Source organism: Collinsella sp. TM05-38 (genome assembly GCF_003466445.1).
Taxonomy (GTDB): Bacteria; Actinomycetota; Coriobacteriia; order Coriobacteriales; family Coriobacteriaceae; genus Collinsella.
Map to the genome: position 1 here is coordinate 1 of NZ_QSPM01000004.1, position 57671 is coordinate 57671.

Consider the following 57671-nt stretch of genomic DNA (forward strand, 5'->3'; position numbering starts at 1 on the left):
TGCCTAGGCTAGCCCCTTGTCACACAAACTACCGAAGCCTCCAGAATTCCAACGGGAATGGACTCGGCGACGTACTTCTTGAGTTTGGCGTTCTTGGTCTTAAAGTACAGCGCCAGACCGGCACCGACCTGGCCGCCGCCAGTCATCATAAGGATGGGCAGCAGGTAATTGATACCCTTGGTAGCGCCGTCGGGATCGTTGAGCATAGCGTGGATCGGCGTGAGCGCCTGATGCAGGCCGACGGACACCAGCGGCAAGAAACCCGCCGACAGGATATAGCCGCCCAGGACGCCCAGCTTCTCGAAGATAAAGGTCAAAACGCTAAAGATGGCAGTCGTCAGCCATGCGCCAACCGGCTGGATGACGAGCATCAGAGCAAAGGCGCCGATGATGAGCACCAGCAACGGGGACAGGAACGTGTCGAGTGCGTTGGGCATAACCTTGCGAATCTGACGCTCCATCCAGGCAAAAAATGCACCAGCGATGAGAGCCGCGATCATGCCGCCCGCTGCGGGGTTGTACTGCGCATTGGTAAGCGGCAGCAGAATGGCAGTGGCAGGATCAGCCGCGCCAGGCGCAAGCAGGGGCATGGCACTGTTGGCGATACACATCATGCCGGCGATGCCGCCCAGCGCAGCGGAGCCACCAAACTCACGTGCCGCGTTATAGCCCACCAAGATGGGCAGATAGGCAAACAGGGCCCAGCCCATGGAACGAATGCCCTGGTACCACCACTCGCCTGCAAGCGCGCCTGCCGTCGAGACGTTAATGACGTTGCAGATACCGTTGATGAGGCCAGCCGCAATGATGCCGGGAAGCAGGGCGACGAAGACATTGGAAATCTTCTTGAGGAAGGCCTGAACCGGCTTGGACTCGTACTTGGCCTTCTGCGCGGCCTTGTTTGTGGCCGCAGCGTCAACCACGCTCTCGTCAGCAACGCCTTTCGCAAGGCCGGTGAGCTTGGAGAACTCCTCGAGCACCTTATTCACCTTGCCCGGACCCAGCACGATCTGCATCGTGTCGTCCTCGACCAGGCCCATCACGCCGTCGAGTGCCTTAATACCCTCCGTGTCGACGTTGCCCGTGTCTTTGACGGTCACGCGCAGGCGCGTCATGCACGCCGCGTTTGCGAGCACGTTGTCTTTACCGCCCAAAAGGTCCAGCAGCTTTTGAGCCAGCTCTTTGTTCGTCATAACTCCTCCTTGTATTGGGTATCTCATCTGGATGTCATATCAGCTCACGCCGCGCACCTATTGGGCATCGGCATTGCTCTTCTCATGGCCACTCACCGCAGCACGGACATGGCCGCGCGCCCGCTCAAGAGCTACCGCAGCCTGCTCGGCATCGCAGTCCAGCAGTACCGAGACAATAGCGGTTTTTACGTGGCCGTCGGCATCTACAAGCGCCTGAACAGCGCGCTCGCGCGTGCAGCCGGTCGCCTCCATCACGATGTTCTGTCCGCGCACCACCAACTTCTCGTTCGTCTGCTGCACGTCGACCATCAGGTTTTGGTATACCTTGCCGATCTTGACCATGGCACCGGTCGAAATCATGTTGAGGATGAGCTTTTGAACCGTTCCCGCCTTGAGCCTCGTTGAGCCGGTCAGCACCTCGGGACCAGGCACGGGCTCAATGGCAAGATCTGCGCTCTCCCCGATCTTCGACCCTTGGTTGCAGGCAATTGCAATGGTCTTGCACCCAATTGCCTTGGCGTACACAAGGCCGCCCACCACATAAGGAGTACGGCCGCTTGCTGCCAGGCCAACGACACAATCCTTGTCCGAGAGTCCACGCTCTCGCAGGTCGTTCGCGCCAAGCTCCTCGCTGTCTTCGGCACCTTCGACAGCCTTGATAAACGCCGTCTCGCCTCCGGCAATGAGCCCGACAATCAGATCGGGTGACACGCCAAACGTGGGCGGACACTCCGAAGCGTCGAGTACGCCCAGACGACCGCTGGTGCCTGCGCCCATGTAAAAGACGCGCCCGCCGCGCTCGAGTGCCTCAGCAGCCCAGTCGATTGCTGTGGCAACCTGGGGCAGCACTTTTGTGACCGACTGGACGGCACGAAGATCCTCATCGTTCATCGTCGTGACGATTTGCAGCGATGTCATCGTATCGAGGTCCATAGACCTTTGATTACGCTGTTCGGTCGTGAATTTTGTTAAATCGAGCATTTCATTCACCTCATCTTTCCTGTTTCTCGATGTAGTTTTGCTTAATGGCATGCGTCGCCCGTTCGTAGTCGCTGGCAACGTAAGCAGCGTACAGGGCATCGACAACCATAAGCTGGGCCATACGCGAAGCCATGGCACCGCTGCGGACCAAGGGCTCACTCGCAGCGACGCCGAGCACGGCATCGGCCATGGTGGCAAGCTTGGATGATCCATCTACTTTGGTCACGGCCACAACGGGACAGTTGTGGCGTTGGGCCTCGGCGGTGCAGTCCAGCACCTCTTGCGTCAAGCCCGAGTAGCTAAAGGCGATTGCCATATCGCCCTCATGCATGTTCTTGGCACACAAGAGCTGATCATGCCAGTCGTCGTACAGATGGCACTCCTTGTCGACACGCATGAGCTTTTGCGCCAGATCGTGCGCGACCAAACGAGAGGCACCGATACCGAACAGATTGACCGCACGTGCCCGCTTAAGATAGGCCGCACATCGCTCCAAGACGGTGTAATCGAGCGTTCGCGCCGTCGCTTCGATCGTGCGCACGTTGCTTTTCATCACCTTCCCCACGATACGTTCGACGCTGTCATCCATGGAGATGTCCTCGAGGGCAACGTCTTTCTTGTCACCCAAGAGCGCCAGCTCGGCAATCAGTTCGCGCTGGAACTCCTTGTAGCCCGCAAAACCCAAGCGCTTGCAAAAGCGCAAAATGCTCGAGGGCGAGGAGAACGTGACATCGGCAAGACCGCGGACGGACAGCCCGACCACCTCGTGCGGATGAGCGCTTACATATGCGATGACATTGCGTTCCGCCGGGCTCGCGCTGAGCTCACGCTCGCGAAGCCGCAAAAGCAATCCGTTTGCCATCTCAAACACCTCCGTTGAGAAGAATTAAAGACCAACGAACGATTCGTACCGGATACAAACAGCTTTTACGGTACATTGTGCCGCATCGTGGCGCACAAAGGGCGAGCGTTCTACCGCTCGCCCCTCAAATCCGACCGCTCGGAAATACGCGCGACACAAAATAATTCAACAAGGTCGCATTATCGGTAACAGGGCTGTTACCGATACCGCCTCGCGTGGGCGCCAATCGGACGTGCCGCAAACCCCTACCCCGACTCGCGCATCCAGCGATCGAACGTCCCCACGCACACGCCCAGGCGCTTTGCCGCCTGGCTGCGGGTAATATCGCCTGCCTCATAGCTATCGCGCACCAGCTCAAACTGAGGAGGGCACGGCTTGCGAGGTCGACCGAAACGGACCCCTCGCGCCCGCGCCGCTGCAATTCCCTCCGCCTGGCGCCGATGGATATTCTCGCGCTCCACCTGCGCCACGTAGCTCAGCAGTTGCAGCACTATATCGGCAATCAGGGTGTTGGTCACATCCGGCGCGCCGCTGGCCCTGGCGCGCGTGTCAAGCAATGGCATGTCCAACACCACAATGGCAACTCCGAGCTCCTTGGTAATGCGTCGCCATTCCTCAAGAATCTCGGAGTAATTACGACCAAGTCGGTCGATAGAAAGCACCACCAGCACGTCCCCGTCTCCCAGGACGTGCAGCAGCTCGCGATAACGCGGTCGATCGAAGTCCTTGCCGCTCGCATGGTCGGCATAAATATTCGCCGAGCCCACGCCATAGGCGCCCAGCGCATCCAGCTGCCGATTAAGATTCTGATCGCGCGAACTCACCCGCGCATAACCGTACACCGTCGCCATCTCATCCCCGCTTTCTTGTAAACCTGCCAAAAAGGGACAGGTTTATTTTGGTAGGTTTTACCTCTCAAATAGCAGGTAAGCGGGCGGCCGAGCAGACGGCAAGGTAGCCACGATTCAAATGCGGAGGGCGGCCCCGAAAGACCGCCCTCCGCTCTCCCGCCACGAGTCGGGATTTAGCTAATGGATAAGCTTAAAGTCCAAGTGCCCGCGCGTGGTATTGACGCGCGAGACCTCGATGATCACACGCTGCCCCAGCTCGTAACGGGTGCCCGTGTCGGCACCTGTGAGCGTGAGCGCGTCCTCGTCGAACTCGAACCACTCGTTGCCCAGGCTCTTGATCGAAACCAAGCCTTCGACCTGCGTCAGGTCCAAGCGTACAAAGAGGCCCATGCTGCTAACCCACGAGACCGTTCCGGCATAGCGCTCGCCCAGGCGATCCTCGTAGTACTGGGCAATCTTGATCTTTTGCGTCGCGTGGCTGGCGGCGTCGGCCGCGCGCTCGGCATCGCTGCACGCACGGCAAATTTGCGGCAGAATGCGCGGAAGCGACTCCCGGCCTTTTCCGATTAGCCTGGGCGTACGCACTAAGGCGTCTTTTCCACCCAGCTGTTCGTATGCCAACTGCAGTTTGAGCACGCGGTGCACCACCAGATCGGGGTAGCGACGGATGGGACTCGTAAAGTGACAGTAGCACGGCGCGGCGAGCGCAAAGTGGCCCTCGTTACGCGGTTTGTACAGCGCGCGCTGCATGCTGCGCAGAAGCAGCGTGTTGACGAGCGGTGCGTTGGCCGTACCGGCGGCAGCATCAACTGCAGCCTGTAGCTCATCGGGACTCCCCAGGGCAATACCGGCAGCACGGCGATCGTCGATGATGCCGAGCTGCGCCAGCGCAACGGCGGCACCGTGCAGGCTATCGGGGCTCGGATCCTCATGCACGCGATAGCAGGCCTCGATATCACGGTCTGCCAGCCACTCTGCAACGCACTCGTTGGCGAGCAGCATGGCTTCCTCGATAAGCGACGTAGCACACGAACGCTCACGCGCGACAATCTGCACGGGTACTCCGTCCTCATCCAATAGAGCGCGGATCTCGGCCGTGTCAAAATCGACTGAGCCGCGGGCGCGACGAATGCGACGGCGAAGTTCGGCGAGTTCGTTGGCGGCGACAAGGAAATCGCCGAGGTCGACGTTGTAGCCGCGGGCGGCCTCCTCGCACGCAAGACCGCGCTCAAGCGCTTCCTCGCGCGAGGTCTCAACAGCCGCAACATCCTCGGCCGCACCCTCCAGCACCGAATGCTCAACCGCGCCGGCACGCACCAGCAGCGCCTCGGCGCCGTCATAATCCATACGCACACGCGAGCGAATCACGCTGGGGTACGGATCGTAATGGCGAACGCGGCCCTGCGCATCGAGCTCAATGTCAACGGTAAACGCCAGACGGTCCTCGTCAGGGCGAAGCGAGCACAGGTCACAGGACAGGCGTTCGGGCAGCATGGGAAGCACGCGATCGGCCAGATACACCGATGTCGTACGATGGCGAGCCTCAAGATCGATATGCCCGTTCCAAGCCACATAGTGAGAAACGTCAGCGATATGCACACCCAGTTTGTAGCCGCCCCCGGGTGTGCGCTCCAGCGAAATGGCATCGTCAAAGTCACGCGCGTCGACCGGGTCGATCGTGATGACAAAGCGGTCGCGCAGGTCGCGGCGAAGCGGATCTTTAAGCGCCGCGGTCACATCGAGCGAAAGTCCCTCGGCCTCGTCCAGCGCGGCCTCGGGATAGCTATCGGTATAGCCGTAACGCGCCATCACATATTGAACGCCCAAATCGGGCGCGTCATCTCCGCCAATGCGGCGCTCGATCGTCACGGTGCCCGATTCCAGGCGCGTCGGGTAGGTCAAAATGCGCGCGACAACGGCATCACCCGGGTGGACGCCCAAACAATCCGCCGAGGTATCCTCGGGCAGAATGAAGAAGTCGGCCTTCAGACGCGAATCGAGCGGCTCGATCACACCAAGCGGACCGGCGGTCTGGTACGTGCCCACCACGCTTATGGCTGCGCGCTCAACCACGCCTTCGATCACGGCGCGCCGTTCACCGTGTGGGCTGTTCTTAATGCTCACGGCAACGGTATCTCCATCCATGATCTCGCGCTTACCGCGACCCATGACCTTGTAGTCGCCGTTTTCGGTTACAACGTAGGCGCTATGCTCATGGAGCTGCACGCGTCCGGTCAGGCTCGGACGGCGTCCGCTGCGCACCGGCCCGCGCTTATTGCGAGCTCCACGCTTATGCTTATTATTGCGCCCCATGGCGCCTCCTAACTATCGATGGTCGTTTACACCCCAAGAGTCTACCCAAATGGTCCTTAGGGGGCGGAGGAAAACGGATCACATAGATAGACCAGCGCCACGATGATCCGCAATCCTGCCGTTCCCTAGGGATCAAAAAACGGGCCGCCCCATAAGAGACGACCCGTTGGAAGGGGTGAATTCCAGGCATGCCTACACGCGCAGGTAGCGGCGCATGGCGATGGCAGAACCAAAGAGACCGATAATCACGCCGACCAGAATCAGCGCAGCATAGGTCACCAGGTAGTACTGCATCGGCAGGGCAAACGACATCCAGCCGATGCTCTCCTGCAGACGCGGAATCATCAGATTACGCAGCAGCTCCAGAACGCCGATGGAAAGCAGCGAGCCCAAAATGGCCTGCAGTACGCCCTCGGTGATAAACGGGCCACGAATGAAGCCGTTGCTGGCGCCGACCAGACGCATAATCGCAATCTCACGACGACGCGCCGTGATGGACAGGCGAATCGTGTTGTTGATGAAGATGAATGCGATAAAGGTCAGAAGGCCAACGAGCACCACGGCGGCGATGCGGATGTAGTTGGTCACCTGGAACAGGCGGCTCACTTCCTCCTGGCCGTACAGCACGCTCGCGTTGACGTCGCCGTCATCCGCGATCTTCTGGAAATCGGCATTCTTCTTGAGCTTCTTGGCCGTGCTTTCGACCTGAGACGGATCGTCCATCTCAATCGCGAACGAGGCCGGAAGCGGGTTCTGGCCGTCGAGCGCACTCATGGTGGCATCGGCGTTGCCCGACATCTTGCTCGTATACTCGGCCAGCGCGTCGTCCTTATCCTTATAGGTCACGGACTTGACGTTACTCCACGTCTTGAGCTCGGCCTCAAAGGCCTGGACGTCCGCCTGGTCGGCATCATCGCTGATGAATGCGTTGATAACAACCTGATCCTCGACGGTGCCGATCACGGAGTTCAGCATCGCGGAGCCCATAATGAACAGACCGATGATAAACAGCGAAAGGAAAATCGTGATGACGGCGCCGAGCGAGGTAGTCCAGTTACGGAAGAAGTGGCTGATTGCCTCTTTGAAGGAGTAACCCACGTTAGTTGGTGCCATAGTTGCCGTAACCTCCCCTCTCCTGGTCGCGGATAACGTGGCCGCCCTCGAGGGCGATCACGCGACGGTGCATGCTATCGACCATCTCGCGGTCGTGCGTGGCGACGATCACGGTGGTGCCGGTGCGGTTAATACGCTCGAGCAGCTTCATGATGCCCAGCGAGATCGCCGGGTCGAGGTTGCCCGTCGGCTCGTCGCAGATCAGCAGCGGCGGACGGTTGACCATAGCGCGGGCGACTGCAACGCGCTGCTGCTCGCCACCGGAAAGCTGGTCGGGCAGCGAGTCCATCTGATCGGCCAGACCGACCAGGCGCAGCACCTCGGGCACCTGGCTGCGAATGACGCCCTTGGGCTTGCCGATGCACTGCAGGGCAAACGCCACGTTTTCGTAGGCGGTCTTTTGCGGCAGAAGCTTAAAGTCCTGGAACACGGCGCCAATCTGGCGGCGCAGGAACGGAACCTTGCGGTTCTTGATCTTCATGAGGTCCTGACCGGCAACCAGGATGCGGCCACTCGTCGGCTTGACGTCGCGGTTGAGCGTCGATAGCAGCGTGGTCTTACCCGAGCCGGAGTGACCGACCAGGAAGACGAACTCGCCCGGATAGATCTCGATGTTGATATCGTCGAGCGCGGGCTTGTTGGGCTGTGCCGGATAGATCTTGGTGACATGCTCCATAAGGATGACGGGCTCGACACCGGCCTGCTTGGCCATCTTCTTGCGGCTGGCCTGCGGATCGATGGGCGCAAACACCGACGTAAAATCGGGATTGTTGAGCGCGTTATCGAGGCTTGCGACCTCGGCTGCCTGATCGCTCTTGACCACCGGGGCAGCAGGCTGCGTGGGGTCGGGAATAGCGGCAAAGAGGCCGGACTGCGCAGGCTGAGGAACCGGCGTCGCAGGGGCCATGGGGTCGGGAATGCCGGCCATGGTAGGCTGCGGCGTGGCGGCGCCAGCCTGAGGCTGCTCCACGCGAGCGGTCACGGCCTGAACGGGCTCAAAACCCGCCGTGCCGGAAAGCGCGACATCGCTGGTGGGATTGTAGGCAAAGGGATCGGATGCCGGCTGTGCCTGATCTGCCGGCTGAGCGGGGGCCTGAGCAACAGGCTGGCCCTCTGAATCCGGAGTGGCGAAACGACTGCCCTGGACGCCTGTCTGCGTCTTGGGGGCATCATCGCCCGCACCGGAGGTACGGAAGTGGTTACCCACTGGTGCTCCTTATCGTCGTGCGTTTAAACTACATGAGCGCTTTGTATTTTAGCAGCATTAGCTTTGCTGCACATAAGAAGCATGGCGGGGTTTGGTCTCACCGGCCGCGCGTAGGGTTACCTCCCAAATCGTCCTCGGACATGTCGGAGCCCCCGCTGCGCACTACGTGCGGCGGGGCTCCTCCGTCCTGCGGAAAGATTTGGGAGGTAACCCTACGCGCGGCCTGCGGCTACTAAGGGGCCGCCGCGTTTATCTTACGGTGCTGCATATACAAAGTTGGAAGGGTCTGAATTGCACTTTGCTGGTCTGGGCCCGTTTCCCGGAGAAAGCCCTTGCTTGGTGCGGGCCTAATTTGTTTGTTGCCGACAAAAAACAGGGGCGTCCTCTTTGAGGACGCCCCTGCTATGGATTGCATACGGTTGCTGAAGCGATACTTTGCCTCGCCTTGCCTTATGCCAAGAACTCCTTGGTGGTCGCCACGATGTTGGCGGCGTCCAGGCCGTACTTGTGCAGGAGCTCTGCACCCGGGCCGGACTCGCCAAAGGTGTCGTTAACGCCAATCTTCTTGAGCGGCGTCGGGCACTGCTCGCACAGGACATCGGCAACGGCGCTGCCCAGACCACCGATCACGGAGTGCTCCTCGACGGTCACGACGTGGCCGGTCTTGGTGGCGCTCTTGACGATCAGGTCGGCGTCGATGGGCTTGATGGTGTGCATGTTGATGACCTCGGCGTCGATACCCTCGGCAGCAAGCTGCTCGGCGGCCTCGAGGGCCTCGCCGACCATCAGACCACAGGCAATGATGGTAACGTCGGCGCCCTCGCGCATAACGATGCCCTTGCCCAACTCGAACTTATAGTTCTCGGGGTCGTTGATAACCGGCGAGGCCAGACGGGCAAAGCGCATGTACACAGGGCCGTCGCACTCGTAGGCGGCGCGCGTCACGGCGCGGGCCTCGACGTCGTCGGCGGGAACGATAACGGTCATGCCAGGGATAACGCGCATGAGGGCGATATCCTCGCAGCACTGGTGCGTGGCGCCGTCCTCGCCCACCGAGATACCGGCATGCGTGGCGCCAATCTTAACGTTGAGATGCGGATAGCCGATGGAGTTGCGGACCTGCTCAAAGGCGCGGCCGGCGGCGAACATGGCAAAGGTGCTCGCAAAGGCAACGCGGCCGGTGGTCGCGATACCGGCGGCAACACCCATCAGGTTGCTCTCGGCGATACCCACATCGAAGAAACGATCGGGGCAGGCGGCCTTAAACTTGCCGGTCTGCGTGGCGGCGGCCAGGTCGGCGTCGAGGACCACAAAGTCGTCGTGCTCGTTGGCGAGCTCGACGAGGGCCTCGCCGTAGCTTACGCGCGTGGCGATTTTCTTGACGTCTGCCATCCTAGAGCTCCTCTCCGGCGGCCGTGAGCTCTGCCATGGCCTGCTCAAACTGTTCATCGTTGGGGGCCTTGCCGTGCCAACCCACCTGGTTCTCCATAAAGGAAACGCCCTTGCCCTTCATGGTCTCGGCGATAATGGCGGTCGGCTGGCCCTTGGTGGCGCGGGCCTCGGCAAAGGCGGCGCGGATCTGATCGAAATCGTTGCCGTCGGCAAGCTCCACCACGTGGAACTTAAAGGCGCGGAACTTGTCTGCCAGCGGCATGGGGTCGTTGACCTCCTCGACGGGACCATCGATTTGCAGGCCGTTGTGGTCAACGATCACGCAAAGGTTATCGAGCTGCTGGTTGCCGGCAAACATGGCGGCCTCCCAGACCTGGCCTTCCTCGCTCTCGCCATCACCCAGCAGGGCGTAGGTGCGATAGTCATCGCCCCAGTGCTTGGCGGCAACCGCCATGCCCACGGCGGCGGAGATGCCCTGGCCCAGCGAGCCGGTGGACATATCGACGCCCGGGGTGTCGTTCATGTTGGGGTGGCCCTGCAGGTGGCTACCGATATGGCGCAGCGTCTCGAGATCCTCCTTGGGGAAGAACCCACGCTCGGCGAGCACGGCGTACAGACCCGGAGCACAGTGGCCCTTGGAGAGCACAAAGCGATCGCGGTCGGCCTTGTGGGGATCAGCCGGGTCGACGTTCATTTCCTCAAAGTACAGATAGGTCATGATGTCGGCAGCGCCGAGCGAACCGCCCGGATGGCCGGACTTGGCAGCGTGCACGCCGGTGACGATGCCCTTCCTAACCTCGTTGGCAACCTTTTTGAGCTCTTCGTCGCTCATTGTGCCTTCCTTTCATCCTCATTAGACAAAATGCGCACGGCACAGAAGGTAATCCCAACACAGCCGCAATGCACGTACGTCATTCATTATGCTGGAAACTGATGGCTTTACCAGACTTTTTATCATTATTTGAGCAATTTAGCAGGCAGACCCACTGATGAAACGGTTTATCAATGTGAACGTCTTTTGGATGGGGCGCAGCCTGCCCTACGCGTTAATGTCCTTGAATCCCTCGCCAAAGGTTTCCGTAACATCGGCAACCGTCACAATGGCGTGAGGATCGCGCTCGCGCACGATCGTCTTCAGGGTGTTGAGCTCTCGACGGCTCACGATGACCATAATCACCGGCTTCTCGGCGCCCGAATACATACCGGTCGCCTTTAACTTGGTGCAGCCGCGGCCCAGGCCATACATGATGTCGGCCGCGATATCGGGGAAGTTGTCCGAGATGATGAGCACCATACGACGCTTGTTGCCGCCATCGACCACAGCATCGATCACGTAGCCGCTGATCACCATCGAAAGACCTGCATACAGCGCGTTTTCGACCGAAAAGACCGGGGCCGACAGCGCGCACACGGCAACATCGATCGCCATGACGGTGGAGCCCACCGGTAGCGACGTATTGCGCGAGATGATCTGGCCGATCGTGTCGGAGCCGCCGGTGTTGGCACCGGCGCGCAGCACCATGCCGTAGCCGATGCCCGTGATAATGCCGCCCCACATAGCGGGCAGCATCAGATCGGCATGTGCCAACGGCGCCACAAACGGAGCGAACAGGTCGGTGAAAAAGCCCAGCAGCACAAAGCCCGTCGCGGTCTGCACCACATAGAACATGCCGCCCTCGCGCATAACGACCAGCAGCAGCAAGGCATTCATCACGATGGTCTGGATACCGACGGGAAGCGATATGCCATGCGAGGCGCCGACCGCCTGGATAATGGTGGCAAGGCCCGTAACGCCACCGGCAGCAAGGCCGTTGGGAATCAAAAACAGGTCGGTCGCAATAGCGGCCAGAGCGCACCCCAACATAATCTGGGGCAGATCGCGAAAGAAGTTCATCGAAAGAATGCGCTTGATGTCCAGACGATATGCCATGCTGCCTCCCTCAAAAAAGCGCACCCAAACGGATGCGCTTTGAGCTTCTTCTTGTATTCGATTTTACCGATTCGCCGACCAAATACCACCCCCGCTCAGGGTCCGTATTGGCCACATCTGCCCAAAGCCAACCCTATGGGTTTAGACAGACGGGGCCTCCGCATCGGCGTTGCCGGTTGCCCAGCGATGGTAGCCGATCACAAACGGATCCAGATCGCCATCGTCGAGAACGGCCTCGACGTTGCTGGTCTCCACACCCGAGCGCAGGTCCTTGACCATCTGATACGGGTAGAGCACGTAGCTGCGAATCTGGTTACCAAAACCGATCGTGGTCTTGGGTCCACGAATCTCGTCGAGCGCCTCGGCGCGCTTCTCGAGCTCGATCTCGTACAGACGGGCCTTGAGAATCTGCATGCACGCGGCCTTGTTTTGAATCTGGCTGCGCTCGTTTTGGCAAGTGACAACGATGCCGCTGGGAAAATGCGTCACGCGTACGGCGGAGTCGGTGGTGTTGACGCCCTGTCCGCCCGGGCCGCTCGCGTGATACACGTCCACGCGGATATCGTCGGGACTGATCTCGATGTCGATATCGTCAGGCAGCACGGGGATGACCTCGACGCCGGCAAACGTGGTCTGGCGGCGCTTCTTGTCGTCGGTGGGGCTAATGCGCACCAGACGGTGGACGCCGGCCTCGGCGCGCAGCATGCCAAACGCGTCCTTGCCCTCGACAGTAAAGGTCGCACGGTCGATGCCGATGACCTCGGCTGCGGGGCAGTCGTTAATGGTGACCTTCCAGCCGCGACGCTGGCAGTACTTCATGTACATCTTGAAGAGCATGAAGGTCCAGTCCTGCGCCTCCAGGCCGCCCTGTCCGGGTTTGATGGTCACAATCGCGTCGCCGTGATCGAACTCACCGGTAAACCAGCTCGAAAGCTCGAGCTCGTCGATAGCGCGGGCCAGGCGTTCTGCCGTAGCGGCAGCCTCCTCGCGCAATGCGGCGGCATCGGGGTCGTCGCCCATCTCCTCGGCAAGCTCCAGCGCCGCGCGGGCGTCAGATAGCTCGCCGCGCGCGGTATCCACGGCAGCGATATCTTCCTTGGCGCGAGCGATCTCCTCCATGGTGGCGCGAGCGGCGTCGGCGTCATCCCAAAAGCCGGGGGCCACGCTTTTGGTCTCGAGCTCGGTCACGCGCGTGCGCTTCTCGTCCAAATGAAGATACGACTCGACCTCGCCGAGCCGGTCCGCAAACGCGTCCAGCTCGGCGGGCGTTACCTCTAAAGCCTCGGCCATTAACGATTCCTGCCGTGGCAGTACTTGAACTTCTTGCCGCTGCCGCAGGGGCACAGGTCGTTGCGGCCCACGTTGACATAAGGGTCATCGCTCTCGGACTTGCGGTAGGTGGTCACCTTGCCACCGTTGTTGACGGCAGCCGGGCCTCCCTGGACGACCGTACGGGCTTGCACCTGTGCCTGCTTGCGCAGCACCGAGTTGCCGTTGTCGCCATCGACATCGGCGGGGCCGGAGAAGTGTGCACCCTCGAGCGCAGGGTCCTCCTTGTGCTCCACGGCGTGCGGGGCGGCCTTGATCTCGATGCGCAGGACGGTGCGCAGGTAATCCTCGTACATGGTGTCGACGAGCATCTGGAAGGCACCATAAGCCTCGGTCTTGTACTCGACCAGCGGGTCGCGCTGACCAAAGCCGCGCAGTCCGATACCGGTCTTGAGGTAGTCCATCTCCTGCAGGTAGTTCATCCAGCGGGTATCGATGACGCGCAGCATGACCTGGGTGTTGAGCTCGCGCATGAGGTCCTCACCCAGGCGCTCGGCCTTCATGTTGTAGCACTTCTCGACGTAGGCCAGGACATCGGCAGCCAGGGCCTCAAAGTCCTCGTCGGGGAACTTGGGCGTATCGATATGCCCGGTGAGCTCCACGACCCACTTGCGCAGGCCCTCGAGATCGCGCTCGCCATCGTGGCTGTCCTTGGTGCAGAACTCCTGCACGCAGCGGTACACGGTGTCGTGCATGACCTCGGTGATGTGGTCGGTCAGATCCTTGCCGTCCAGAATCTTGTTGCGCTCGGCGTAGATGACCTGGCGCTGCTTGTTCATGACGTCATCGTACTCGAGGACGCTCTTGCGCATGGAGAAGTTGATGCTCTCGACCTTGTGCTGGGCGCTCTCGACGGCCTTGGAGATGATCTTGTGCTGGATGGGCATGTCGTCGCCCATGTCGGCCGTGACCATCATCTTGGAGACGCGGTCCATCTTGTCGCCACCGAACAGGCGCATGAGGTCGTCCTCGAGCGACAGGTAGAACTGGGTCTCGCCCGGATCGCCCTGACGGCCGGAGCGGCCGCGCAGCTGGTTGTCGATACGACGGGACTCGTGGCGCTCGGTGCCGATAACGGTCAGGCCACCGGCGGCAAGCACGCGCTCACGCTCGGCCTTGCAGGTCTCCTTGGCCTCGGCGTTAAACTGCTCGAGCTGCTCGGGCGTTACGTCCTCCATGGTCAGGCCCTCGTACTCAAGGCGCTCGCGCACCAACTCGTCGGGGTTGCCGCCCAGCAGGATGTCGGTACCACGACCGGCCATGTTAGTAGCGATGGTCACGGCGCCGTAGCGTCCGGCCTGCGCAACGATATGGGCCTCGCGCTCGTGGTGCTTAGCGTTGAGGACCTCGTGCGCGATGCCGCGCTTGGTAAGGGCGGCTGACAGCTTCTCGGAGCTCTCGATGGAGACGGTACCCACCAGGACCGGCTGGCCCTTAGCGTGGCGCTGCTCAACGTCGTCGGCAACGGCGTTGTACTTAGCCTGAATGGTGCGGTAGACCAGGTCCTCGTGGTCCACGCGCTGCACGGGTCTGTTGGAAGGAATGACCTCAACGGGCAGCTTGTAGATCTCGCGGAACTCGGCGTCCTCGGTGAGTGCCGTACCGGTCATACCGGAGAGCTTGTCATACAGGCGGAAGTAGTTCTGCAGGGTGATGGTCGCCAGCGTCTGGTTCTCCTCGCGCACGAGCACGCCCTCTTTGGCCTCGATGGCCTGGTGCAGGCCCTCGGAGTAACGGCGGCCTTCCATAATGCGGCCGGTGAACTCGTCGACGATCTTGACCTCGCCGTTGGTGACCACGTACTGCTTATCGCGGTGGAACATGTACTGGGCCTTCAGCGCCTGCTGCAGGTGGTTGACCAGCTGGCCCGAGAGATCGGCGTAGATGTCCTCGATGCCTAGGCGGCGCTCGATTTTCTTAAGGCCACGCTCGGTGGCGGCAATGGTGTGCTTGGCCTCGTCCATGACATAGTCGCCCGTGGGCTCGACGTCCTCGGTGGCGGTGAGCATGTCGTGCGACACGTCCTCGCCGCGCTCAAGGCCACGCACGGCACGCGCGAAGTCCTTGTAGGTACTGGCGGACTTGGTACCAGCGCCCGAGATGATCAGCGGGGTGCGGGCCTCATCGATCAGGATGGAGTCAACCTCGTCGACGATGGCGTAGTTGTGGCCGCGTTGCACGCGCTGCTCGGGACGGGTAACCATGTTGTCACGCAGGTAATCAAAGCCGAACTCGGAGTTGGTGCCGTAGGTGATGTCGGCCTGATAGGCCGGGCGCTTGAGCTCGAGCGGCATGTTGTTCTGGAGCAGACCGACGGTCATGCCCAGGTACTTATAGATGCGGCCCATCCACTCGGAGTCGCGCTTGGCAAGGTAATCATTGACAGTAACGACGTGCACGCCCTTGCCGGCAATAGCGTTGAGATAGCCAGCCAACGTGGAGACGAGGGTCTTACCTTCGCCGGTCTTCATCTCGGCGATGTGGCCCTCGTGCAGTGCCATGGCGCCAATAAGCTGCACGTCAAAGTGGCGCATACCCATGGTGCGCTTGGAAGCCTCACGCACGGTGGCAAAGGCCTCGGGGAGCATGTCGTCGAGCGACTCGCCGTTGGCGTAGCGCTCACGGAACTTATCGGTCTGGGCGCGGAGCTCCTCCTCGGTCATCTTCTCAAACTGTGGCTCAAGACCGTTGATCTTGTCGACGATCTTGTAGTAGCGCTTGAGGTCCTTATCGGATCCAAAGGACAGCAGCTTTGACATGAATCCCATGTGGTTTTCCTTTTTGGCCATCGCCCGTGGCATAAAACCTTGGACGAGTTAAACACAGATATTTGTACTTTAGCCAAACAAGGCGCCGCCTATGCGGTCGACACGCTCGACCACGTAATAACTACGACAGCCTGCCAAAAAGGGACTGGTTTATTTTGGCGGCTTTTATCTGGGAAACCGCTGCCTCTCTCTGCCATTTGGTGCAAGCTAGCCCGTCCCCTTCGCACCAACCTGGCGCAATGGGGACGGGCTAGCTTGCACCAATAAAAAGAAAAGGGCCGCGCACCCAAACGGATGCGCGGCCCTTATGCCATGAATGCGAGTGTTTCCGCGGCGAGCTACTTACTCAGCAGCCTCGGTGGTCTCGGCCTCGGCAGCGGCCTCCTCGACGGGAGCCTCTGCGGGAGCCTCGGCGGCCTGCTTGGCAGCCTCCTCGGCAAACTTAGCGGCACGCTTAGCCTTCTCGGCAGCCTTAGCCTCAGCGGCGGCCTTGCGAGCGGCCTCGGCCTCAGCAGCCTTGGCGGCCTTGGCAGCCTTGGCCTCCTCGGCCTTCTTGAGCTGAGCGGCAGCGGCGCCACCGAACTTGTCGGCGAAGCGCTGGACGCGTCCACCGGTGTCGACGAACTTCTGCTGGCCGGTGTAGAACGGGTGGCACTCGTTGCAAAGCTCGACCTTCATCTCGGACACGGTAGCGTGCGTCTTGAAGGTGTTGCCGCAGGAGCACGTCACCGTGCACTCGACATACTGGGGATGGATACCCTGCTTCATGGTAGGACTCCTTATTGGTCAGGCGCTGGTTACCGATCAGCGCATAAGGCGTCTTGGTTTCCGACCAAGACAACAAACTCGGCTATGGTACCACGGCGCCGCGTGTCCCACAAAAGGTTCACGGTCTTTTCGGCACAACGCGAGGAAAAATGACCCACGGATTACCGACAAATGGTCCCATGAATTACCTTCAAAACGACCCACGCACTGGTAGAACGTTGCAAATTTCAACGTTCTGGAATCGTGGGTGCTGACGGTTTGCCATTGCGAGAGGCATGGCGGCTCGACCATCAGGATAATCTCGGCGAGAAAATCGACGAGGACAGAGGGACGGCAGTATTGGAGCTATCGAAACGAATGGCAAGGACGAGATTATGGAGATGCCCGCCGAGGTCGACTTCTCCGACAGCGTTCCGAACCCCTACATCGGGAAGGTGCGCCGCCGCGTCACTATGAACATCGACGGCTAGAACATCGACTACTTCAAGGCGGAGTCCGCCCGTACAGTGGTGCCGTATCAAGTCATCATCAGCATGTACCTGGCCGAGTGCCGCGGGCGGAGGAAGCGTCTGACGTTCGCGAACTGCAGTGGTGAGCATTCCCGCTTGGGCAGTAAAAGGAAGAGGGGGCTGGCAAGGCCAGTCCCCTCTTCTCTCATGACACTCGATTTGCATTTACGGCACGACGAAAGCCGGGCCGCTGGTTACCTTGTCAAATTCGAGCACCGACGTTCCGGTGTTCAAATAAAGGCTTCCTTGGTTTCCGTCTGCGGAGGCGTAAGCCAGGTGGACAAATCCGTAATCATCTCCTGATTGGTCGGCCAACATGAAGATGTTCGGATCGCCGGTTGTCTCAAATGAACCGTCGGTCACATTTCCATTGCTGTCGACGATTTGCCACCTGTTTTCGTCTTCCCCAAGGAAGGAGAGCTGGGTTAAGCCGGTCTCGTGGTCTCGGTACACTCCGTCTAGGCGGAACCCTTCGGAAATGCCATGTTTCAAGGTGTTCGCATCTTTTATGGATACGGCAGAGACTGCGATTGCGGCTATCGCGACCAATAACGCCAGCGCAATGGGTATTTTGGCGGAGCCGGTCTTCATGTCAGCCTACTTTGCGCTTGCCGAGAGCCATGCTGTAGAACGTGTTGGTGGCCATCTTTGCGTAGACCCTGCGTACCCCGTTCGTCGTCTCATAGACGACGTAGGGTTGAATCTTGTGGGTCACGTTCGCCGTCGCCTTGTAGAAGCCCGATCCGGAAATGTTGACCGCGTACCCCGTCACGCTGAGGGAGCGATTTGCCTTCGGGATGGAAACGCTCACGCTGCCAACTCCTCCGGGAAGGGATACCGACACACCGACCGATCCGCCGCCGGAAGGTGATACGAAGATAGAGCCACCTCCCGATATCTGCACGCCGCCCGCCGGCTGTCCGGCGACGTCATGCCATCCAGTGCTCTTGTTTACCACGCTGCCGTATACCGTGTCGTAGGTCGGACGTCCCCCGGCTCGTGCGTCGCCATCGTACCCGGCGAGGGCTTGCTCGATGATTTGCGCAGCTTCTTCCTCCGCGCGTTCGCGGAGCATCGCGTCAAACTGGTTTTCAGTGAGGTCGGGGCGAACGAAGTAGTCGATTCGATTCTGATCAAGTGTTTGAAATTCCGCCGCTAACACCCCTTTTGGCATCAGTAGGGAGATTCCTCCAACCGCCGCTGCGGCGATAGCGGCTCGCCTGGTGATCCCGGTTTCGACGATTTTCTTCATTGTGTCCTCCTAACGGACGTCTTGGATAGAAAACATCTCCTTTCTCAAAATTGCCCCTGATAACGTGATGATTCCTCGCTCGTTCATATTGCCGTTGGCTTGGGTTGCGCGCGTATTGAATGCGTCGACAAAGCTCTGCATGCCCTGCTTCATAAAGAAGGGGCCGAAGATGGGTGAATTGAACGCGATGGGGACGGAGAAGGCTGCGGCAAGAACGAGCGTAGAGATCCATACGGCCCTGTCTCTTAGGATTAGTTTGAGAAGAAGTCGACAGTACATTTAGAAGCACCTACATTTCTCAAAGCATCGTTAGTTTAATTAATGACAGACCGAATGAAGATACGTGCGACGGGGGCGAGGCAAATGGCTGAGCGGTATTGATACGCGGGTTCAACGGTATCATATTGACCACATAGATTTTTAACTTGCATTTCTACCCGCCCTTTTCGTAGAGTCGCCGATACGTGCTTAGCGCACCCTCGGCGCGTCCGGCAGGCTTTGCGAAATGGGATCCACGAGACTTCGGCGCAGTATCATCTTGCGGGATGCTTCTAATGAGCCTCCCATCCTTCAAAAACAGAATCTCATCGCACTGCCTATCGACCGAATCCAAGATGTGGGATGACATGATGATGCACGTACCAGAATCGGCCAGCTTCCTGAGGATCTCTGAATGCAAGTCCACCCTGCTGGGGTCGAGCGCGTTCATGGGCTCATCTAATAGAAGGTACCGCGCACCCGTCGCATACGCAATCGCCAGGGTAAGCTGCTGCTTCATGCCCTGGCTCAGAGTACGGATCCTCATCTTCGCGAACTCGCCTATCTGCGTTTGTTCCACTATCACTTCGATATCGCGAGCATGTGGCCACATATCGCAAACCATCTTGAGGTGATCTTCCGCACGCAATCCGGGATACAGCAGCGTCCCCTCACCAGGTGCGTAGAAGATCATAGAACGGACCTCTCTTGTACCCGTGCCCTGCGCCTCATCCAGAACGATGCTCCCGTCCACGCGAGGACCCGGCAAACCTGCCATCGCCCGCAGCAACGTCGTCTTTCCATGCCCGTTCGGAGCGACGAGACCGTAGACCGTACCCGGGGCAAACTCAGCGTCCACCGAATCTACGAGTACCTTCTTTCCATAAGAGATCGTCAGCGTTTGAAGGCCAATCATCGAGATCATCCCCTTTCGATCTTTGGAACACTCAGGCGCACCATCAACGGAGATACGGCGCCCAAGACCACCAGCAGAGCGACCGATGCGCCGACGACCTCTCCAAAAGGCATCGCGTTCGTCCCTCGCCCAAGGAACCCAATCGTCCCCACCTGGGAAGCGGGATCAAACGAGGCGAATGGAGCCAGCAGCGCGACGCCCATGCCCGCGCTTTCAACATGAGCGCTCAACGAACCCAACACCAAGAGAACCGCGCAAACCACTCCGGTGACAACGGGGTTGCGGCTAATCGCTGCTGTCAACGCAGCGACGACGGAAATCACGCCGTATGCCATGACCAGCAACGGAATGCTGCACAACACCGCCTCCCCCACCATGGACGTTGTCGAAGCTCCCGCCCGAATGAGAGCGACGGGATACTCCGATCCACCCGCACCGTTCTTAATCAAGGACACAACCGCAGCGGGAACCATCGACACCAAAAGCAGCGCCAAGCCAAGCAGGAGAGACAGCGCAACAGCCGTCAGAAAACGCACATGCGCTGTTGCGGGGACTTGGAAAACCAGAAGGGAACGGCACCGCAGGTAGGTGCACGCAAGCGATGTGACAACCACGGGCAACAGCCAAAACAAGGAAGGAAGCGCTGCCTGGAGATAGGAAAGGAGGATTAATGGGGGCATCTTCGTACTTAACTCGTAAACCTTGGGGTCCGGCAAGCTCGCGATCGACTCGAGCAGAAGGGCGCGCGCCTCCGCACGAGAAGGAGTCTCCGGCTCGATTCCGATCGATTGCAGGAGGGTCGCATCTGCCGCGCCCAGCTCGCCTCGAGCGCGCTCGTACGTCGCAAGGCTTCGAAACCCCTCCGCAGGCGTGGGCGCGTACACGAAACCCGAAAGAGCATCTCGCATGCCTTCCAGGGCCGCTTTGCCCTCGACGTCCATATTCGCAACGTCCTGCTCTAGATACCGATCTATTGAACGGAGCTCCCCATCCCTATACCGAACAGCGGAAACGTCACCAGCGTCAGGAAACACCTCGACCAGAGCCGGGGCCAGCATCGCCGTCGACATTGCAATCGCGCATACGGCGAGGGCAGGAGAATGCAGGAGCAGCTTCCCCATCGTTCTTACGTATGCAACGGCGGAGGTACAAGCGCTCGAACGGGCTGTCGTTCTCGATGCGGTGAAGGAACCTCTCTCAAGACAAATCGGGGACATCGGGCGCGCGCAGCCGCTCTTTCCAGCAACGCAAAGCAGGCTAATTGCCAGCACCTCGATCCCGATTGCGCATACGAGGGTAATCGCGCCACGCTCGAAGCAAAGTCCAGGCAGATTCACTATCTGCGTTGTCGGGTACGGGCTATAGGCGCCGACGGTCAACTCAGTGTTCGCATACGTAAGGGGATTCAACAGGGCGAACTCACGTAAAGCGATGGATCTTCCGTAATACCCGGGAACCATCGTCGCCCCCATCAGGGCACATACGAACACGATTCCAAGCGTAGGGTTATTGGCAATCTTCACGGCAAGGTGAACGACGAGCGAGATGAACGCCGCCACCAAGAATTGCAAGATGGCCGTCTGTGCGAACACCAGCCAAGCCGGTTTGATAACCGGAGTCGCATATTGAACGTAGCCTATCGGATAGAACAGCGAGCCCGGGCCATTCTTCACAAGTGCGGCGATTATCCCTGGAAGATTGACGGCGAAGACGGCAAGCATCGCAAAAACACTCGCCCATACGCTCGATGCAACAAGCCTGCCCAGCTCACCCATCGGTGCCTGGATGATGAGTTTTTCACGTTTGTTAAGACGCGCGGCAAGGAACGAGACGGCAACGGCCGTTGCGGCCCATAGCAAGTACTCCTTCGATCCGTCATAAAAGGAGTACGCTCCATCCGATACCTGCAGAAACGGAAGCAGAGGAGAGAGCGGCGCCAAGACAAGACGCCCCGCGGCAAGAGGGTACAGAAGCGCGGGCATGCTTGATGAAGAGGTATAGACGCCCTCCTCCCCCGCATTCACAAGCGCATCCGCATAGGATGCTGACAATTCCTGCTCAACACGGGTTATTCCCGACTCGAGGTATTCAACCCGTCCGTCGATGCCAGCCGCGCTCCTGAAGACGGGCAGAGCACAAAGAACCATCAACGCAACAACGGCAACACAGAGCGACCTGGAGGAGAGGAGCGACCTAAAGATTGCCTTCGAGATTTTGAGCATATTCATCGCCAACCTTAACCTCATCCAGTCGGAACAGAGGGGCCGAACAAAATGCTCGGCCCCTCCTCGCATCTAGTAGGTGCTATAGACAAATTGCCATTTATCAGTTGTGCCAAGAACACCACAGGAACACATTGCAGCGAGGCGGGATTCCCTATGATGCGCGGATCGGCGATAGCCATTTCGGTAGGAGATCGTCTTGTAAGAGATGTTGAACATCGAGATGCTGTGCCCGCTCACGCCGCGAGGACAGCTGTAGCTCCAGTAGGTATCGACGACGTCGTCCGTATACCCGAGGGGCTCAACGAGGGCACACTGGCTGCTCTCCTGGGAAGGAGGCATCGGGGTATCCGCAAAAGCGGGGGCTCCCGGCAGCAACAGACAAAGAGCGAGGCCGAGGAAAACCAAGAGCTTACACGACTTAACAGTACTGAACATAATCCTCTCCAATCTAGAGGGGTTTCGGTTGCAGCATGCTGTGATTACTTGCCGGCAAAATCAATTTAACATAAACTGTTAAAAAGTAACCTGAGGTTTTTAAATTCTTCGGAGGTTATTATGAGTTACGACAATCGCACTCCCCGGCTTCATTCCTTCCGCATCGCATGTGCGATAGCCTCTGCGGCCCTTTGCGTCACCGCCATCGCACAAGTGGCGTTCTCCTTAAAGCCAGCAATCGAAGTGCTCGACAACCCTGTAATTGCAGACTCCCCCGCGTATCCAGCCCTTGCGATCTCGACATTGGCCCCTGCCGTCATCGGTATCGCCACGACCATCCTCAGCGCCGTTCTCGTGTGGACGATCAAGAGCGGAGACCCCTTCAAGAAAGGGTCTGCGACATGCTTGAAGGTGCTCGGCATTCTCTTCGTTGTTCAAGCTGCCACCAGCTTCTACGCCGGCTCACTCGAAACCTCCGTTTCGATGTTTGGCGGCGAGGGGGCCGTCGGCGCCCAAGAGATCGCTTCATCATTCGACTGGACCTCTCTGGTTCTCGGCATCGTCTTGCTCATGCTTTCCCAGCTCTTCTTGTACGCCCGAGAGCTGTACCTCGACTCCGACGAGATTGCGTAAGGAAACGCCATGCCCGTAATTGTTCGCCTCGACAAGATCATGGCCGAGCGAAAGATTTCCTCGAACGAACTTGCCGAAAGGATTGGAACCACGCCCGTGAACCTGTCCCGTATAAAAAAAGGGCATATTCGCGGCATTCGCTTCAACACACTCGAGCAGCTATGCCTCGCCCTTCGTTGCCAACCCGGAGACCTTCTCGAAGTCATGAGCGAAGAGGATGCCCGAAAGGAGTTCGGACTCGATTGGTCCGCCGAGGATTAGGGGGCGGTCGTACTCGCCCTGCACACGGGGATGCGAATCGGCGAGGTCTGCGGCCTTCGGTGGTGCGATGTGGATTTCGAGACGGGCCTGATCTCGATCAGGCACTCGGTGGCGTACGCGAAGGGGATGGGTTCGTTCATCAAGGACACCAAGACCCATGACGCCAGGGGCATCCCCATCGACCCGGTCGGCCTGCTCCCCTTCCTGAAGGAGATCCACGAGATCGACCGCGGGAAGCTGCGCTCGCGCAACCTTACCGGGGCGGTCGAGATCGGGAACTGCTACATCCTGTCGGAGCCGGGCGCGGCCTTCGCGACGGCGAGCTATATCCGCAGGGCGTTCAAGACGTTCTCGGAGACCAACGGCCTCATGGGCACCAACGACGAGCTGATCACGTTCCACGGCCTGCGCCACACGTTCGCCACGCAGTGGATCCGCCAGGGCGGCGATATCAAGGCGCTCCAATCGATCCTCGGGCACAAGGACGCCATGGCGACGCTCAACGTCTACGCCGACATCGAGCCAATCTCCAAAATCCATAACATGCTGCGTGTCTCGCCGTGCCTCTGGCGCGGGTACCTCGGGCCGAGGGTCGATCCGGGACCCATGTTCCAGCAGAGAATCCAGGAGTCCATCGAGACGCTCCAGGCGTTCGGCTACGGCGTCACCGAGCCGGACGACCGAAATATCGTCATACGCGACGTGAAGACGATCAGTCGGCTCTACCCCACCGAGTACGCCGCGGTGCTGGGCCCATCCCAACTGAGGTCACGGTGGTCCGATAGGGGCGCCGCCCGCGGCATGCGCCGCGGAGCGGTATCCCCCACCGAATAGTGGGGGATGCCCCCCGTTTTCAGTTTGGAATCAGCGGTCGGAGGCGTTCGGCTGGCTGCGGGAACGGCCTATCCGCTCGATGTGTTCGGCTGAGTTCGGAAATCAACCCAACACGAGCTGGACGCGCGCCAGACGGCTCTTCCCCATGCGGCCTGCCCCCTCACGCTCATGTTGCAGACGTGTAACGCCGCTGTAAGCGCACCCCTTTTGGCGCCAGACAGGTACAATGATGAACACTGTACCGTAGCGGAGCGCCCCGCGCGCGCCGCAACCACGCGAAAGGGTTTCCCATGGCCGAGATCTCGTCCTCCCGTATCGTCATCACCGTCCTTGGCAAGAACCGCCCCGGCATCGTCGCCGGCGTCACCCGCGTTCTGGGCGAGGCCAACGTCGACATCCGCGACATTACGCAGTCCATTATCGAGGACATCTTCACCATGACCATGCTGGCCGACACCGCCGAGTCCAAGCTCGACTTCGCCGAGCTGCAGAAGGCCCTGGCCGAGGCCGGCGAACTTTCGGGCGTCAACGTGTCCATCCAGCGCGAGGACGTCTTTAACTTTATGTACCGCCTGTAGCGAACAAGCCGCTCGGGGCAGCTTGACGTCATATCGTCCAAGCGCGCGGCCCCAAAGCGGACCGGAGAGGAGCGCGCATGGCCTACGACGCCAAGAAAATCTATTACCGCTTCGATGACCACCTGAGCCGCCTGGTTCTGGATTACGAAGCAAGCCGCCAGATTTCGTCTGAGAGCGAAAACCTCTACCACGGCCTGCCGACCGACCCTTATGACGAGGGCCTGTTTGTCGAGCACAATGTCAAGCGCGGCCTGCGCAATGCCGACGGCTCGGGCGTGGTCGCGGGCCTCACTCGTATCTCGGATGTGCACGGCTACAACAAGGTCGACGGAAAGGTCGTGCCCGATCAGGGCAAGCTCACGCTTCGCGGCTACAGCATCGAGGATCTGGTCAACAATGCCCAGGCCGAGAATCGCTACGGCTACGAGGAAGTCGCCTATCTGCTTATCACGGGTTCGCTGCCCAACAAGGAAGAGCTCGACGGCTTTTGCGAGCGCCTGGGCGCCTTTAGACATCTGAGTGACGAGTACGTTAAAGAGTTCCCTATGACCACGGTGTCTTCGAGCATCATGAACGTGCTCCAGCGCGCCGTACTGTTGCTCTACGCCTTCGATGCCGAACCAGACGTGATCACGCCCGAGCACGAAATCGACGTCGCCATTTCCATGCTTGCACGTCTCCCGCGCATCGCCGCCTTCGCACACATGGCCTCGGTCGCCAAGCTTCGCGGCTCCGAGGTTCACGTGCCACACCCCACGCCCGGCCTTTCCACCGCCGAGACCATCCTGCAGGTCCTGCGCGGCGGCATGGCGTTCACCCGCGATGAGGCGATGCTGCTCGACGTTATGCTCATGCTGCATGCCGAGCACGGCGGCGGCAACAACTCCACCTTCGCCTGCCGCGTGCTGTCGTCTTCGGCCACTGACCCGTATTCCGCCTACGCCGCGGCTATCGGCTCGCTCAAGGGCCCGCGCCACGGCGGTGCCAATGCCAAGGTCGTGTCTATGCACGAGGACATCCGCGCGCATGTCTCCAACTGGGAGGACGAGGACGAGGTCGCGGCCTACCTGGGCAAGATCCTCGACAAGCAGGCCTTCGACGGCACGGGCCTCGTCTACGGCATGGGCCACGCCGTCTATACGCTCAGCGACCCGCGCGCCGAGGTATGCCGCCGTTACGCGCGCGCACTTGCCGCCAAGAAGGACTTGGGCGAAGAGTTCGCACTCATCGAGCGCATCGAGCGCCTGGCACCCCAGGTCATGCGCGACCACGGTATGACCAAGCCCATCTGCGCCAACATCGACCTGTACACGGGCTTTATCTACAAGATGCTCGGCGTGCCCGAGACGCTCTTTACGCCGCTATTCGCCGTCGCCCGCATGGCCGGCTGGTCGGCGCACCGCATGGAAGAGCTCTTCTGCGCGCATCGCATCATCCGCCCGGCATACCGTCCGGTGATCGAGCCGCTGAAGTACAAGCCGCTCGCCGACCGCTAGGACGCGGACCGTTATAGAACCCGAGCGTGGCCAGGGCATCACCGCCCTCGGCCACGCTTTTTATGCCAGTAGAAAGGGCTGCATCGAATGATTGTGTTTTCCGACATGGATGGAACGCTGCTGACGAGCGATAAGCAGATGAGCGACGCCACCTGGGCGATGCTCGACGAGCTCGCACGCCGCGGTATTGAGTTTGTGCCCTGCACGGGGCGCCCGCTGTCGGGCGTCTTTGAGCCCATCCTCGCCCATCCTGCCGTGCACTACGCGGTCTGCGCCAACGGTGCCAGCGTCTGGCAGCTCGACGACGGTACGCCTACCGATGTCTCACGTGCTACGCGCATTTTGAGCCGACCGCTCGACCGCGCCATCGCCCACCGCGTCCATAGCATTGCCGCCGGCCACGATGTGACCTTCGATATCTTCGCGGACGGGCAGTGCTTCCTCCCCCGCCCGCTCTACACGCGCCTGGACGAATTCTGTGGCGGCGATCCTCACATCGCGGCTTCGCTCAAGCGCACGCGAACGCCGATCGACATGGATATCGACAGCAAAATCGACGAAGTCGAGGTGCTCGAGCGCATCGCCATGTACTGGCACGACCCGGCCGATCGCGACGCCATCTCGGCTGAGCTCGACACGCTCGGAGGCATTGAGGTCACGCGTTCGTACGCCATGAATATCGAGGTCATGGGCGAGGGCGCCACCAAGGGAACAGCCCTCACGTGGCTATGCGAGCACCTGGGCGAGCGTCTCGCCGACGCCTGGGCGTTCGGCGACAACATCAACGACATCCCCATGCTGCAGGCAGCGGGCCACGGCATGGCCATGATCAACGGCGAACCCGAAGACCGCGAGGCCGCCGACGCCATCACCGAATACGACAACGACCACGACGGCGTCGCCCGCACCATCATGGCCGCCCTCGCCTAGCAGCAGCAACCCGGCAGTCATTGGGGACGTTCTTAAATGGCTAGTCGCTGGCGGCACTCATTTAAGTCTGTCCCCAATGAGTGGTTTCACTCACTTAAGTCTGTCCCCAACTGCCGGCGCATAAGGAATGTCCCCAACTACCGGTCTAGCAGAGACTCTCCAGCACGCGACGGAGCTCACGCTGAACGGCGTGGTCACGGTTGCAGCCTACGACGCGATCGGCAACCGCTTTGAGCGCGGGGCGCGCGTTTTCCATCGCGCAACCCGTGCCGACAAAGCGAATAATCTCGTAGTCGTTCATCGAGTCGCCAAACGCCATAACCTCATCGCGCCCAATGTCATAATGCTCCGCGAGCTGCGCAATACCCGAAGCCTTCGACACACCAGGCTGCATGGCATCGATCCACGCGTTGCCCGAAGGCGCAAAAGTAAAGAGCTGACCAAGTTCGCGCTGTAGCACGTACGCACTGTCCATAACCGCACTGTCGTCGCAAAAGATACTCGCTTTGATGATATTTACGCTGGGATCGGGCAGCTCCCAAATGCGCTCGGCATTGGGAAGGTCCTTATCGACCTCGCGCACGAACTTGCACTCGTCATCGAGCAGGAAGGACTTGGTTCGGTCAAAGAGCGCAAGATGCAGATTGGGAAACGTCCTGACGGCTTGGGCGAGCCTTCGAATCGCCAGGTGGGAATACACCTCACGGTCTACCATCTTACCGTCGGCGTAGACCTGGGCGCCGTTAGCGGCGACAAAGTCCATCTTGTCGCGAACGGGCGCAAAGAACTCGCACAGGCGATCGTAGCGACGACCTGACGATGCGGCGAAATGCACGCCATGCTCGCGTAGCGCCAGAATCAGTTCGTAGGTCTCGGGAGGCACCTGGCCGTTTTCGTCAAGCAGTGTGCCGTCCATATCGGATGCAATCAGTTTAAACATAGAAAAGCTCCCTTCGGGCTTGTTGGAATCGAACGCGTATCCGATTCCAACGTACCCAAAGGGAGCTCAAATAAGACTCGCGGGCGTAAACGTTACAAGGACCTGGCAAATAGCTCACACATGCCAGAGGTCCTACGGTCGCGGCGTCAGGCAGCCCGCCAAAGAGTGTCCCCGATGACTAGTCGTTTAAGAACGTCCCCGATGACTAGTCGGCGTAGGTGAAGGTTGTAACGTCGAACATGCCCTCGGGGCGGATGCGGAGCGTCGGGATAACCGGCAGGGGCAGGAAGATGATGCCCATGATGGGGTCGAGCGGCGGCTCAATACCCATGGCGCGCGCCTTGACCATAAAGTCGTCGTGCTGCGCGGCAACGTCCTCGGCCGTACCCTCGCTCATCAGGCCGCCGAGCGCCAGCGGAATGCGCGCCACGACCTCGCCGTTGCGCACCAGCACGTGGCCGCCCTGGCCCACGGCCTCAACGGCAGCCATCATATCCGCCGCATTGTCGCCCACCACGCACACGTTGTGCGAGTCGTGGCCGATCGTCGAGGCGATAGCGCCGCCCGTGATGGTAAAGCCGCGCACCCAGCCGCGACCGATGTGCTTGCCAACAAGACCCAGGCCCGCAGGACCATCACCGTCGGCGCCCTCGGCTTGCAGCGACACGCCGCGGCCGTGACGTTCGATCAGCATAATGCGGCGCAGGCCCTCATCAGTCTCGGGACGAACCATGCCCGTGATAGCCATGCCCGGGATCACATCAATAACCGCCTCGCCCGGCTTAAAGGCATAATCGAACACGTCAAGCGAAAGCTTCGGCAGCTTAACGGAAGCGCGCAGCTCATCGGCAAGGGCCGCAACCTCGGCCATCTCGGGTGCAATCTCGCCCACAAAGGCGCCGTCCTGTGCCACGAGCGCACCGGCGGCATACACGAGATGCGGAGCCGCGACAAACGTCAGGTCGTTGAGCACCAGCAGGTCGGCGCGCTTGCCCGGGGCGATCGCGCCGCGGAGCTCATGCGGGTCACGACAGCCGTGGTCCAGGCCAAATGCCTCAGCCGTAGAAAGGGACGCCATGGAGATAGCGACCACCGGGTCGATGCCGGCCTCGATGGCCACGCGGCAGGCATTGTCGATCATGCCGGTCGAAAGAGCATCAGAGGGAGCGCGGTCGTCGGTCGCAAAGCAGCAGCGGCGGGCGCGGGCAGGGTTCTCCAGCAGCATCGGGGACAAATTAGCCAGGTCGTGGCTGCACGTGCCCTCACGCAGCATCACATACATGCCGCGGGACAGCTTGTCGAGCGCCTCCTCGGGAATCGTCGACTCGTGGTCGGCAATGATGCCTGCCGCGGCATAAGCGTTGAGATCCTTGCCGGCAACGAGCGGGGCGTGACCGTCGACCTGCTTGGACGGCGTCTGGTTGGCAGCGTCGATACGAGCACAGGTCTCGGGATCGGCCATAAAGACGCCCGGCAGGTTCATCATCTCGCCCAGGCCAAAGACATCACCCGGATGCTCGGCAAAAAACGCCTGCATATCGGCGGCCGAAATAACGGCACCGGCCTGCTCATCGGGCAGCGCGGGCACGCACGAAGGCATCATGTACTTGATGGAGATGGGTGCGCGGCGACCATCCTCGATCATAAAGCGCAAGCCGTCGAGACCGGCAACATTGGCAATCTCGTGGCTGTCGGCAATGGCGGTGGTAGTACCGCGCGTCGCGGCCATGCGAGCATACTCGGCGGGACGGATGTTCGAAGACTCGATATGCAGGTGCCCGTCAATAAAGCCGGGAGCAAGATAGCGGCCCTGGCAGTCGATAACCTCGGTCGCCTCGTAGGTGCCGGCGGCATCGTCGCGACCGTCGTAGAGCACGCCGACGATTACGCCATCCTTGACGGCAACGCTACCGGGTGCCACGCGCTGGCCATATACGTCGACAATCTGCGCATTGGTAAACAGCGTGTCGACGGGCACGCGACCCTCGGCAGCGTCGATCACAGACCTCATGACCTCAACGGACATACATACTCCTTTAACCGTAGAAAAAAGCTGCAGGGCGGACAGACCTTCACCGCAGCAAACCAATAGCCATTGTATGCCCAAACGATGGGACAGCAATACACCCCCTGCAAATGACGAGAGTGGATAATCTCCCACTTTGAGCCCACAAACAGGCCAAAAACGGAAGATTATCCACTCTCATTCTGTGAGGTTAACTTACTCGTTAGACCAACTTAAATCCTTTGCGCTTGCCTACGGAGAGGGTGTCGCCCAGCTTGAGCGCGCTGGGGTCGATGTTGTAGCTCTTGGGAGCCACGGCCTTGCCGTTAATCTTGACACCGCCGCCGTCGATGTCGCGGCGGGCCTGACCGGCGCTGGCCGAAAGGCCCAGGTCCTTGAGCAGGCCAGCGAGGTAGATCTGGCCCTCGTCGTTGACGATCAGCTCAACGTGCTTCTCGGGGAAGTCGGCAAGCTGCCCCTCCTTGAACACGCGGTCGAACTCGGCCTGAGCCTCGTCGCCGGCACCGGCGCCGTGGTAGGTGTCGCACAGGTCGCGGCCCAGAGCGCGCTTGAGCTCGTAGGGGTCGGCAGAGCCATCGGCCAGGGCGGCGTCGATCTTGTCGACCTCGGCCGGGGTGAGCGAGCTGGCCAGACGATAGTACTTGCCAATCATCTCGTCGGGGATGGACATGGTCTTGCCGAACATATCCTTGGGAGCGTCGGTCAGGCCGATGTAGTTGCCATAGGACTTGGACATCTTACGCACGCCGTCGGTGCCCTCGAGCAGCGGCATGGTAAGCGCGATCTGCGGCTCCATGCCCATCTTCTCCATAAGCTCGCGGCCGGCGAGCAGGTTAAAGAGCTGGTCGGTGCCGCCCATCTCCACGTCGGCCTTAATCTGAACGGAGTCGAAGGCCTGCATCACGGGGTACAGGAATTCGTGCAGGGCGATCGGCGTCTGGGACTGGTAGCGCTTGGTAAAGTCGTCGCGTTCAAGGATGCGGGCGACGGTAAACTTGGAGCACACCTGCAGCAGGCCGGCCAGATCCATCGAAAGGATCCAATCGCCGTTGTGCACGATGGTGGTCTTCTCGGGGTCCAGGATCTTCATGGCCTGGCTCACATAGGTCTCGGCGTTGGCCTCGATCTGCTCCTGCGAAAGCTGCGGACGCGTGGAGTTCTTGCCCGAGGGGTCGCCGATCAGCGCGGTGCCGTTGCCGATGATAAGGGTGACGTTGTGGCCCAGGTCCTGGAACTGGCGCATCTTGCGCAGCGGCACGGCATGGCCCAGGTGCAGATCGGGGCTGGTGGGGTCGACGCCGAGCTTGATGTTGAGGGGCTCGCCCTTCTCAAGCTTCTTGCGAAGGTCGGCCTCGGGGACGATCTTCGCAGCGCCCGAGGTGATGATACGCATTTGCTCGTCAACAGACAGCATTGGGTATCCTCCTTTTGCTATAGCACCCTCACCGGATACGGCGGTGCTGGAAGTTCATAAACTCACTTATGATAACCAAAACGGCGCGACGCGGCACCTATGACAGGAAAATCCTCGTCCTGCCGCGTGCATCGATGGTAACTGGCAAACGCGTGCCATCCCGCTCAACCAGATAGCGCGCCTGCCGACGACGCATGCAATCGTGACAACATGCCCCGGCTTGCGCCGCATCGGTGGCGCAAGCCCCCTCGGCGGTCAGCAGGCAGTGCTCGCACACCATGAGCTCGGTGTGGTCGGCATCGACGGGACCCAGAACACCAGGTTCGGCCGTCAGTTCGGCAATACGCTCCGCATCATTGCCGAGCAACTCGGCCGGCAAGTACACCCGACCCGCGCCGAGCCCACGTAGCCAGGCAAGCGTAGTCCGGTTCGCACAGAACACCGGCGCCGCCACGTCAAACGTCACGCCCAGCTCGCGAGCGATCACCACCTGTCCCAGGTTGCGGCAGACGACGCGCCCGGCACGCTGCATCAGCGAGCGGGTCCGGTCAGCGTCACCCGTGCGGCACACTTCGTCGAGCACCACAACGGCGTCGGACAAATCGAGTTCTCCGCGCGGGTCGGCATCCATCAGCTGCCAAGCAAAAACCATGCGAGCGGGAACCGCGCACTCCACCAACTCCGTCGACGCACCGCCGTCCACCGCAACGTCCTCAAAGGGCAGTACCTCAACGGCACGCGCAACGGGCGCAATCGCATCTGCCTCGGCCCGCATGCGCTCCAACGCCGCCGCCGTCTGATCCAACACGCCGGCGCTGCGAATCAGGTACACCTCGCAGCCCGTGTCCACCTTACGCTTGCAATGCACGACAACGCGTTCCCCCGCCGCGGCACTCACCGGGCAGGGCACCTGCGGCCAGCGCTTGGGCACATCGGGACGCGCGTCGACACCCGGATAGAACCGAATCTCGAGCGTGTCACCCGCCGCCACGGCGACGTCGAGCTCAACGGCCACCTCTTCGTGGCCCACAGCGACCAAGCGCCCCACGCGCACGCCCTGGTTGATTGCACGCTCAAAGCTCATAAGCTCGGCGCCCGAACGCCCTCGCAGGTACGCATCGGTAAACCCACGGTTAAACGACCTTCCCAGCTCGCGTTCAAGCGCCGGCACCGCATTGGCATCCCACGTGCCGTCGCGCAGCATATCGAGCGCGTGACGCCACGCCCTCACCACGTTAAAGACATAGTCGGGATTCTTCATGCGACCCTCGATCTTGAGCGACGCCACGCCGGCGGCAACAAGCTCGGGCAGGTGCTCAATGCCCAGGTAATCACGCGGGCACAGCAGACGGTCCCCCTCAACGGCGACGACGCTCTCCCCCGCCTCGTCCACTAGGTCATACGCCAGGCGGCACGGCTGTGCGCAGTCCCCGCGCATCGCCGAGCGCCCGCGTCTCAGGGCTGAGAACTCACAAGCACCCGAGTAGCCAATGCAGATGGCCCCGTGGCAGAACACCTCGATAGGCACGCCCGTACCGCACAAGGAGGCAATCTCGTCGACCGTCAGCTCGCGTGCCGTCGTCACGCGCTCGACCCCCAGCTCATCGGCGGCAAGCCGCACGGCGCCTTCGCTATGAACGCCCGCCTGCGTGGACAGGTGAATCTCGACGCCGGGAATCGCCGCACGCAGCGCGCACGCCAATCCGGCATCGGCAACAATCAGGGCATCGGCGCCCAGCTCCAGTGCATGAGCTCCCAGCGCCACCGCGTCGGACAACTCATCGTCAAACACGAACACGTTGAGCGTCACGTACACACGCACGCCATGGGCATGCGCCACGGCACAACCGCGCGCAAACTCGTCATCCGTAAAGCCATGGGCGCTCACACGGGCGTTAAAGTCGCCCAACCCCGCATAGATGGCATCGGCGCCCGCGGCGATGGCCGCAAGCATCTGGTCGAGTCCGCCCGCCGGCGCCAGCAGCTCGGGCAGCGCCGCACCGGCAGCATCCAATCCAGTCTCGTATTGTCCGCTCGGCCCCATCGTCCGAATCGCCATCGGCAAACTCCTTACCAAGGTATGCATTCACTCTGAAAAATGCCGTCTTCCAGCATACACGAGGCCTCGCGCGCCCCGTTTGGTTTATCGTGTAATAACTTATGTCCATCCTGCCCCGACGGCACATCCACCGTCCGGCACGACATACCTGGAGGTCAATATATGGGTCCTCGCCAACGACAGGGACGCAGCCGTTCAAAGACGCATGCCCTGCCCATAATCCTGCTCTCGTTTTTGGGCTTTCTGCTTATCGCGGGCGTGGCATTTGGCATCGGCATGGTCGGCAACGTCAACCGCTGGCTGTCCGATCTGCCCGACTACACCGACGCCAACGCGTATCTGGTGAGCGAGCCCACCGAGATCGTCGACTGCAACGGCAACAAGATCGCGAGCTTCTACACGCAAAACCGCAAGTCCATCACCAAGGACGAGGTCTCCCCCTACGTGCTGCAGGGCACCGTTGACGTCGAGGACGAGCGCTTCTACGAGCACGGCGGTATCGACCTGTGGGGTATCGCGCGTGCTGCGGTGGCAACCCTCGGCGGCGGGCACGAAGGCGCCTCGACTATCACCCAGCAGCTGGTGCGCAACACCATCCTGCAGGAGGAGCAGTTCGACTCGACCATCGAGCGTAAGGTGCGCGAGGCCTACATCGCCGTCAAGATGGAGGACATGTACTCCAAAGACGAGATCCTCATGATGTACCTCAACACCATCTATTACGGCCACGGCGCCTACGGCATCGAGGCCGCAGCCGAGACCTATCTGTCCAAGAGCGCCGCCGACCTCACCCTCAGCGAGGCCGCGCTGCTCATCGGCCTTCCCAACTCGCCCTCGCAGTACGACCCCACGGTCAACCCCGACCTGGCGCTGTCCCGTCGCAACAAGGTCCTTGACAACATGTTGCGCCTGGGCCACATCACGCAGGAGGAGCACGATGCCGCACAGGCCGAGCCCATCACCCTCAACGTGACCGAGATTTCGGGCAGCGGCGTCGACATATACTCGCAGCCCTACTTTGTCGCCTATGTTAAGCAGCTGCTGGAGCAGGAGTTCTCGACCGACGTGCTCTTTAAGGGCGGCCTGACCGTCAAGACCACCATCGACCCCACCATGCAACAGGTGGCCGAGGAGGCTGTGCGCTCGCAGCTCGACACGCTTTCGCTCGACGGCCTGGACATGGGCATGGTCGTCGTAGACCCCAAGACCGGCTACATCAAGTGCATGGTGGGCGGCTACGACTACAACGCCGACGAGAATCACGTGAACCACGCTACGGCAAAGCGCCCCGTAGGCTCCACGTTTAAGGCCTTTACGCTGGCAACTGCCATCCAAAACGGTATGAACCCCAACGTCACCCTCAACTGCAACTCGCCTCTTACAGCCAAGGGCACTACGACCAAGGTGCAAAACTATGCCAACCAGAGCTATGGCAACATCACGCTTAAGCAGGCAACGGCATACTCATCCAACACCGGCTACATTCAGGTGGCAGAAGCCATCGGCAACAACAAGATCATGTCGCTCGTCAAAAAGCTCGGCATCGATCCCGCCAAGGACAATATCGAGGACGTTCCCGTCATGACGCTCGGCACCGGGTCCATCTCGCCGCTCGAGATGGCATCGGCCTACGCCACTTTTGCCAACGGCGGCCATTATCGCCAGCCGATCGCCATCACCGAGATCGACTCGCGTACCGGCTCGGTGCTGTACCAGCACACCGACAATCCCACGCAGGTGCTCACCGAAGGCGAGGCTGCCGCGGTTACCGACGTTCTATCCGGCGTCATGCAGGGCAGTGGCACGGGTGCCGCCGGCGCGCTGAGCGTCAACCAGCCCTATGCCGGCAAGACGGGTACCACTGACAACACCACCAACCTGTGGTTCTGCGGCTACACGCCGCAACTGGCGTGCGCCCTGTGGACCGGTTATTCCGCAGGCGAGATTCCCATCCAAAAGTACGGTACGGACCTGCTGGGCGACAGCACCAACCTGCCCGTCTTTAAGAAGTTCATGAACACTGTTTTGGCCGGAACCGAGCGCGAGGAGTTCCCGACCGGAACGGCCCCCACGTACAAGAACAATAACGTCTGGAAGTTCTACGGCACCAACAACAACACCAAGAAGACGGAAAGCGACGAGGACGAAGACAAGGACGAAGAGGAAACCACCACCACGACGACCACAACGACCACGACCACCGAGACCACAGGCGGCGACACCACCGGCGGCACCGGTACGACCGGTGGCTCGACGGGCGGCTCCACTGGTGGTTCGACCGGCGGTGATGGCGGCACGTCTACGCCCACTCCCGACCCCTCGCCTACGCCCACTCCCGACCCCTCGCCCACGCCTGACGATACGGTCGGCTAGAAATCATCCGGCCATAAGCAACAAGGCCCCCGAGCAGCTTATTAAACTGCTCGGGGGCCTTTTAGTTTAAAGCGACCTGGTGGGCGGTCTTTATGCCTGCAAATAAAAAAAGGGGGGTACCGACCAACGTCGATACCCCTTACAAGCCACTATGTCAGCGCACGCAGGGCCAAGCGCACGACCCGCACGCCTACTTGCGAGAATTGCTCAGCTTATTGATCAGCGCCTCGAGACGCTCGCCGTCCTCGGCCGTCTGGGCAATAACCAAAATCGTATCGTTGCCGGCAAGCGAGCCAAGCACATCGGGCAACTCTGCCGCATCAACGGCGGCGGCGATGCCGGAAGCCGTGCCAGGCTGAGCCTTGATCATAACCAGATTATCGGTGCGCAGAACGCCCGTTACGAGCTCGGAAACCATACGCTGCAGGTGCAGGTCCTCTGCCAGAACATAGATACCCTCAGGGAGCTTACGCAGCCCCATATCGGCAATATCGCGAGAGACAGTCGCCTGCGTGCAATCAAAGCCCATAGCGCGGAGCTCATCGACCAGCACGCGCTGCGTGCGGACGTCCTTATTGCGCACAATATCTCTAATGGCATCCTGGCGCCCATTGCGTTTTTTAGCCATACAAACCCTCACTCCAAAAGATGGCGGAGACAATCAATCAATGATTGAATAGTTTAACGCTATTTGAAAGCTTTTGTGTATAAGAACGCATTTCGAAACAATTCCATGTAAGTTTGTTTCGAAATGATCGCCCCTAGGCAGTTTTGGCACCAGTTCGGTTAAGAAAAGCAGCCAAATGCGTATACATCACGCAACGCGTAGGATTCGCGCTTGCAATTGGCCCAAACAACAAACCGAGTCCGCGGTGGTCATCCTTAAGCGCCGCAACCATCTGACGAGTTCGGGGTGCGTCAAGCATATCACGCATACGGGCGGAGCGCTCAATTGATGACACCCCATGCGGGCTCAGACACAAATTCTCGATGCAGGCGACCAGTCCGGCAAAGTAGAACTTCTGGCTTGCCAGCATGAGCCAACCACCGCTATCTGCTTCCGAGAGTGAGTCCGCAAGCTCATCGAGCGCTCGGGTGTCATCGGATACCTTGGCATACATGGTGGGATCAAAGGCATCTGTAAGCTTAGGCGCCGCCGCGTGGAAACAAGCGTCGCCGCATCCGGAGACGTGCTGTGCCTGCGAGAGCGCACACGCCATAAACCCAACAGTGCGAAACGTCTTATCGCACAAAAGGCATGCCTCAAACAGCGGACGGGTGTACATCACGCCAGAGACTTGAGCAACCAGGCCGCCTAAAATCAACTGAGGCAGCCCGGCGACCATCGAAGATTCGCTATCAATGGAAATATGAGTAGCATCCAAGACGCGCGAATGGCGCTCTCGATGTGCATCATAGCGGTCGAGCGACACCGTGGGGAAGACTATGTCTGCCGCAGTATCGCACGCGATATCGACCATCTTGGAAAGGGCGTTCGGAGCAAACCACTCATCGGCGTTCATGGCGATGATTTGAGAGCCGCGCGAGGCATCAAAACCGGCACGAAGACAAGCGCCGCGCTTAGCGTCCTCGACGTCAATCAAATCAATATGGATGTCCCTGTCGGCAGCAACTTGAAGCGAATGGCGTACACCGGGCGCAGCATCGCGGCAGACAACGACAATCTGCAAATCATAGAGGTCTTGGTTCTGGATACTCTCGAGCGCACGCATCGCATAGCTGGGCGAACCTTCTACCACAAGGATCACCGAAAGTCGCGGATGCGAGCCACGTCGAACCAAGTTATCCGTCCTCTCGACAGCAGTGAACCAAACTGTCGTTCATGGTACACCCCGGCAATAAAAGCAATGAGACACCGGTTGTATTGCACGCCAAGAACAGATGTTGCACACGCGCAGCCCACAGATGACAGGTGTCGACGCACGACGCGTCGAGCCCTCCCCTAGTCGAGCACGACAAGCTCGGCGGGATCGTAATCCACGCCCATAAACGTAAGGCCGCAGGCAGGAGCCGTGGGGCCCGCAGCGGTACGATCGCAAGCATCGATGACCTCACGCATCCACCCAGGTTCATGGCGATGCATGCCAATCTCGAGAAGCGTGCCCACGATCGTACGAACCATCGAATGCAGAAACGCATTTCCCTCGATGGTGAACGTCAGGATGTCCTCGCCAAACGCAACCTCATGGCCAAACTCGGCACGCATCACGCAGCGATGCGTGGGCTTGCCAACGGCCGAGGCAACCTTGCAAAAGCTTTTAAAGTCCTGCTCGCCCAGCAGCGCGGGGCAGGCAGCAGACATAGCCTCAACATCCAAGGGATAGCGATGCCACCACACGGCACCGCGGGACAGCACGGGGCGCGCATCTCGATCGGCAATACGGTACGTATACGTACGGGAACGCGCGTCAAAACGTGCAGAAAAGCCTTTACGGGCCTTGTAGACCTCGTTTATGGCGATATCTTTGGGCAGCAGGGCATCCATAGCCCGCAGCCACCTACGGCGCGTACACGCGAGCTCAGCGTCCGTTACGGGCACGCTGATGTACTGAGCCACGGCATGCACGCCGGCATCGGTACGCCCCGCGCATGTCAGATCGATCGGGCGGCGAAGCAGCGTCTCGATGGCTCGACGCAGCTCACCCGCAACCGTCGTCTGTCCCGGCTGCTCGGCAAACCCGCTATACGACGAGCCGTCATAGGCGACGCGGAATACAAGGGTGGCGTCAAGCTCGAGAATCGAATTGAAATCAGACGGCGCAGTCATGGGCGCTCCCAACAAACAAGCAACGGTATCGCGACAAAAAAAGAGGGGTACGCGAACGTACCCCTCGAATATAGCCTATGCAGACGGAATGTCTACTCAGCGGTCTCCTCAGCAGGAGCCTCCTCGGCAGCGGTCTCCTCGACAGCCTCGACCTTCTTGGGAGCAGCGGCCTTCTTGGGGGCCGGAGCAGCCTTCTTGGCCTTAGGCGTGCAAGGCTCGGTGACGAGCTCCATGATAACGATGGGAGCATTGTCGCCCTTGCGGTTACCGAGCTTCATGATGCGGGTGTAACCGCCGTTGCGGTCCTGCCACATGCCCTGAGCAGCCTTGTCGAAGATCTCGGCAACGAGCTGCTTATCGCCGAGCTTGGCGATAGCCAGACGACGAGAGTGCAAGTCGCCCTTCTTGGCCCAAGTGATGATCGGGTCGACGACCGAACGCAGCGCCTTAGCGCGGGTCTCGGTGGTCTTGATGCGGTCGTTCTCGAAGAGGGCCTTAGCAAGGCTCTTCTTCATGGCCTTGGTGTGGCTCGCATCGGTGCCGAGCTTCAGGCCCTTCTTAACGTTGTGACGCATGGTCTAGTTTCTCCTCAAATATGCGAAGCATTAAGCCTTCAGGCTCAGGCCCATGGACTCAAGCTTGTCCTTCACTTCCTCGATCGACTTAACACCGAAGTTACGGATGTTGAGCAGATCGTTCTCCGAGAACTCAACGAGCTGACGGACCGAGTGAATGCTGGCGCGCTTAAGGCAGTTGTAGGAACGGACGGAAAGGTCCAGATCCTCGATCTGCTTGTCCAGCTCGGCGTTGTCGTTGGTGACCTCGGGAGCGAAGATCGAAGCCTCCTCCTCGACCTCGGGGGTCTCGGCAAGGTTCATAAAGGCGGCCATATGCTGGTTGATGATATTGGCAGCCTGGACCACGGCGTCGCGCGGGGCGATGGAACCGTTGGTCTCGATCTCGAGGACAAGGCGGTCGTAGTCGGTGTGCTGACCGACACGGCAAGCCTCAACGAGCTTGGCGCAACGGGAAACCGGCGAGTACAGCGAGTCGACGTGGATCACACCGATGGGATCGTTGTCGCGCTGGTTAGCCTCGCCAGAGACATAGCCGCGGCCATAGCCGATGCGCATGCTCATGGTGAGATGGCCACCCTCGGTGAGCGTAGCAATGTGCTGCTCGGGGTTGACCAGCTCAAACTCGGACGGAATAAAGAAGTCCGCACCGGTGACCTCGCAGGGGCCGTCAACCGAGATGGTGGCGGTCGCCTCGTCGGTCGTGCCGAGAGCCCTGAAGACAAGACCCTTGACATTCAGGACGATGTCGGTGACATCCTCGACCATGTTAGGGATGGTCATGAACTCGTGCTGCGCACCATCGATCTGAATAGCCTCGACGGCGGCACCCTCGAGCGAGGACAGAAGAACGCGACGAAGGGAGTTACCCAGCGTATCGCCGTAGCCACGCTCGAGCGGCTCGACGGAGACACGAGCAGACGTCTCGTTGATCTCTTCGACCTGAACCTGAGGCCTAATGAATTCTGACATGTATTACCTCCAGCCTCAGCAGCCCGGATGGACTACTTAGAGTAGAGCTCGACGATGAGCTGCTCGTTGATATCACCGCTGATCTGCTCACGCGTCGGCAGAGCGAGCACGTTACCAGACAGCTTCTCGATATCGACCTCGAGCCAGCCAGGGACCTCAAAGCGCTCGGAGGAAATCAGGGCCTCCTTGATGGGGAGGAGGTCACGGAACTTCTCGCCGACAGCGACGACGTCGCCGGCCTTGACGCGGTAGGACGGGATGTCCACGCGCTTGCCGTTCACGGTGAAGTGACCGTGACGGACGGACTGACGAGCCTCTTTGCGGGTGCGGGCGAAGCCAAGACGGAAGACGACGTTGTCGAGGCGAGACTCAAGGATAATCATGAGGTTCTCACCGGTGACGCCGTTCATCTTACGGGCCTTGTTGAAGTAGCCGTGGAACTGCTTCTCCAGAACGCCATAGATGAACTTGACCTTCTGCTTCTCGCGCAGCTGCATGCCGTACTCAGATTCCTTGCGACGGCGCTTGGGCTGACGGATAGATTCCTTCTTGCTGCTGTAACCGAGCTCAGCGGGATCGATCCCGAGCTGACGGCAGCGCTTAAGAACAGGAGTCCTGTCGATTGCCATATTGATACGATCCTTTCAGTTACACGCGGCGACGCTTCTTGGGGCGGCAGCCGTTGTGCGGAATGGGGGTCTTGTCCTGGATGCTCGAGACCTCGAGGCCAGCAGCCTGGAGAGAGCGGATGGCGGTCTCACGACCGGAGCCGGGGCCCTTGACGAAGACGGAAACCTTCTTCATACCGTGCTCCATGGCCTGCTTGGCAGCAGCCTCGGCAGCCATCTGGGCAGCGAACGGCGTGGACTTTCGGGAGCCCTTGAAGCCCACCTGGCCAGCCGACTTCCAGGAAATGACGTTGCCCTGGGGATCGGTGATCGAAACGATCGTGTTGTTGAACGTAGAACGAATGTGAGCCTGGCCCACGGAAATGTTCTTACGGTCCGCGCGCTTCAGACGGGCAGCGCGAACGTTCTTCTTAGCAGTAGCCATCTATCTAGCGCTCCTTATTTCTTCTTCTTAGCACCGATCTGACGCTTCGGGCCCTTGCGGGTACGAGCGTTAGTGTGGGTGCGCTGGCCGCGGACCGGGAGGCCCTTGCGGTGACGAAGGCCGCGGTTGCAGCCGATGTCCATAAGGCGCTTGACGTTCTGGTTGCGCTCACGGCGGAGGTCGCCCTCAACCATGATCTGGTTCTTGTCGATATAATCACGGATGGCGTTAACCTCATCTTCGGTGAGGTCCTTAACGCGCGTATCCACGTTAACGTTGCACTCGACGCAAATCTTCGTCGCAGTGGTGCGGCCGATGCCGTAAATGTAGGTCAAACCGATCTCAACGCGCTTCTCACGCGGGAGGTCGACACCATTAATACGGGCCAACGTAGTCTCCTCTCTTAACCCTGACGCTGCTTATGACGGGGGTTCTCGCAAATGACGAGGACCTTGCCATGGCGCCTAATGATTTTGCACTTATCGCACATCTTCTTGACCGAAGGACGTACCTTCATCGTTCTTCCTTTCGGTAGCGCTCAAACTACTTCCCTACTATCTACTCGCCCAGCCGCAGGCGTTTAAAACTATGGCTGGTCTTCACACACAATCCGACCGTAGGTTGAGCTAAGCCTGCAGTCGGAAATGGAGTGCGTGTAAGCGTGCCGCTATTTGTAGCGATAGGTGATGCGGCCGCGGGTCAGGTCGTACGGGGAAAGCTCCACGACAACCCTGTCACCGGGGAGAATACGGATGTAATTCATTCGGATCTTGCCAGAAATGTTGCACAGAACCGAATGACCGTTCTCGAGCTCGACCTTAAACATGGCGTTGGGCAGCGGTTCCTTTACCGTACCCTCGAGCTCAATTGCGTCTTCCTTCTTCACAAGCAATCATCTTTCTCTAGAAAACGACAGCGATTGAGTATTCTACAATACGTATGCACGCATCGTAATATCTTCGTAATGGCTCCACAACTACGTGGAACTTGTTACATTTGAAATGTAAAACAAAGCCGTTCCCTGATGCCCAAGATCGTCTTGAAATGAGAAGGAATAGACCTTGGGGTCATGCCTTCGAAATTGAAAGGCGAGGTTGGGCATCAGGGGGCGGCGACTTTTACATTTCTCCGCCCTGCAGGGAGCACCAAGCACCTTGCGCGTCCGTGGTGAGAATCACCGGACCGTCATTGGTAATGGCGACGGTGTTCTCGTAGTGCGCGGCGGGCAGGTGATCGTTGGTCGTAACAATCCAACCGTCGGAGCCCGAGCTCACATGGTTGGAACCCATCGTAACCATCGGCTCAATGGCAATGACCATGCCGGTCTGGAGGCGCACGCCCCTCCCCTTCTTTCCATAGTTAGGAACGTTGGGGTCCTCGTGCATCACGCGTCCAATGCCATGGCCCACATAGTCGCGAAGCACGCCGTAACCGTGAGACTCAGCGAGGGACTGAACGGCATAACCGACGTCGCCGATATGGTTACCGGGAACAGCCTGCTCGATGGCAGCCTTAAGGCAATCGCGCGTAACCTCGCACAGGGCCTTGGCCTCAGGCGTAGGGGTGCCGACGAAAAACGTCCAAGCGTTATCGCCAACCCAACCGTCGACAACGGCTCCCGTATCGATGGAGATGATATCGCCATCGCGCAGGATCATGTCGGGGTTGGGAATACCGTGGACCACAGCATCGTTGATCGATGCGCAAATAGTCCCCGGGAACCCGCCGTATCCCTTAAAGGCAGGGGTGCCGCCATGCATGCGGATAATCTGCTCCGCGAGCTGATCGAGCTCAAAAGTCGAAACGCCGGGGCGCACCATGGCTCCAACGTGGCGGAGCGCCATCTTAGATAGCGCTCCTGCCTTCTTCATCTGCTCGATTTGCGTTGCAGACTTAATCTTGATCATAGACCGAGGGCCTCTTTGACATCCCCGTACACGGTCTCGCGAGCCTGGTCACCGTTGACCGACTTGAGCAGACCCTGGCCACGATAGTAGTCGACGAGCGGGCTCGTGGACTTCTCGTAGACGTCGAGACGGTTCTTGATGGTCTCGGGCTTGTCGTCGTCGCGCTGATACATCTCGCCGGCGCACTTGGGGCAGGTAGCATCGGCAGCGGTGCCGGTGTAACCGCAGGCGCGGCAGGTGCGACGCGAAGACAGACGATCGATAATGACCTCGGGGGCCACGTCGACCAGAAGGGCGCAGTCGATCTCGCGACCCATCGCGGAGAGCTCGGAATCGAGCGTCACGGCCTGGGCGGTGTTGCGCGGGAAGCCGTCGAGGATGAAACCCTGCTGGGCATCATCGGCGGCAAGACGCTCCTTGACAAGATCGATCACGAGCTGGTCGGGAACGAGCTCGCCAGCGTCCATGTACTTCTTAGCCTGAATACCAAGCTCGGTGCCGCCCTTGACGGCAGCACGCAGCAGGTCGCCCGTGGAAATGTGAGCGACGCCAAACTCGGCGACGAGCTCCTGTGCGACGGTGCCCTTACCGGCACCCGGAGCTCCGAGCAATACGAGGTTCATGAGCAATCCTCCTCTAGCCTATTTAAAGAATCCATCGTAATCATACATCTTGATCTGGCCTTCGAGCTTATCGACCGTGTCGAGCACGACGCCGACCATGATGAGGATGGACGTGCCGCCAAATGCCTGGATCAGCTGGTTACCCGTGAAAGAGAAGATGATCGAAGGCACGATGGCGATGAGCGCCAAAAAGACAGCGCTGGGAAGCGTGATCTTGTTGAGCGCGTTCTTGATGTAGGCCGCGGTAGCTCTACCCGGACGCACGCCCGGAATAAAGCCGCCCTGCTTCTTAAGGTTGTCTGCCGTGTCATCGGGGTTGAACACCATGGAGGTGTAGAAGTATGCGAAGAACACGATGAGGACAACATTAAGCACCCAGTTGAGCCAACCGGTCGAAAGCGCAGAGGCAACTGCCTGAATCCAGCCGATGCCGGGGAAGAACACGGCAATCTGAGCCGGGAAGTACAGCAGCGCCGAAGCGAAGATGATCGGCACGACGCCCGCGGTGTTGACCTTGATGGGCAGGTAGGTGGTCTGGCCACCCATCATGCGACGACCCACAACGCGCTTAGCGTAGGAGACCGGAATGCGGCGCTGGCCGCGCTCAAGGAAAACAATCAGCGGGATAACCAGCAAGATGATGGCGCAGATGATCACCATGGTGATGATGCCACCGGCATTGCCCTCGGTGCTGGAGAAGATCGCCTGCGGCAGACCGGCCATGATGTTCGCAAAGATGATCAGCGACATGCCATTGCCGATACCGCGCTGGGTGATGAGCTCACCAATCCACATGATCAGCATGGCGCCCGCGGTGAGCGTGCCGACGATCATGAGGTCGAAGATGATCTCGGGAGCGCCGGCGCCAGTAAAGCTGATGCCGAAGCTCTTAAAGAGGAAGAGGTAACCCACGGAGTTGAGGATTGCCAGAGCCAGGGTGAGGTAACGCGAATACTGCGTAATCTTGGTCTGACCGACCTCGCCCTCGCGGGCAAGCTCATGCAGGGAAGGCACAACGGCCTGGAGCATCTGGAGGATGATCGAGCTGGTGATGTAAGGCATGATGCCCAGGGAGAACACCGACACATAGCTCAACGCGCCGCCAGAGAAAAGATTCAGGAGGGCCATAGCACCTGCGGCGACCGAATTGTTATCGGTCGAGAAAAGGCCCAGCATCCCCTGGAAGGGAATGCCGGGCACAGGAACGTGCGCACCAATGCGGTACACGACGAGCATAGCTATGGTAAAAAGAATCTTTTCACGCAATTCTTTGATGCGGAAAGCATTCTTAAGACCATTTAGCACGGCAGCTCGACCTTTCCGCCAGCGGCCTCGATCTTGGCCTGCGCAGAAGCGCTGACCTTGTCGACCTTGACCGTGAACTTCTTGGTGAGCTCACCATTGCCGAGCACCTTGACGGGCTCGAACTCGCTCTTAGTGATGCGAGCGGCCTTAAGAGCGGCACCGTCGATCACAGCGCCGTCCTCGAACTTACGCTCGAGACGCTCAACGTTAACAGCGGTGTACTCGATACGACGGGGGTTGCGGAAGCCCGGAAGCTTGGGCAGGCGCATAGCCAGCGGAGTCTGGCCACCCTCGAAGCCGGCACCCTTGGTGCCGCCAGAGCGGGAACCCTGGCCCTTCTGACCGCGGCCAGAAGTGGTGCCGTGACCCGAAGAATTGCCACGGCCGACGCGCTTGCGGTTCTTGGTGGAACCGGGCGCGGGAGTAAGATCGTGAAGCTGCATTTGCTACTCCTCTACAATCTCGACAAGGTGCTTGACCTTGAAGATCATGCCGCGGACGGACTCGTTGTCAGCAATCTCGCGAACCTCGCGGATCCTGTGGAGACCGAGGGCACGGACAGTACGGACCTGGTCCTGCTTGCAACCGTTGGTGCTGCGGACCTGCTTGATCTTGATGGTGTCAGCCATGCTTAGTTCTCCTTACCGACGAACATCTCGGAGACCGTCAGGCCACGGCGAGCCGCGACGTCCTCAGGGCTGGAGAGCTCCTTGAGGCCCTCGACGGCAGCCTTGATGATGTTGAGGCCGTTGTCGGTACCGAGGGACTTGGACAGGACGTTCTTGATGCCAGCAAGCTCGAAGAGGGGACGCACAGCGCCGCCGGCGATAACGCCGGTACCCTCGACAGCGGGCTTGATGATGATGCGGCCGGCACCAAAGTGGCCGAGAACCTCGTGCGGGATGGTGCCCTGCTCGGTCACCGGCACGTGGAACATGTTCTTCTTGGCATCGAGAGACGCCTTGGAGATGGCCAGGGGCACCTCAGCGGACTTGCCCATGCCAACGCCGACGTTGCCCTTGCCGTCGCCAACGACGACGAGAGCGACGAGGCTCATGCGACGACCGCCCTTGACGGTCTTCGACACGCGGTTGATGTAAACGACGCGCTCCTCGAACTCGGAGGCCTCGCGCTGCTGCTTCTGATTACGAGCCATGTGCTACATACCTCCTAGAACTCGAGACCGGCGGCACGAGCACCGTCGGCGAGGGCCTTGACGCGGCCATGGTAGATACGGCCACCGCGATCGAAGGCGACCTTGGTGATGCCGGCCTCGATGGCGCGCTTGCCAACGAGCTGACCGACCTTCTCCGCAGCCTCCTTGTTCGAGGTGTGGGTGCCCTTGAACTCGGCCTCGAGGGTCGAGGCAGAGACGAGCGTCAGGCTGGAGCCCTTGCTGTCGTCGATAATCTGGGCATAGATGTTGGCGTTAGTACGGGTCACGCGAAGACGCGGACGCTCGGAGGTACCCGAGACCTTGCCGCGAACACGACGCTGACGACGCTTGAGGCCTTCCAGCTTCGCCTTATGCTTGTTCATACGTAAACTCCTAAAAAGGTTGATCTTGCCAGCACCTGACGGGGTGCTGGTCTTATGCGAGTGAGTCGGTTACGACTACTTGGCGGCCTTACCCAGCTTGCGGCGGATGTGCTCGCCAACGTAGTGGATACCCTTGCCCTTGTAAGGCTCGGGAGGACGATGGCCGCGGATCTCAGCGGCGATCTGACCGACCTGCTGCTTGTTGATACCCTTGACGTTCACGTGGGTGTTGTCGGGAACCTCGAAGGTGATGCCCTCGGGAGCCTCGACGATCACGGGGTGCGAGAAGCCCAGAGAGAACTCGAGGTTCTTGCCCTTCTGCTGCACGCGGTAACCGACGCCGGCGAGCTCGAGCTTCTTCTCGAAGCCCTCGGAAACGCCAACAACCATGTTGTGGATGAGGGCGCGGGTGAGGCCGTGGCGGGCACGGGTCTCACGCTCGTCGTCGGGACGGGAAACGGTGAGGACGTTGTCCTCGACGTTGATAGCGAGCTTCTCAAAGACATCGAGCTCGAGCTGGCCCTTGGGGCCCTTGACGACAACGTTGTTGCCGTTGACTGCCACTTCGACTCCGGCGGGAATCTGGACAGGCTTATTACCGATACGAGACACGGTGATCTCCTTTCCTTCTACCTACCGAGCGAATTACCAGACGTAAGCGATGATCTCGCCGCCGACGTTGTGCTTGCGAGCATCGCGGTCGGTCATGACGCCATGGCTGGTGGAAATAATGGCGGTACCAAGGCCACCGCGGACGCGGGGCATGTCGGCAACGCCGGTGTACTTACGCAGGCCCGGCTTGGAAATGCGGCGGATGCCGTTGATGACCTTAGCCTTCTTGGGACCATACTTAAGCGTGATGTGCAGAGTCTTCTGGGGAACGGTATCCTCGACATCGTAGCCCTCGATGTAGCCCTCCTCGTGCAGAACACGAGCGATCTCGACGAGCTTCTTGCTGCTCGGCATGGAGACCGTGGCCTTGTTCACAGAGTTAGCGTTACGGATGCGCGTAAGCATATCTGCGATCGGGTCTGTAAGGTTCATACAGATTCTCCTTCGTTCTTGATGAACACGTGCTCTTGGTTCTTCGCCGCCCTTAACGGCAAAGCCTTTTTAGCGCGTTTTCCCTGTTCCAAACTGATGCTTGAAACGCTGGTAGTGACTTACCAGCTGGCCTTCTTAACGCCGGGAAGCTCGCCCTTGAGTGCAAGCTCGCGGAAGCAGACACGGCACAGGCCGAACTTGCGGTACACAGAGTGCGGACGGCCGCAGCGCTGGCAGCGCGTGTACTCACGAGTAGAGAACTTCTGCTTGCGATTGCACTTGACGATCATCGATGTCTTAGCCACTTATATCCTCCTCACATAGAGTATTGTTCGCCCCAAGCGCCGCCCCCTTGTGGGAACGGCGCTTATAGGGCAGGTGAACCTATTTCTTGAACGGGAAACCGAAGGCGTCCAGAAGGGCCTTGGCTTCCTCATCGGTGTTGGCGGTGGTCACGAAAGTGATGTCCATACCACGCTGGTGATCGACGGAGTCGAAGTCGATCTCGGGGAAAATGAGCTGCTCGGTGACGCCCATGGAGAAGTTACCACGGCCGTCGAAGCTCTTGGCGGAGATGCCGCGGAAGTCGCGGATACGGGGGATCGCGACGGAGGTCAGACGATCGAAGAACTCCCACATACGGTCGCCACGCAGGGTAACCTTGCAGCCGATCGGCATACCAGCGCGCAGGCGGAAGGTAGCGATGGACTTGCGGGCACGGGTAATCATCGGCTGCTGGCCGGTGATGGCGCGCAGGTCGCGCACGGCACCGTCGATGGCCTTGGAATCGGTAGCGGCCTCGCCGACACCCATGTTCACGACGATCTTCTCAAACTTGGGGATCATCATGACGTTCTCGTACTGGAACTTGTCCTGAAGCTGCTGCTTGACCTCGTTGTTGTACTTGGTCTTCAGACGCGGCACATACTTCTCTTCTGCCATTGTTCACTCCTTCTTGGGGTTTTAAGCACGGGGCGTGGCCACGATGGGTTGTCCTCGTGCCTCCTGACTGCATCCGCGCCGCTCATGGCATTTCGCGGTTTGGACTCGACGCAGCAGGAGCCGACAAAACAATCGGTACTATACGCGCATCGGGAGCGTATTACCAGAAAAACCTCGTCTGCCTGCACAACTCCACAACTCCCCCGCACAAATATGACCCGCATGTGCCAGGGGTAGCTAATTTGGGACGGGGCTTTTTTAGCTACCCTGCGACAAGGTAGCTAAAAAAGCCCCGTCCCAAATTAGCTACCCTGGGATGCGACTAGCGCTTGCGGGGGACGAGCTTGGTGCGGCGCAGGTGGATCATCTCGGCGGCGATGGAGATGGCGATCTCCTCGGGGCAGAGTGTCTCGATGTGCGCCGGGTGAATCTCGGAGGCGGCGTTGGTGTAGGTGACCTTACTCCCCTCCTCCACCAGCGAAAGCCTGGGGCAGCCCGCAATGGTGTGGCGCGATTCCTCGCCATGGTATTCGGCAACGTCGCCCTCGAGCGCGCTCGCGATAAACGGTTCAAAGTCGATGACGAAGTCGCCGATACGGCGATACGCCAGTACATCGGCAACCGACTGGAACAACAGCGCCTGGGTCGCGTCCAGGTGCAGATAGCACAGGCAGATGGCTCCGCCGTAGATCATGCCGGTATCGGAGTTCTCGCCGCCCATGGTGTAGCGGACCAGACGCGATTTACCCCCGGCCAGCAGCTCGCGAGCCTCGTCCAGCGCAAAGAGCTCGATTTTGCCGCCGCCGACCGACGTCGCCTTGTCCGAAATATAGTTGATATAGCTGGCATCGCCGCGCGGGTCGACGTCGGCGCATTTAAAGCCCTCAGTCACCTGCACGCCGTCGGCCAAAAGGCCGCGCAAGCAGCCGTCAATCTGCGTGACCATGTACGGTTTGAGCAGAGCAAAAGCGGTTCGGCCGCTAAGCAGCGACGATCCGCCATCCTTGCCCTTAAGCCCCATAAGGTCGGGAAAGAGACTCGCAGGGAACAGCACCGGCGAGGCGGGTTCACCGTTTAGGGCAAGACGCACGGGCGCGACGCCGCCGTTGGCCTTAAAAGCGCTTATCCCGCACGCCCACGATGCAAAAAGGGGGCACCCCGCCGGTTGGCAGAGTGCCCCCTTTACATGGTTTACCTCAACCCGGCTTTAGGCCTGGAACCAACGGGCGGCGTTGACCTCGCCGTGCTCGCAAGAGGCGCCTGAGATGTCGGCGGTCTTATAACGCAGCGGCGCTTTCGTTATTTGCGAACAAGTGGGGTTTATGGCACAGTGAGCCCAAACTTATTTTTAGGAAGGCACCCATGACCCCCGCACAGATTGAGTTCTACAAGCGCCTTGCACACGGTCTGGCGCTCCAATTTGGCCCCAACTGCGAAGTCGTCGTCCACGATCTGGAGACCGAGGACGTGGACCACTCCATCGTAGTGATCGAAAACGGCCACGTCAGCGGGCGCAAACTGGGTGACGGCCCCAGCCATATCGTGTTTGAGTCCATGCACGAGGGCATCACCGACGTGCACGACCGCGAGCCATACCTCACCAAAACCACCGATGGCAAGCTGCTCAAATCGTCGACGATCTTTATCCGCAACGACGAGGGCAAGCCCGTCGGCATTTTGGGCATCAACTTTGACATTACGCTTATGAAGGCTTTTGAGCGTTCGCTCGACGCCTTTACCGGCACCGGCGGCACGGGCTACACCGAGCCCGAGCCCATTACCAAAAACATCGGCAACCTGCTCGAGGACTTGTTGCACGAGTGCGAGCAGTTTGTGGGCAAGCCCGCGGCGCTCATGACCAAAGACGAGCGTATTCGTGCCATTGGCTACCTCGACCGTCGCGGCGCCTTCCTCATTTCTAAGTCGAGCGAGCGCGCCTGCGAGTTCTTTGGCATCTCCAAATACAGCTTCTATAGCTACCTCAACGAGGCCAAGGCGGCGGCCGGCGACAAATAGTCAGCGCGCCTGCACCCCTCCCCTTTTTGGGCGCGAGTTCTGGAAAGCATGAATCCAAGACCGAGCCGCTTGGGAAGTTCCATATAATCGATGTCATTGGTATTTCGAAAGGGTGGAACAGAATGGCGTTGAGCAAGGCATCATGCACCGGTCGCGGATTGATTCCGGCAATTGGTGGACATGTGCACCGCATGTTCGATGAGGGTGAAGACAACCTGTTTTCGCTGAGCCTTGACGACGTGATGGATGATCGCCCGTGGACCGCCGACGAACTCATGGGCGGCGGGGCTCGCCCGTCAAGCCCCAATCCCGCACTTGCGCCTAAGCCCGCATCTGCGCCGACTCCTGCGCAGTCGCCTGTTTCGACGCCCGCGCCTACGCCCGCACCCACTTCGGCGCCCACGCCCGCTCCCCGCCCCGCAAGCGACCCGACCGAGACGGCGGCATTTCTCGCTGCAGCGACGCAGGGCAAATCGGCCGACAGCACCGTCATGTTCAGCGCCCAGCAGTTGCCTGTTCCTGCGGCACGCAAGCCTCAAGTCACAAGGCTCGATGAGCCCGCTACCCATCAGGTGGCCTACGATTCCTGGGCTGCAGCCGATCTGGATGAGACCTCTACCGGCATGCTGGCGCTCGACGTTCCAGTTAACCCGCTTTTTGCCGCCAACACGAGCGCCGCGGACTATGAGGGCGGTGCGGTATATTCCGATTATTCCGATGGCTATGATGGCACCGGTCGCATCGGGACCGAGGATTATGGCACCGCATCGAGCGATTATCTCAACGATCCGTACGCTGCCGCGCCTGCACCGGAATATGACCCGGAGGCCGCGTCCGCACCGGCGTATACCAAAAGCACGGGCGAAGAGCTCTTCGCCGATTATTACGCCGAGGAAAAGGCACTGCGTTTCTCGGAATTTCCGCAGGCAGTCAAGGTTGCCTTTATCGCCATTATCATTGCCCTGCTCGGCGTCATTGCGTTTGAGGGATTCCAGCTGTTCCGCGGCCCCACCCAAGCGGAGTCGGAGACCCAGCAAAAAGAGGACGATAACGAGTATCTGGACATCAACACCCTCAAGGGCGACCCCAACGACGGAGACGACGAGTAGCGAGGGTTAAGTGAGGGCCGGAAGAGTCGACGGCACGTTACGGCTCCAAAAGCCCTGCCATAAAGATGGGCAGATACAGCACGTCACCATCGCGGTGAAGATTACATTCCGCAAGTACCAGGGCGCGATCGATTCCGTAGCCCTTCGTTGTCAGTGCGTTATCGAGCGCCGCGTGGCACTTAAAGCTCTTGCCCGATTTGACCTCGATGGCAAACACTTCCCCATCGAACGTCTCTTCCACAAAATCGAGCTCACCGACCTTTTTGGACGTAAAGTAGCGCAATCTAAACCCATGAGCTTTGAGCTCTTGGGCAACGAAGCCCTCAAACGCCGCCCCCATGTTCATGCCAAAGCCGCCTTCCGCCTCCCCATCAAAAACGCCTTGGGCGACCCTTTTGGAATACGACGACATGAGCATTCCGGTGTCCAGGTAAAACAGCTTGAACAGATTTCGTTGCTCCCCCAATAAAAGGGGTGCCACGGGCGCCGTTACGTTATACACGGGAAGCGCGACACCTGCCTCCGATAACCAGAGAAAATGATCTGTCACCTGCGAAAAACGTTTGACACCGTTAATCGATGACAGTTTGAATCGCTTGTTTTTGGAGCCGGCCTCGCTAGGAATTAAATCGTAGATATCGCGAATGACCAGACGAAGCTCGGGCGGAGCGTACTTTGCGATGTCGTCGTGATACAGAGCGTGAAGATCGCGGTGGATCTTTCGAACCTCGTCAACATTACGCGTCGCCAAGAACGTATTAACCGCGTCGGGCATACCTCCCACCACCACATACTGATGGAACAGGTTGAGCAAGCGGTCATACAGATAGTCGGGGAGCTGGCTTTCGTCCTTTAGACAGTCCCTAAGTATGTCAAACACACCGGCAGCAACGCCGTTTGCCCAGCAGAACTCCTCAAAGTCGAGCGGGTACATCTGCACCTGCTCGACATACCCCACCGGCAGGGAATCGATGCCCTCGAGCTCAACGCCAAGGAGCGATCCGGTAAGGATGTATCGAAAGTCGCCGCGCTGCACGAGGTATTTGATAAACGTCACTACATTGGGGGACCGCTGAACCTCATCAATAACCACGACGGTCTTGTTGGCGACCATTGGCTGCGTTGCAGCGATGGACATGCGCATAAAAAGGTCATCCGCGCTTTTCGCCGCCAAAAACGAATCACGCACGGACGCGTCGGCGATAAGGTCGAACGTCACGACATTTTCGAACGATTCGCCTGCAAAGACGTTGACCAAATATGACTTTCCTACCTGTCGGGCGCCCTTGACCAAAAGAGCCTTGTTGGGCGACGAGGCAAGCCAAGATTCAAACCGTGCTTTCGCTTTTCTCTGCAGCATAAGCGCACCCCTTATTACGTGCTGTTTTAGCACTAGGATACACTTTTCCGTAGTTATTAGGTGCTCATCTTGACACTTTTCCGAGGTTTTAAAGTGTGTATTACAACACTTTTCCATACTTTTATATGGGAAATGTCGACACTTTTTCGTTTTTAAGCTTAACAGCAGGCGGCGAAAACAAACGCCGCCCGCGCGTCATTTCGCAGGCGGCGCTTGATTTCTGTCCGCGCGCGCTGATAGACTCCATCTTGCCCGCAAGGAGCGGGTGCGTTTTATCCAGAGTCGGGGTAGAGAGTTGGCTCCACGATCCCGACGCCAACCGGCCAAGAGGCACGGTGGCCCTGCCAACATCGATGAAAGGAGTCCGTATGGACAATTTCTCCGTGCGCAGTGAGCGCAACTTCCACAACCTGATCGTCAAACCGAATCACATGCATCTTCTGGACAAGCCAAATGGCTACGTATCGGCCATGGTCAAGAGCAGTCTCTCCCACCAGATGCGCTTTACCGTGCAGGTGCTCGAAGAAGAGCTCTGTGTTGCCGGCGACCCGCACGTACTGCAAATCAAGCTGTCCGGGGATAACCTGCGCGAACCGTCGAGCTGGAAGCTGTTTGCCGACGGCGTGTGCGTTGCGGACGGATCCGGCGTCTTTGCCCGCGAGTGCTTCTGCGAGAGAGCCGAGGCGTTTTTGGACTTGTGCCGAGATGCCGTCGAGGCTGCCGAACTGCGCCAGCGGAGCCAGAGGGAGTATGAGCTGCTGAGCGCAGCGCGCGGGATTGCGGAGATGTAGGCAGACGCAGGCGGCGTGCAGCCGTTGCACGCCGCCGCTCAGACCACACGATGCCAAAAGACTGACACTTGCGTATGCCTTTTGACATACACAAGTGTCAGCGCGGTTTATTTGTTTGGTAGAGCGTCTTACCAACTGCCCGCAGGATAGTCAGCCGCAATCCGCACCAACCCATCATGCCAGATGGTGATAATTGGGATTCTCTATACCCCCGGACAATAAGCGTCTATTAGCTTATTTGTATTTCAGATCCGCCCTCAAGTTTTTAACAGCCGTTTCGACATAGTCGGGCACGTTAATGGTGTCCGCGGGCAACGTCCATGAGTATTTCTCTGGAAACGCCTCATCCCTCACGAATTGCCAGTCAGTAACATCTCCCGCCTTTGTGTACTCAACAAGACTCAAGCGCAGATTATCGGCATCAGCCATGGCTTTTTGCCAGAAGGCTAACGAATCTTCGAACTGACATTCATATTCGCATTCTGCGACCAAATCCGATTCATCGTATTGAAAATCAGCCATCTGTTGCACCTGAGCACAAATATGATCGTCACCGCATCCCAAAAACGCACTCGCCAGTATCCATGCGTCATCTTTTTCGCCACACCTATGTGTATCGACACGAACATGCACCACTATCGACTCGGGACCGTCGCCAACGTTTCCGCAAGTTCCAGAGGAAAGAATCCTTGTCCTATTGATTGCCATAACCTTTACTCCCCAAACTTATAGTCGTTGATGCCCAACGTGGAACAGTTCTCGCTTATTGCTCGGACTGTTTGCACGGGGATTCCGTCTTCGACATGAGCGGAAACGCTAAACGAAAGCTGTACGTCGGCACCGCCCAGCATGTTTAGCTGGCTCACCACTTCATCCATGATGGTCTGGATGTTGCGGTTGACACGAGTGTTGTCGAGCTTTGCCGTCATATGGAAGGATGTCTTTTGCCTCGCGGGCTGCACCACCACCGGCGTTGTGTCGACAACCGTGGTCCTGCCAGTTCCGTCCGTCACCGTCTCGCTCGTCGTAGGACCAAACGCAATTCCATGCCCGCCGTCATCGGAGCTCTGCGCGGCCTCCGCAGCCGCAGCGCGAGCAGCAGCCTCTTCCTCTTCAATCTGCTTTGTTGCCACAGCCGGCTTTACCAGCAGGTCGCTCTCGTTAATAAACGTCTTCTGTTCACCAAACGTCAGCTCCATATAGCGATCGTCCGAGAAGCCAGCAGCAAGGCCAAAGTATTCCTTTGAGCCCAAGCCCCTTTGAATCGCGTCCTCGAGCACGCCATAGCATGACAGCCTGGGAAGATAGCAATAAGAGCACAGGAACTCCCACAGACGCTTAATCTGGATGTGGTCCGCGTCCTTCCAAAGCACTCGGTCGAGCTCCATCTTGAGTAGAGCCGGCGCCCAGGTCTTGATGGCCGCCTCATCGGAAACAAGCTTGCGCGCCATCTTGGCAACGATATTTTCGCCGCCGCCCTCAACGCGTTCTGCTTCCCAAACGATATCCATCGAGCTGTTGAAAAGGTCAACACGCGGATAAATAAGCCAGCTATAGGCCTCCTGAATCTTCAGCTCGAGCGATTCGTCGGCACGTCTCACGCTCTGGTCAGTCTCGCGCGTCTGTGCCACGTCGAGGTTCAGCGACTCGCGATCTTTCTTGATGGAATCCCAAGCAAGGTATTGTTTCGCCGCACTTAGGAGTTGTGCATAGTAAGATGCGTCCGCAGCTGCGAACACAACCATATTCTTGTACGTACGCGGAGACGTACCGCGATTTGAGAGTATCTCCGATGCCAAGGTGAGTGCCGCGGAATCGGCCGTTTTTCCACGGTGATTTGCAGAAGGTGTCAGCACCACCAGGCGCAGCGTCTGGTCATCCGGTACGTCAAATGAGCTTGCAGGGCATACATGAATGCCCGAGAAAGGATCGATCTTGCGCAGCCTCTTTAGGCGGCTCTCAACTTCGTAGAGCGCTTCGGAGTCCTTGACCTGCTGGGCGCGGTCATCGGCAACTTTGCGCAACGTGGGGCGTGTATCGTACCAAAAACGGTTTCCGTTGACGTCGCTATACAGGAAAGACGAAGATGTCTGCAGCGTGCCCAGGGCATCGTTGAATACGGAGATGTTCTCGCCAGGCTGGACCGTGCCCAAGCGAATATGCGCGCGCTCAATGCCGCGGACAGATTGACCGCCCACGTCGGGAGCACTGCCGAGCATGATGGTACGTGCGACGCGACGCGAAGCCAAAAGATTGCCGTAACGAGTGTTGTCGCCGTCATTGCGATACGGAACGGACTGCTTGCCGTCAATCTCGGAATCAACGACTGCATTCCAGTTGTCATCAAGATAGCGCGTGAGCTCATCGCGCACGCCGGGCACATCAAGAGGGAACGACCCCGGCATAATCATGGGCGAAGGATCCTGGTTCATCCACAGCTCGTGGATAACCGACGCCATTAAGCGCAACACGCCACGGGTACGTTGAAACTTTTCGAGCGTTGCCCAGTCCTCGTAGAGACGGTCGAACACTTCGGGGTGAATCGGGTAGCAGGAAATCATGCGATCGCGGTATTCAAGCTCGCGCGACTCCACCGGGAAGTCCGAAGTATTTTCGTTGTACATCTTGCTAAATGACGCGCACACCTCATCGCGAGCGGCATCATCCTTGCAGTCAAGGAAAAGCCTGCGGCGCACAACCTCGAAGCCTTCGTTTGCCGCCACGGGTTTCCAGATGGCTTCCATGCGCCCAAAAGTATGCTCAATCTGCTCCAGAGCTCGCTGGCCCGCCTCGCCGCCAATCTCGTTGTCGGACTCGGGGATAGAGGCTACGACCAGACTGCACTTCGAAGCGCGCGCTGCCTCGGTGAGCTCCTGGATAAAGGTGATGAAGTTGTCGAAGCTGCCGGCGTTAAGTCCATCGACGCCATAAATCTTCTTGGCATAGGCAACGAGCTCGTCCATAAGGACAAGGCAGCAGCCGCAATCGTCGAATAATTCAGTCAGAGCAGCGGATCCCGGCGAGACGCCCTTTTTATCAGCATCTTTCACATAGTCATAGAGCTCGGGCCTGCCAGCGGATTCTGCAAGCTGGTATGCCATATGGCCCCAAAGCGTGTTGACCATGATGCCAGGCATGGTAGCCGGGCGCATGGCTTTTGCCGGATTGATGGAAGTGCCCACGAGCACGGCAACATGCACCTCGGGGACTTCGGCAACGCCCGCCTCCTCGAGCACAGAAGCGATGTTAGCGATTTGCCCCACGCGGGAGCGGCTGCGCATCATGTGGTAGAGAGCGAGCATGCTGTGCGTCTTGCCGCCGCCGAAGGCCGTCTTGAGCTGGATGACGGGCTCGCCGTCGAGACCAGCCACGCGGCGCAACGACTGCACGAGCAGCCCCTTCATGCCTTCGGTCACATACGTTCGATTGAAGAATTCGACCGGGTCGCGGTACTCCAGCTCGCCCTTGCCGCGCGCCACCTGGGCAAGGTCCGCAGCAAACTCAGCGTTTTTATAGCGTCCCTCGGCGACATCCATATGGGGTTCCATGACGTCGCGCCAACTAGGCAGGCCACGCACGGCCTTGGTTTGCTCGAGTGATTTCCTACGAGGTGCCGGGACATCCACGCCAGCATCAACATTTGTTGTCACCGCCGTCGAGCCTTCGGCGCTGCCATAACGAACTTCACGGAGCATCGCGTTGATCTGTGCCGTGGTATCTTGATCAATCTGCTCAGCCAAGCGGCTCATGGTATCGAGCGCGCGCCATGCATCGCTGTCCGAAATACCTCCCATACCGCGA

General features: G+C 59.5%; 56 protein-coding genes and 1 riboswitch (1 of these 57 running past the window's edge). Of the genes, 10 read left to right on the forward strand and 46 right to left on the reverse strand.

Translation table 11 applies throughout. The features are described 5' to 3' along the window. Positions 1-8 precede the first annotated feature (8 nt). From DXD49_RS02710 to DXD49_RS02800, 17 genes are all read right to left on the reverse strand, one after another. Positions 9-1193 (reverse strand): PTS transporter subunit EIIC, encoded by a 1185-nt coding sequence (locus tag DXD49_RS02710; protein WP_233541730.1) that lies wholly within the window; start codon positions 1191-1193, stop codon positions 9-11. A 57-nt stretch (positions 1194-1250) separates the two neighbouring features. Then, positions 1251-2174: an N-acetylmuramic acid 6-phosphate etherase gene (gene murQ, locus DXD49_RS02715; RefSeq protein WP_117794219.1), complete on the reverse strand. Its 924-nt coding sequence runs from the start codon at positions 2172-2174 to the stop codon at positions 1251-1253. 10 nt (positions 2175-2184) lie between these two features. Next, positions 2185-3036, reverse strand: a complete 852-nt coding sequence (locus DXD49_RS02720) for a MurR/RpiR family transcriptional regulator (protein ID WP_117794155.1) — start codon at positions 3034-3036, stop codon at positions 2185-2187. 245 nt (positions 3037-3281) lie between these two features. Further along, entirely contained in the window at positions 3282-3887 is a 606-nt protein-coding gene (locus DXD49_RS02725) for a recombinase family protein (protein ID WP_117734384.1), read from the reverse strand. Positions 3888-4064: 177 nt separating this feature from the next. Continuing rightward, positions 4065-6200 carry a ribonuclease R family protein gene (locus tag DXD49_RS02730; protein ID WP_117794156.1) on the reverse strand — a complete coding sequence of 712 codons (2136 nt, stop codon included), beginning with the start codon at positions 6198-6200 and terminating at the stop codon, positions 4065-4067. Between the two features lie 192 nt (positions 6201-6392). Beyond that, the gene (ftsX, locus tag DXD49_RS02735; RefSeq protein WP_117734382.1) at positions 6393-7313 is read right to left on the reverse strand and encodes a permease-like cell division protein FtsX; all 921 of its coding nucleotides are present in this window, start codon (positions 7311-7313) and stop codon (positions 6393-6395) included. Continuing rightward, entirely contained in the window at positions 7300-8520 is a 1221-nt protein-coding gene (gene ftsE, locus DXD49_RS02740) for a cell division ATP-binding protein FtsE (protein ID WP_117734381.1), read from the reverse strand. The genes ftsX and ftsE overlap by 14 nt, the downstream gene beginning before the upstream one ends. A 450-nt stretch (positions 8521-8970) precedes the next feature. Further along, on the reverse strand, positions 8971-9912 hold the full coding sequence (locus DXD49_RS02745) for a transketolase family protein (protein WP_117763190.1): 942 nt from the start codon (positions 9910-9912) through the stop codon (positions 8971-8973). Between the two features lies 1 nt (position 9913). Next, a complete protein-coding gene (locus tag DXD49_RS02750) occupies positions 9914-10744 on the reverse strand; it encodes a transketolase (protein WP_117734379.1) in 831 nt (276 codons plus the stop codon). 207 nt (positions 10745-10951) lie between these two features. Further along, the gene (locus DXD49_RS02755; RefSeq protein WP_117743527.1) at positions 10952-11842 is read right to left on the reverse strand and encodes a YitT family protein; all 891 of its coding nucleotides are present in this window, start codon (positions 11840-11842) and stop codon (positions 10952-10954) included. Positions 11843-11983: 141 nt separating this feature from the next. Next, positions 11984-13132, reverse strand: coding sequence for a peptide chain release factor 2 (gene prfB, locus DXD49_RS02760; RefSeq protein WP_117743528.1), 1149 nt, complete (start codon positions 13130-13132; stop codon positions 11984-11986). Next, positions 13132-15939, reverse strand: a complete 2808-nt coding sequence (secA, locus tag DXD49_RS02765) for a preprotein translocase subunit SecA (protein WP_117794157.1) — start codon at positions 15937-15939, stop codon at positions 13132-13134. The genes prfB and secA overlap by 1 nt, the downstream gene beginning before the upstream one ends. A 342-nt stretch (positions 15940-16281) precedes the next feature. Further along, a complete protein-coding gene (gene rpmE, locus DXD49_RS02770; protein ID WP_006235303.1) occupies positions 16282-16707 on the reverse strand; it encodes a 50S ribosomal protein L31 in 426 nt (141 codons plus the stop codon). Positions 16708-17381: 674 nt separating this feature from the next. Next, positions 17382-17807, reverse strand: a complete 426-nt coding sequence (locus tag DXD49_RS02780) for a hypothetical protein (protein WP_117734375.1) — start codon at positions 17805-17807, stop codon at positions 17382-17384. Position 17808: 1 nt separating this feature from the next. Continuing rightward, entirely contained in the window at positions 17809-18468 is a 660-nt protein-coding gene (locus tag DXD49_RS02785; RefSeq protein ID WP_117734374.1) for a hypothetical protein, read from the reverse strand. 433 nt (positions 18469-18901) lie between these two features. Further along, complete coding sequence (locus DXD49_RS02795; RefSeq protein WP_158553158.1) at positions 18902-19642, reverse strand: ATP-binding cassette domain-containing protein; 741 nt, start codon at positions 19640-19642, stop codon at positions 18902-18904. Positions 19643-19647: 5 nt separating this feature from the next. Continuing rightward, entirely contained in the window at positions 19648-21870 is a 2223-nt protein-coding gene (locus DXD49_RS02800) for a hypothetical protein (protein WP_117743532.1), read from the reverse strand. A 552-nt stretch (positions 21871-22422) separates the two neighbouring features. Here DXD49_RS02800 and DXD49_RS09585 point away from each other — a divergent pair. The 6 genes from DXD49_RS09585 (at position 22423) to DXD49_RS02840 (ending at position 27034) form a co-directional block, all read left to right on the forward strand. Further along, the gene (locus DXD49_RS09585) at positions 22423-22935 is read left to right on the forward strand and encodes a DUF2975 domain-containing protein (protein WP_118405657.1); all 513 of its coding nucleotides are present in this window, start codon (positions 22423-22425) and stop codon (positions 22933-22935) included. A gap of 9 nt (positions 22936-22944) precedes the next feature. After that, on the forward strand, positions 22945-23196 hold the full coding sequence (locus DXD49_RS02820) for a helix-turn-helix transcriptional regulator (RefSeq protein WP_006235292.1): 252 nt from the start codon (positions 22945-22947) through the stop codon (positions 23194-23196). A gap of 18 nt (positions 23197-23214) precedes the next feature. Further along, complete coding sequence (locus DXD49_RS02825) at positions 23215-24030, forward strand: site-specific integrase (RefSeq protein ID WP_255413328.1); 816 nt, start codon at positions 23215-23217, stop codon at positions 24028-24030. Between the two features lie 290 nt (positions 24031-24320). Then, positions 24321-24608 (forward strand): ACT domain-containing protein, encoded by a 288-nt coding sequence (locus DXD49_RS02830; RefSeq protein ID WP_006235289.1) that lies wholly within the window; start codon positions 24321-24323, stop codon positions 24606-24608. Positions 24609-24685: 77 nt separating this feature from the next. After that, positions 24686-26104: a citrate synthase gene (locus DXD49_RS02835; RefSeq protein ID WP_117794158.1), complete on the forward strand. Its 1419-nt coding sequence runs from the start codon at positions 24686-24688 to the stop codon at positions 26102-26104. An 87-nt stretch (positions 26105-26191) separates the two neighbouring features. Continuing rightward, the gene (locus DXD49_RS02840) at positions 26192-27034 is read left to right on the forward strand and encodes a Cof-type HAD-IIB family hydrolase (protein WP_117734368.1); all 843 of its coding nucleotides are present in this window, start codon (positions 26192-26194) and stop codon (positions 27032-27034) included. Between the two features lie 145 nt (positions 27035-27179). On the opposite strand, the gene DXD49_RS02845 is transcribed toward DXD49_RS02840, so the two are convergent. The 4 genes from DXD49_RS02845 to DXD49_RS02860 all read right to left on the reverse strand — a co-directional run bounded on the left by DXD49_RS02845 (position 27180) and on the right by DXD49_RS02860 (position 33473). After that, positions 27180-27974, reverse strand: coding sequence for a Cof-type HAD-IIB family hydrolase (locus tag DXD49_RS02845; protein ID WP_117794159.1), 795 nt, complete (start codon positions 27972-27974; stop codon positions 27180-27182). Between the two features lie 205 nt (positions 27975-28179). Then, complete coding sequence (locus DXD49_RS02850) at positions 28180-30000, reverse strand: adenine deaminase (RefSeq protein WP_117794160.1); 1821 nt, start codon at positions 29998-30000, stop codon at positions 28180-28182. Positions 30001-30202: 202 nt separating this feature from the next. Then, complete coding sequence (gene tyrS / locus DXD49_RS02855) at positions 30203-31414, reverse strand: tyrosine--tRNA ligase (RefSeq protein WP_199568941.1); 1212 nt, start codon at positions 31412-31414, stop codon at positions 30203-30205. Between the two features lie 97 nt (positions 31415-31511). Continuing rightward, positions 31512-33473, reverse strand: coding sequence for a U32 family peptidase (locus tag DXD49_RS02860; protein ID WP_158564848.1), 1962 nt, complete (start codon positions 33471-33473; stop codon positions 31512-31514). Between the two features lie 162 nt (positions 33474-33635). Here DXD49_RS02860 and DXD49_RS02865 point away from each other — a divergent pair, with 162 nt between their 5' ends. Further along, positions 33636-35846 carry a transglycosylase domain-containing protein gene (locus tag DXD49_RS02865; RefSeq protein ID WP_117794162.1) on the forward strand — a complete coding sequence of 737 codons (2211 nt, stop codon included), beginning with the start codon at positions 33636-33638 and terminating at the stop codon, positions 35844-35846. 190 nt (positions 35847-36036) lie between these two features. Here the strand turns inward: DXD49_RS02865 and DXD49_RS02870 are convergent, their stop codons facing one another. The 22 genes from DXD49_RS02870 to DXD49_RS09730 all read right to left on the reverse strand — a co-directional run bounded on the left by DXD49_RS02870 (position 36037) and on the right by DXD49_RS09730 (position 49684). Next, positions 36037-36474 carry an arginine repressor gene (locus DXD49_RS02870; protein ID WP_006235280.1) on the reverse strand — a complete coding sequence of 146 codons (438 nt, stop codon included), beginning with the start codon at positions 36472-36474 and terminating at the stop codon, positions 36037-36039. A gap of 133 nt (positions 36475-36607) precedes the next feature. Beyond that, positions 36608-37606: a glycosyltransferase gene (locus DXD49_RS02875; protein ID WP_147347824.1), complete on the reverse strand. Its 999-nt coding sequence runs from the start codon at positions 37604-37606 to the stop codon at positions 36608-36610. A gap of 203 nt (positions 37607-37809) precedes the next feature. After that, positions 37810-38634 carry a tRNA pseudouridine(38-40) synthase TruA gene (gene truA, locus DXD49_RS02880; RefSeq protein ID WP_117794164.1) on the reverse strand — a complete coding sequence of 275 codons (825 nt, stop codon included), beginning with the start codon at positions 38632-38634 and terminating at the stop codon, positions 37810-37812. Between the two features lie 92 nt (positions 38635-38726). Continuing rightward, positions 38727-39209, reverse strand: coding sequence for a 50S ribosomal protein L17 (gene rplQ, locus DXD49_RS02885; RefSeq protein ID WP_089573564.1), 483 nt, complete (start codon positions 39207-39209; stop codon positions 38727-38729). 30 nt (positions 39210-39239) lie between these two features. After that, positions 39240-40181 (reverse strand): DNA-directed RNA polymerase subunit alpha, encoded by a 942-nt coding sequence (locus DXD49_RS02890; protein WP_117734359.1) that lies wholly within the window; start codon positions 40179-40181, stop codon positions 39240-39242. Positions 40182-40213: 32 nt separating this feature from the next. After that, positions 40214-40810 (reverse strand): 30S ribosomal protein S4, encoded by a 597-nt coding sequence (rpsD, locus tag DXD49_RS02895; RefSeq protein ID WP_006235275.1) that lies wholly within the window; start codon positions 40808-40810, stop codon positions 40214-40216. 19 nt (positions 40811-40829) lie between these two features. Next, positions 40830-41234, reverse strand: a complete 405-nt coding sequence (rpsK, locus tag DXD49_RS02900) for a 30S ribosomal protein S11 (RefSeq protein WP_006235274.1) — start codon at positions 41232-41234, stop codon at positions 40830-40832. A gap of 14 nt (positions 41235-41248) precedes the next feature. Continuing rightward, complete coding sequence (gene rpsM / locus DXD49_RS02905) at positions 41249-41623, reverse strand: 30S ribosomal protein S13 (protein WP_022094275.1); 375 nt, start codon at positions 41621-41623, stop codon at positions 41249-41251. Between the two features lie 14 nt (positions 41624-41637). Then, the gene (gene rpmJ, locus DXD49_RS02910; protein WP_006363204.1) at positions 41638-41751 is read right to left on the reverse strand and encodes a 50S ribosomal protein L36; all 114 of its coding nucleotides are present in this window, start codon (positions 41749-41751) and stop codon (positions 41638-41640) included. Between the two features lie 150 nt (positions 41752-41901). Beyond that, on the reverse strand, positions 41902-42120 hold the full coding sequence (gene infA / locus DXD49_RS02915) for a translation initiation factor IF-1 (protein ID WP_035137443.1): 219 nt from the start codon (positions 42118-42120) through the stop codon (positions 41902-41904). 232 nt (positions 42121-42352) lie between these two features. Further along, positions 42353-43141, reverse strand: a complete 789-nt coding sequence (map, locus tag DXD49_RS02920; RefSeq protein WP_117743545.1) for a type I methionyl aminopeptidase — start codon at positions 43139-43141, stop codon at positions 42353-42355. Then, on the reverse strand, positions 43138-43764 hold the full coding sequence (locus tag DXD49_RS02925) for an adenylate kinase (RefSeq protein ID WP_055252238.1): 627 nt from the start codon (positions 43762-43764) through the stop codon (positions 43138-43140). The genes map and DXD49_RS02925 overlap by 4 nt, the downstream gene beginning before the upstream one ends. Before the next feature lie 18 nt (positions 43765-43782). Next, positions 43783-45069: a preprotein translocase subunit SecY gene (secY, locus tag DXD49_RS02930; protein ID WP_117734357.1), complete on the reverse strand. Its 1287-nt coding sequence runs from the start codon at positions 45067-45069 to the stop codon at positions 43783-43785. Further along, entirely contained in the window at positions 45063-45512 is a 450-nt protein-coding gene (gene rplO / locus DXD49_RS02935; protein WP_006235267.1) for a 50S ribosomal protein L15, read from the reverse strand. The genes secY and rplO overlap by 7 nt, the downstream gene beginning before the upstream one ends. 3 nt (positions 45513-45515) lie before the next feature. Beyond that, entirely contained in the window at positions 45516-45698 is a 183-nt protein-coding gene (gene rpmD / locus DXD49_RS02940) for a 50S ribosomal protein L30 (RefSeq protein ID WP_006235266.1), read from the reverse strand. 2 nt (positions 45699-45700) lie between these two features. Next, positions 45701-46225, reverse strand: coding sequence for a 30S ribosomal protein S5 (rpsE, locus tag DXD49_RS02945; protein ID WP_055252236.1), 525 nt, complete (start codon positions 46223-46225; stop codon positions 45701-45703). A gap of 14 nt (positions 46226-46239) precedes the next feature. Continuing rightward, positions 46240-46608, reverse strand: coding sequence for a 50S ribosomal protein L18 (rplR, locus tag DXD49_RS02950; protein ID WP_006235264.1), 369 nt, complete (start codon positions 46606-46608; stop codon positions 46240-46242). Positions 46609-46683: 75 nt separating this feature from the next. Next, positions 46684-47220: a 50S ribosomal protein L6 gene (gene rplF, locus DXD49_RS02955; RefSeq protein ID WP_006235263.1), complete on the reverse strand. Its 537-nt coding sequence runs from the start codon at positions 47218-47220 to the stop codon at positions 46684-46686. Between the two features lie 33 nt (positions 47221-47253). Further along, positions 47254-47652, reverse strand: coding sequence for a 30S ribosomal protein S8 (gene rpsH / locus DXD49_RS02960; RefSeq protein ID WP_006235262.1), 399 nt, complete (start codon positions 47650-47652; stop codon positions 47254-47256). A gap of 119 nt (positions 47653-47771) precedes the next feature. Continuing rightward, on the reverse strand, positions 47772-47957 hold the full coding sequence (locus DXD49_RS02965; RefSeq protein ID WP_022094280.1) for a type Z 30S ribosomal protein S14: 186 nt from the start codon (positions 47955-47957) through the stop codon (positions 47772-47774). Between the two features lie 79 nt (positions 47958-48036). Beyond that, on the reverse strand, positions 48037-48594 hold the full coding sequence (gene rplE / locus DXD49_RS02970) for a 50S ribosomal protein L5 (protein WP_006235260.1): 558 nt from the start codon (positions 48592-48594) through the stop codon (positions 48037-48039). Between the two features lie 322 nt (positions 48595-48916). Next, entirely contained in the window at positions 48917-49684 is a 768-nt protein-coding gene (locus DXD49_RS09730; RefSeq protein ID WP_199568943.1) for a hypothetical protein, read from the reverse strand. A 272-nt stretch (positions 49685-49956) separates the two neighbouring features. Here DXD49_RS09730 and DXD49_RS02980 point away from each other — a divergent pair, with 272 nt between their 5' ends. Together DXD49_RS02980 and DXD49_RS09735 are read left to right on the forward strand one after the other, a co-directional pair. Continuing rightward, a complete protein-coding gene (locus DXD49_RS02980) occupies positions 49957-50610 on the forward strand; it encodes a transcriptional regulator (RefSeq protein ID WP_117794165.1) in 654 nt (217 codons plus the stop codon). A 122-nt stretch (positions 50611-50732) separates the two neighbouring features. Next, positions 50733-51719 carry a hypothetical protein gene (locus tag DXD49_RS09735; protein ID WP_117794166.1) on the forward strand — a complete coding sequence of 329 codons (987 nt, stop codon included), beginning with the start codon at positions 50733-50735 and terminating at the stop codon, positions 51717-51719. Between the two features lie 37 nt (positions 51720-51756). Here DXD49_RS09735 and DXD49_RS02990 read toward each other — a convergent pair whose 3' ends face one another. Then, positions 51757-53079, reverse strand: a complete 1323-nt coding sequence (locus DXD49_RS02990; RefSeq protein WP_117794167.1) for an ATP-binding protein — start codon at positions 53077-53079, stop codon at positions 51757-51759. Positions 53080-53348: 269 nt separating this feature from the next. Continuing rightward, a riboswitch (SAM riboswitch) is annotated at positions 53349-53439 on the forward strand. A gap of 8 nt (positions 53440-53447) precedes the next feature. On the opposite strand from DXD49_RS02990, the gene DXD49_RS02995 reads away from it, so the two are divergent. Next, complete coding sequence (locus tag DXD49_RS02995) at positions 53448-53870, forward strand: hypothetical protein (protein WP_117794168.1); 423 nt, start codon at positions 53448-53450, stop codon at positions 53868-53870. Between the two features lie 234 nt (positions 53871-54104). Here DXD49_RS02995 and DXD49_RS09595 read toward each other — a convergent pair whose 3' ends face one another. Next, a complete protein-coding gene (locus DXD49_RS09595) occupies positions 54105-54578 on the reverse strand; it encodes a hypothetical protein (RefSeq protein ID WP_147347825.1) in 474 nt (157 codons plus the stop codon). A 5-nt stretch (positions 54579-54583) separates the two neighbouring features. Further along, a protein-coding gene (locus tag DXD49_RS03005) for a DUF499 domain-containing protein (protein ID WP_117794170.1) crosses the window boundary here: on the reverse strand, positions 54584-57671 show its 3' portion. 326 nt of this gene lie beyond the right edge of the window; 3088 of the gene's 3414 nt are visible here — the last part of the coding sequence; its start codon lies off the right edge, out of view; the stop codon is at positions 54584-54586.

Bases quoted from the DNA above. Each gene is read 5' to 3' on its own strand.
- DXD49_RS02745 (WP_117763190.1), bottom strand. From the start codon at position 9,912: ATGGCAGACGTCAAGAAAATCGCCACGCGCGTAAGCTACGGCGAGGCC.
- DXD49_RS02925 (WP_055252238.1), bottom strand. From the start codon at position 43,764: ATGAACCTCGTATTGCTCGGAGCTCCGGGTGCCGGTAAGGGCACCGTC.
- secA (WP_117794157.1), bottom strand. From the start codon at position 15,939: ATGGGATTCATGTCAAAGCTGCTGTCCTTTGGATCCGATAAGGACCTC.
- DXD49_RS02835 (WP_117794158.1), top strand. From the start codon at position 24,686: ATGGCCTACGACGCCAAGAAAATCTATTACCGCTTCGATGACCACCTG.
- DXD49_RS09735 (WP_117794166.1), top strand. From the start codon at position 50,733: ATGGCGTTGAGCAAGGCATCATGCACCGGTCGCGGATTGATTCCGGCA.
- tyrS (WP_199568941.1), bottom strand. From the start codon at position 31,414: ATGCTGTCTGTTGACGAGCAAATGCGTATCATCACCTCGGGCGCTGCG.
- DXD49_RS02850 (WP_117794160.1), bottom strand. From the start codon at position 30,000: ATGTCCGTTGAGGTCATGAGGTCTGTGATCGACGCTGCCGAGGGTCGC.
- DXD49_RS02990 (WP_117794167.1), bottom strand. From the start codon at position 53,079: ATGCTGCAGAGAAAAGCGAAAGCACGGTTTGAATCTTGGCTTGCCTCG.
- DXD49_RS02870 (WP_006235280.1), bottom strand. From the start codon at position 36,474: ATGGCTAAAAAACGCAATGGGCGCCAGGATGCCATTAGAGATATTGTG.
- rplQ (WP_089573564.1), bottom strand. From the start codon at position 39,209: ATGCGTCACAACGTTAAGAAGGGCCTGAAGCTCGGCACCGATGCGAGC.
- rpsD (WP_006235275.1), bottom strand. From the start codon at position 40,810: ATGGCAATCGACAGGACTCCTGTTCTTAAGCGCTGCCGTCAGCTCGGG.
- DXD49_RS09585 (WP_118405657.1), top strand. From the start codon at position 22,423: ATGAGTTACGACAATCGCACTCCCCGGCTTCATTCCTTCCGCATCGCA.
- rpsE (WP_055252236.1), bottom strand. From the start codon at position 46,225: ATGGCTCGTAATCAGAAGCAGCAGCGCGAGGCCTCCGAGTTCGAGGAG.
- rplR (WP_006235264.1), bottom strand. From the start codon at position 46,608: ATGAACAAGCATAAGGCGAAGCTGGAAGGCCTCAAGCGTCGTCAGCGT.
- DXD49_RS02995 (WP_117794168.1), top strand. From the start codon at position 53,448: ATGGACAATTTCTCCGTGCGCAGTGAGCGCAACTTCCACAACCTGATC.
- DXD49_RS02780 (WP_117734375.1), bottom strand. From the start codon at position 17,807: ATGAAGACCGGCTCCGCCAAAATACCCATTGCGCTGGCGTTATTGGTC.
- rplO (WP_006235267.1), bottom strand. From the start codon at position 45,512: ATGCAGCTTCACGATCTTACTCCCGCGCCCGGTTCCACCAAGAACCGC.
- map (WP_117743545.1), bottom strand. From the start codon at position 43,141: ATGATCAAGATTAAGTCTGCAACGCAAATCGAGCAGATGAAGAAGGCA.
- rpsH (WP_006235262.1), bottom strand. From the start codon at position 47,652: ATGAACCTTACAGACCCGATCGCAGATATGCTTACGCGCATCCGTAAC.
- DXD49_RS02980 (WP_117794165.1), top strand. From the start codon at position 49,957: ATGACCCCCGCACAGATTGAGTTCTACAAGCGCCTTGCACACGGTCTG.
- rpsK (WP_006235274.1), bottom strand. From the start codon at position 41,234: ATGGCTACTGCTAAGAAGAACGTTCGCGCTGCCCGTCTGAAGCGCGCG.
- prfB (WP_117743528.1), bottom strand. From the start codon at position 13,132: ATGGCCGAGGCTTTAGAGGTAACGCCCGCCGAGCTGGACGCGTTTGCG.
- DXD49_RS02785 (WP_117734374.1), bottom strand. From the start codon at position 18,468: ATGAAGAAAATCGTCGAAACCGGGATCACCAGGCGAGCCGCTATCGCC.
- murQ (WP_117794219.1), bottom strand. From the start codon at position 2,174: ATGCTCGATTTAACAAAATTCACGACCGAACAGCGTAATCAAAGGTCT.
- DXD49_RS02720 (WP_117794155.1), bottom strand. From the start codon at position 3,036: ATGGCAAACGGATTGCTTTTGCGGCTTCGCGAGCGTGAGCTCAGCGCG.
- DXD49_RS02725 (WP_117734384.1), bottom strand. From the start codon at position 3,887: ATGGCGACGGTGTACGGTTATGCGCGGGTGAGTTCGCGCGATCAGAAT.
- DXD49_RS02730 (WP_117794156.1), bottom strand. From the start codon at position 6,200: ATGGGGCGCAATAATAAGCATAAGCGTGGAGCTCGCAATAAGCGCGGG.
- rpmJ (WP_006363204.1), bottom strand. From the start codon at position 41,751: ATGAAGGTACGTCCTTCGGTCAAGAAGATGTGCGATAAGTGCAAAATC.
- rplE (WP_006235260.1), bottom strand. From the start codon at position 48,594: ATGGCAGAAGAGAAGTATGTGCCGCGTCTGAAGACCAAGTACAACAAC.
- DXD49_RS02890 (WP_117734359.1), bottom strand. From the start codon at position 40,181: ATGTCAGAATTCATTAGGCCTCAGGTTCAGGTCGAAGAGATCAACGAG.
- rpmD (WP_006235266.1), bottom strand. From the start codon at position 45,698: ATGGCTGACACCATCAAGATCAAGCAGGTCCGCAGCACCAACGGTTGC.
- DXD49_RS02795 (WP_158553158.1), bottom strand. From the start codon at position 19,642: ATGATTGGCCTTCAAACGCTGACGATCTCTTATGGAAAGAAGGTACTC.
- ftsX (WP_117734382.1), bottom strand. From the start codon at position 7,313: ATGGCACCAACTAACGTGGGTTACTCCTTCAAAGAGGCAATCAGCCAC.
- DXD49_RS02845 (WP_117794159.1), bottom strand. From the start codon at position 27,974: ATGTTTAAACTGATTGCATCCGATATGGACGGCACACTGCTTGACGAA.
- DXD49_RS02800 (WP_117743532.1), bottom strand. From the start codon at position 21,870: ATGAATATGCTCAAAATCTCGAAGGCAATCTTTAGGTCGCTCCTCTCC.
- DXD49_RS02820 (WP_006235292.1), top strand. From the start codon at position 22,945: ATGCCCGTAATTGTTCGCCTCGACAAGATCATGGCCGAGCGAAAGATT.
- DXD49_RS02755 (WP_117743527.1), bottom strand. From the start codon at position 11,842: ATGGCATATCGTCTGGACATCAAGCGCATTCTTTCGATGAACTTCTTT.
- DXD49_RS09595 (WP_147347825.1), bottom strand. From the start codon at position 54,578: ATGGCAATCAATAGGACAAGGATTCTTTCCTCTGGAACTTGCGGAAAC.
- DXD49_RS02830 (WP_006235289.1), top strand. From the start codon at position 24,321: ATGGCCGAGATCTCGTCCTCCCGTATCGTCATCACCGTCCTTGGCAAG.
- DXD49_RS02865 (WP_117794162.1), top strand. From the start codon at position 33,636: ATGGGTCCTCGCCAACGACAGGGACGCAGCCGTTCAAAGACGCATGCC.
- rpmE (WP_006235303.1), bottom strand. From the start codon at position 16,707: ATGAAGCAGGGTATCCATCCCCAGTATGTCGAGTGCACGGTGACGTGC.
- truA (WP_117794164.1), bottom strand. From the start codon at position 38,634: ATGACTGCGCCGTCTGATTTCAATTCGATTCTCGAGCTTGACGCCACC.
- DXD49_RS02710 (WP_233541730.1), bottom strand. From the start codon at position 1,193: ATGACGAACAAAGAGCTGGCTCAAAAGCTGCTGGACCTTTTGGGCGGT.
- DXD49_RS02860 (WP_158564848.1), bottom strand. From the start codon at position 33,473: ATGGCGATTCGGACGATGGGGCCGAGCGGACAATACGAGACTGGATTG.
- DXD49_RS02750 (WP_117734379.1), bottom strand. From the start codon at position 10,744: ATGAGCGACGAAGAGCTCAAAAAGGTTGCCAACGAGGTTAGGAAGGGC.
- DXD49_RS02840 (WP_117734368.1), top strand. From the start codon at position 26,192: ATGATTGTGTTTTCCGACATGGATGGAACGCTGCTGACGAGCGATAAG.